The organism is Azospirillum palustre (genome assembly GCF_002573965.1).
In the GTDB taxonomy this organism is placed as follows: Bacteria; Pseudomonadota; Alphaproteobacteria; order Azospirillales; family Azospirillaceae; genus Azospirillum; species Azospirillum palustre.
This window is the reverse complement of the sequence record NZ_PDKW01000040.1, coordinates 687,151-735,624: the sequence shown is the minus strand read 5'-3', so window position 1 is coordinate 735,624 and position 48,474 is coordinate 687,151. Positions and strand designations below refer to the sequence as shown.

Genomic DNA, 48,474 nt, shown 5'->3' with positions numbered 1-48,474 from the left:
GAATACTCGTTCGCCACCACCGAGACATAGGCCTCCAGCGCATGGGTCACCGCGTCGATGCCGCCCGCCGCCGTCAGCCCCTTGGGCATGTCCATCACCAGGTTGGCGTCGACGATCGCCATGCTCGGCGTCAGCTCATAGTCGGCGATCGGGTATTTGGTCCCGGTGCGCTCGTCGGTCACCACCGCGAAGGGCGTCACCTCCGACCCGGTGCCCGACGTGGTCGGCACCGCCACCAGCTGCGCCTTCACGCCGAGCTTGGGGAAGGTGTAGATGCGCTTGCGGATGTCCATGAAGCGCAGCGCCAGATCCTCGAAGGCCACCTCGGGCGCCTCGTACATCACCCAGATGATCTTGGCCGCGTCCATCGGCGAGCCGCCGCCCAGCGCCAGGATTTGTCTTCCATGACGCCCATGCCGGTCTCCGCCACCGCCATCTTGGCGAGCGGGATGCGGGCGTTGGCGGCGGCCAGAGCCGCGCTGCGGAAGATCAGGTCGACCTTCTCCTGCGGGTAGTCGGCGAAGCGCGCCTGCGCCGCCTTCACCCGCGCGATCAGGGCGTTCAGGTCGGAAAGGGTTTTAACGGTCATGGTCATCATCCACTTGCTGTCCGCGGCCCGTGCGATGACGCCGTCGCGGTGATGTGTGGGGAAGGGCGCCGTCCGGGCGCGCCGCCGCGTTCCGGGACGCTCAAAAATCATTTGGAGCGTCCGGCGTACACGGCCGGGAATTTTGAAAGGATGCGGTGGGGGTCAGAAGCCGCCGGCGAGGTCGGCCAGGGCGTCGCGGTCGAGCAGGTCGAGCTTGCCGCCGACCAGGATGCGGATCAGGCGGCTCGACTTCAGCTTGGTCAGGGTGCGCGACACGGTTTCGGTGGTCAGGCCGAGATGGTCGGCGATGTCGCTGCGGCCCATCGGCAGGTCGATGGTGCGATCATCCCCCTTGCCGCCGCCCTTGCGGTCGCTGAGGCGCAGCAGGAAGGTGGCGACCTTCTCGGCGGCGGTCTTGCGGCCGAGCAGAACCATCTGGTCCTGCGCCGCCATCAGCTCCGAGGTGGTGGCCGACAGCAGCTTGCGGGCGAAGGCCGGCTGGGCGTCCATCAGGGCGTCCAGCTCCAAGCGCGGGATGCGCTGGATGGTGGTCGCCGTCACGGTTTCGGCGGTGTAGAGATACTGGGCGGCGAAGGCCAGACCCATCATGTCGCCGGCCTGCAGGAAGCCGATGATCTGGCGGCGGCCGTCGGGCAGCATCTTGTAGAGGCGGACCATGCCGCTCATCACCCGGAACACCGAACCGGCGGCATCGCCCTCGGTGAAGACCGTGGTTTCACGCTCAAAGACCTTGGCATGGCCCAGGCTGGCGAGCGGGTCGGCGGGGTTGCGCGGCTGGATGGCGGCGCCGACACCTGCGCCCAGGCCGGCGTTCGGCGTCATCGCCAGGGCGGAGACCAGGTAACCAGGGACGGCGCGGTTGGCGTGGGCGGCAATGGCGGCGTGCGTGGACATGGTGACCTCGGCCTTGACGGTGCGATGCGGTCCGGTTCGTCCCGGTGTGCATCCGATGGCCCGAAGCTAACTTTCCCCTGCCGGCCTGTGCAGTTCGGTGATGTACCTAAGGAAGTTTGCGTACGTAAGTGTACCTACTATCAGGCCGCGGCCGGCATCAGGCCGTTCAGCATGTCGATCAGCTGGTCCTCGTCGAACGGCTTCTCCAGCACGGCGATGACACCGGCCTCGCGGGCACGGGCGAAGGTGGCGGGATCGCCGCGGCCGGACACCATGATGACCGGCATGCCGTGCAGGTCGCCGCGATGGCGCTCCAAAAACTCCAGCCCGCTCATCACCGGCATATGCAGGTCGAGAACGAGGCAGCCCTTGGGGTTTCCGTCGTAGCGGTCGAGGAAGTCGCGGCAGGACGAGAAGTCCCGCACATCGAAGGAAAAGGCTTCCAGCAGCGCTTTCAGCGAGTCGCGGACCGGCTCGTCGTCATCGACGATGTGGACGATGCCGGCACCCGGCATTCCGCCGGACACGCTGCCTGGCCCGCTGCCGGGCTCGTTGCCCGGCTCATTGCCCAGGCGATCCATGACGGCCTCCGAACTTCCATAACAGACAAACAGCGCCGACGGTGCGGCGCGTCATGGAAGATAAAAGCAGGCCGGGGGCGCCGATATACGGAGCAATGCGTATTCGGCGCGCTTTTGATGCAGATCAGCCCCCGCCGGGAACGACACCGGCGGCAATCGCCATGCGGACCAGGGTGGGCAGGCTGTCGGCCTGCATCTTCTCCATCACCCGCGCGCGGTGGATTTCCACGGTGCGCGGGCTGATCGACAGCTCGAAGGCGATGACCTTGTTCGACTTTCCGGCCACCAGCCAGCGCAGCACGTCGAGTTCGCGCGGCGTCAGGGCCGACAGCCGGGCCAGCACCTCCGGCGGGGCGGAGGCGGACGGCGGGGGGGACGGCTGTTCCGGGGCTGCGGCCGGCGGGGGTTCCTGCGCCGTCCGGCTGTCCGCCGCGCGGGCCAGGGCGGAGCGGACGGCGGCGAGCAGCGCCTCCTCCTCGAACGGCTTCTCGACGAAATCGACCGCGCCGGCCTTCATGGCGCGGACGGCGAGCGGCACGTCGCCATGGCCGGTCATCACCACCACCGGGATGGCGTGGCCGTCGCGGGTCAGCCGTTCCTGAACGTCGAGGCCGCTCATCTGCGGCATGCGGACATCGACCAGCAGGCAGCCCGGCCGCGACGGCGCGTCGGACTCCAGGAAGCCCAGCGGGGTGGCGAAGCTTTCCGCCCGGAAGCCGGCGCATTCCAGCAGGACCTGGAGGGAATCGCGGATGGCGTCGTCGTCGTCGACGATGAAGACGGTGAGGTCGGCGGTCATGTCGGATACGGCGTCGGGCTTGGCGTCAGCGGGCATCGTCGGCATCCGATGCGGACAGGGACGTCGAGAGGGGGACGGTGAAGGCGAAGCTGGCGCCGGTGGACGGCAGCTCGGTGGGCGGTTCGGCTGGCGGCTCCAGCCACAGGCGGCCGCCATGGGCTTCGATGATCGAGCGGCAGATCGACAGGCCCAGCCCCATGCCGCTGCTCTTGGTGCTGACGAAGGGCTGGAACAGCTGGGCGCGCACAGTCTCCGGCACGCCAGGGCCGCTGTCGGTGACGGAGACGCGGCGGAAAGCCTCGTCCGCCGGCTCGGGGCCGGTGCGGACGGTCAGCACCCGCTGCCCGCCCGGCGCGCCGGCCATCGCCTCGATGGCGTTGCGGACGAGGTTGAGGATCACCTGCTGGACCTGCACCTTGTCGATCAGCACCTGCGGGTCGGCGGGCTCGAAGTCGAAGCGCACATGCAGGCCGCGCTCCTTGGCGCCGACGAGGGCGAGCGCGCTCGCCTCCTCCACCACCTTGTTGAGGGATTCGACGGAACGGTGAGTCTTGCCCTTCTCGATGAAGCTGCGCAGGTGGCGGATGATCTGGCCGGCGCGTGTGGCCTGGGCGCTCGCCTTGTCGACCATGTCCATCGCCTTGGACACCGTTTCCGGGCGTTCCATCAGGCGCTTGGCGGCCTTGGCGTAGTTGATGACGGCGGTCAGCGGCTGGTTCAGCTCGTGGGCGAGCGTCGAGGCCATCTGGCCCATGGCGCTGACCCGGCTGACATGCAGAAGCTCCGACTGGAGTTCCTGCAAGCGCCGCTCGGTGGCCTGCCGTTCGGTCAGGTCGCGGACGAAGCCGGTGAAACAGCGCCGGCCGGCGAGCAGCACCTCCCCCACCGCCAGCTCCATCGGGAAGACCGAGCCGTCGCGCCGCTGGCCCGACACGATGCGGCCGATGCCGATGATCCGGCGCTCGCCCGTCCGCTCGTAGCGCTCCAGATAGCCGTCATGCTGCTCGCGGTAGGGGGACGGCATCAGCATGCTGATGTTGCGCCCGGCCACCTCCACCGCCGCATAGCCGAACAGCCGTTCGGCCGCCGGGCTGAAGGATTCGATCAGCCCCTTTTCGTCGATGACGATGATCGCTTCGGGCACCGTCTGGAGGATGGAGGCCAGCCGCGCCTCGCGCTCGCGCAGCGCGGTCTCGGCCTGCCGGGAGGCGGTCAGGTCGCGGATGATGCCGATATAGACCGGCGGTCCGTCCTGGCCCGCCTCCCCCACCGACAGATCCATCGGGAAGCAGGAGCCGTCCTTGCGCTGGCCGGTCACCTCGCGGCCAATGCCGATGATCCGGCGCTCTCCCGTGCGGTGATAGCGCTCCAGATAGCCGTCATGCTCCTCCCGGTAGGGGGCGGGCATCAGGATGTTGACGTTGCGGCCGACCACCTCCGCCGCGGTCCAGCCGAACAGCCGTTCGCAGGCGGGGTTGAACGACGTGATCCGGCCGCGGTCGTCGATGATGACGACCCCGTCGGGCACGGTGTCCAGCATCGCCTGCAACTGCGACAGAGCACCCAGGTTCTGTTCCCGGTCACCGGCCCGGTTATCATCCCGGCTATCGTCCGCCACGTCCCACCCTCGACCTCTCGTCCTTCGTCGGCAACAGAGTAGTTGAGTACAACCGTGGGTCAAGACCGGCGATCGGGGGCCGGCAATCAGGGGCCGGCGGAAGCCGGGGCGGAGATGGCGCCGCTCAGCAGGGCGTCCTGCTCCAGATCGTCGACGGCAAGGTTCTTGGCCTTGGCCTCCACCTCGAAGTCGGCCCAGGAGAGATGATCCGCCACCAGCCGGTTGACCGCATGGTTCCACATGCGCTGCGAATGCGCCCGCAGATCCCTGGTCGTCAGCCCGCGTGCCGCCAGGGCGGCATAGTCCGGCAGGCTGTCGGGCGGCCAGTCGGCCAGCAGATCCTCGCGCGACACGCTGATGTGGGCCACCGGCCGCACCCCGCGCCAGGAGCCGGCGACCACGGCGATGCGTGGATCGTCGGGACGCAGATATTCACCCTGGGTGCGGACCCAATGGTGGTGGAGGTCGAGCACGATGGGCACGATGTCGGCCAGTGGCAGCAAATCGTCCAGGCCGAAGGACATCTCGTCGTTCTCGACCGTCAGCAGGTTGCGCGCCTCCTCCGACAGCAGGGCATAACCGCGGCGGAAGCCGGCGATCCCCTCCCCGCGCCCGCCGCCATGGATGTTGACGTGCGCGCCCCGCGGGTGCCAGCCGCCGGTCAGCCCCATCGTCCGCAGGATGTCGGCATGGTACTCCAGCTCCGCCACCGCATTGTCGAGGGTGGAGGGGGTGGCGCTGTTCAGCACGCAATACTGGTCCGGGTGCAGCCCGATGCGGATGTCCGCCTCCATCGCCTTGCGGCCGGCATGCTCCAGCCCGCTCCGCACCAGCGCCTGGACACCGGGCTGGCGGTAGAGCGGCCGTCCGACCTCGTGCGTGTAGGCCGGCAGCAGCCCGCTGTTGACGCGCAGCAGGCGGCGGTAGGCCGGATGCCGGGCGACCTCGTCCAGTTGCAGATGCAGGGCCTGGAGGTTGCGGCGCAGGACCTCCGTCAGCTTTTCCTCGGCACGGGCCGGGCTCAGTTTGCTCAACGTCGCGATGGTGACGGTGCCTGGATTCATGCGCTTGGCAAGTCCGGCGTCGCCATCGGGCGGAACATACTGGCAGCACCAGCCGAAACGGGCGGCGGACGGCGGCATCGGAGCGGAGGTGTCGGGCATCGGTCGGCATGATGAAGCGGACGGGCCGCTTAATATGGACCGCGGATCCGGCGCTTCCACCGCAGGCCGATGGCGGCCGGCTTTATCCCATGCGGCGCAGCGCCCCCGTCGCCAGTGTCCGCGGATCCTGGGCCAGAGGCTCCGGGGCCGCCGCTTCGCGCGGCGCGGCGTCGGCAAGGGCTTGCAGCCGGTCGGCCAGGGCGCGTTCCGCGGCGCAGAGTTCCTCGCACAGGGCGCGCATCTCGGCGATGGAGGGGCGCCATTTCCGGCTGCGGCGCCAGTGGCGGGCGGCGGCGTCGATCACCCAGGCCGGGTATTCCCCCAGATCCTCGGCCCAGTCGAGCGCCATCATCCGCTCGACCTCGGGCGACAGGCCCTTGGCCGGGAAATGGCTGAGCAGGGTCAACACGCGGCCGAGCAGATGGTCGCTGTCGGCCGGGGCCAGCACGGTCTCGGACAGATCCTCCAGGGTCTGGCGGGCGAGCGCCGCCTGCGCGGCGGTGACGCCTGCGGGTGGAAACCACTGTTCGATCATGCCGTCGAAGCCATCCTCGCCGAAGCGCGGGCGCCGGTCGGTGCGGCCCTGGGCCAGCAGCTCCTGAAGCGGCGGCGGCAGCGCGGCGGTCAGCCGGATCCGGCGCTGGGGTACCGGCAGGGTCGGGTCGAAGGCGGCGGCCGGCGACGTTGGAAGGTGGGGCCGCGACAAAGCGGTGACGGTCGCTCTACCGGGGGCGGCGCTTCTGGGTCTTACGGTCATCGGTGCTCCCTTCATCGCCAAGCATGAGGGGTTGCGGGAGCGGTGGCGGAGCGCCGGCGCAGTTCGTCGGCGGCAGCGCTCCAGGCACCGAGGCGCTGTTCGGTCGTGGCTGATTTGTGGGCGGATTTGCGAGCGGGTGCGGCGAAGGCCGGGGGGTTGCCGGAGAGGGTGGGAGCCTTGCCGACGGCGGCGTCCTGCGACAGCCACGCCCGCCAGGCGGAGGAGATGTCGCGGTAGCGGTAGCCATGGGCCCGGCAGCGCAGGATGAAGCCCTCGACATGGCGGCCGAGGTCGATCTCGGCATGGCGGGCCCCGGCCCAGGCGAGGTCGTCGGCGGCCGGCATCCAGTCTTCCGGAACCTCCTGCGGTCGTGACTGAGTGCCGGCTTCCGTGTCCGGCTGTGTCGCCATGGGTGTCCCCGTGGGCTCGCCCGAAGCGAGCGAGTCCGGAATCTGTTTGAATTGGACCTGTTCCTGACTCGCCGGCGGACAGGGGATGTGCGTGGCGGAGTCATCCCTGTCGGCCGCCGGAACAGGGCGATGTTCGGCGGCGGCAGCCCGCCGGTCCGTATCCGGCCCGCTGCCGTCCAGGGGGGTGAAGCGCAGGCGGTAGAGGCAGGACAGGCGGGCGCCGTCGCGGCCGCGGCGATGTTCGATGCCGACCAGCCCGAGGTCGCTCAATGCCTGGATGATGCGGTTGACGGTCGGGCGCGACCGCTTGAGCTTGGCGGCCAGCGTCGATTGCGACGGCCAGCACAGACCGCTGTCGTCGGCGAAGGTGGCGAGTGCCGCCAGGACGGCGAAGCCGTCGGCCTCCAGGCCGGGATGGTCCAGCCACCAGGCGGGAATCCGGCCCCATCGGCGCGCGTCGAGAGGGTGCCCGTCGGATGGGGGCGATGTGGATGGCAACGATTTGGGCGACATGGGAAAACTCCGTAAGGCATGGGAAACGGCCGGCGGCCAGCGGGTGAGGCTGCCGGACGGCCGGTGAACTTGCGGGGAAGGATTCCGCCGGTCGTGCCGTCCGTCGAATCGCGGGCAAATGGGACAGAGTCGTTTGTGTCCCGTTGGCCCGCGATTCTGTCCCATCGGCCCGCGACCCTGTCGCCTTTGCCCGCGGTTCGGTCGGCTTTGGTCGCGCCAGCGCTGCGAATCGGATCCGATCCCGTTTGCCCGCGCTTCGCCGGATTCGCGCCGGCGGTCCCCTCTGTGCAGGTTGTCCCACTTGCTCGCGGTTCGGAGAGCGGACTGTCGTTGGGCTGAGCTTGCGGGGCGTAATGAGTCGATGGCTGAAATAAGCTATTGTGATTGTTCGATAAAATTCATGAAAAGGGAACTGGGCAGGGGAGCCGCCGCGCGTTTTCCCGAAAATCCCCGCCGTGCATCCCCCTCACCCTGACCCTCTCCCCAGGGGGGAGAGGGCATTCGGTTCCGTTCGGTCCCATTTGCCCGCGGTTGAGCGGTCCGTTGCACGCTCGGCGGTCAGGCCTGTGTCCCGAATGCTCGCGATTGGCGGTCGCCGCGTCCGGGTCTGTCCCATTTGCCCGCGTTTCATCGCATTGGCGCGGCGGAATCGGCGGACACGAGTCTGTGTCCTGAATGCTCGCGCTTGGTCGGTCCGGCCGCGATTCGCGGCGATGGGGACCAATCCGGCGATGTTGGCCGGGGGCGCTCCGGTCCAACCGCGGGCATTCGGGACACAGGCGCGGCCAATTCCTACACAAGCGCGGCCAAATGGGACACAGGCCTTGGGGTTCAGTCCTCCCCGCCGGTTGCCTCCATCCGACACGAGCCCCTATCGTGGCCTGTGGCGAGGAGGGATGAGGCATGAGCAAGGCGAACGCGGTCCAGCTGACTCTGTTCGAGATGGAGGACCGCAGTCAGTCCCATATGATCGCGCTTTACGACACGGCACCGCGATTCGTGTTCGTGTCGAAGGGCCGGGGGACCGAGCCTGAGCTGCCGGCCGCCAATGCGTTCGTCCAGTCGGTCCACAAGGAGTTTCCCTTCAAGGACGCCCTGTTTTCGCTGACCTTGCAGCCCGCCCGCATCTACCGCCCGGCCAAGCCCGGCCCCGGCGAGGATCCGGCGGAAAAGCGCATGGTCGAGTATGAGGTGTTCCCGTCGGAGCGCGAGCAGATCGTCGAGCAGGTGGTGCGCCGCCTCGCCATGGACCGCTCGCGCCTGTCGCTGATGGGCGACAAGCAGGACCGCGTGCGCGTGCATTTCTCGCTCTACGAGATCCGGCGCGAGCTGCGCGCGGTCAACCGCACCATGGACACGGCGGAGATCCGCGAGGCGCTGGAAATCCTCGCCCGTACCCGGATGATCATCAGCAAGATGCCGGAAAACGGGCGCAAGTCGGCGCGGCCGGTGCTGGAATCCTCGGTCTTCCCCACGCTCTACATCCGGCCGCGCACCGGCGAGGGCGGCGAGGAGGACGAGAACGACACCTATCTGGAGTTCAACGCGCTGGTCGCCTCGGCCATCCGCAACCTGGAATTCAAGCCGATCTCCTACCAGTGGATCATGCGGCTGAAGAGCCCGGTGGCGCGCTGGCTCTACAACCGCCTGTCCATCGAATATGGCGACCTCGACCTCAGCCGCCTGCCCGACGGCGTTCACGATGTGCCGCCGATGACGCTGTCGGCCGACGACATCATCAACAACAGCGGCATGAACGAGTGGAGCCGGCGGCGCGACACGCTGCGCACCGTGACCTCCGCCGTCGATTCGCTGGTCGAGGAGGGCATCCTCGATCAGGTCGAGAAGACGGTGTCGAAGGATGGCCGGCGCATCAACGACATCGAATACATCATGATGCCGAGCCAGAAATTCCTCGATCAGGTCCGCCGCGGCAACGTCGTGCAGGAGGCGAACGCCGCGACCTTCCGCGCCATCGCCGGCAGCGACGAACGCCCCAAGGAGTTCCTGCCGATCACCCCCGGCCAGAGCGTCGAGCTGCGCCGCCGCCGCAGCACCCTGCTGGGCGTGCGCAGCGGCCAGGGCGAAGGCTGACACGGTCGGGCTTCACGCGCGGCCCTTACTCTCAAGCGTCGGCGCATGGCCGGTCGACATCTGCTCTAATCGCCTCCCCCCGGCGGACAACCGCCGGCGGGCCTGAGACTTGGGAGATGTGCGATGCAGACGTCCGATGGACGCAGCGAGAAGGAAAAGATGCTGGCCGGCGATCTCTATGACGCCTCGGCCCCGGAAATCCAGGCGGATCAGGCCGCCGCCAAGGAGTGGATGGTCCGCTACAACGCCGCGCTCGCCCTGCCGCCCGGCGACCGGCGCCAGCTGCTGCTGGAGCGGCTCGCCGCGGTGGGCGACGGGGCGGTCATCCGCCCGCCCTTCCATTGCGACTATGGCTACAACATCAGCCTCGGCGCCGGGGTGTTCCTCAACTTCAACTGCGTCATTCTGGACGTCGTCGCGGTGACCATCGGCGATAAGACGCAGATCGGGCCGGGCGTCCAGCTCCTGACCGCCGACCACCCGCGCGACTTCGCCGCCCGCGAGGCCGGGCTGGAGTTCGGGCGGCCAATCCACATCGGCCGCAATGTCTGGATCGGCGGCGCTGCGCTGATCCTGCCGGGCGTCACCATCGGCGACGACGCCATCGTCGGTGCCGGAAGCGTGGTGACGCGCGACGTGCCGGCCGGCGCCACGGTGATGGGAAACCCGGCCAGGGTGCGCTGATCCGCGTCTTCCGCTTTTTCCTGAAATGCTGTTCCTCACGGGGTGCGGCCACGACCGGTGGTGGCACCCCGTTCCGGCGGCGGACGCCGCAGCCGGTTTGGGTCTTCTCCGTCCGATGCGGGGCCGAAGATTACGAAGTAATCCTCCCTTTACCGTAAAGCGGGAAACGCCCTCTACGGGATGGTTGTTTTTCTCCGGTTGTCTCTTAAAATAAAACGATCCCGAGAGATCGGTAAGATAACAAATAATTCGAAACAATCGACGGCGTAGAACATCGCCGCATGTCTTTCAAAAGTCTCGAATTCAACCCGCCGTGAGGCGGAGTTTGCGGGGCTTTGTCCGGGAGGATGCCGTCATGCGCGAAACGCAGCCCCGTTTTCTGCGCCGTTTTCTATCCCATGCCGGCTTTCTGCATCGTCGCCGCAAAGGGGACGCGGGCCAGTCCTTGCTCCCAGGCTCGGGCAGCGTCCGCCCCTGCTTCGCCGTGCTGACGGTTCTGGCGCTGCCGGTGCAACTTGACGGCGTGACCGGGCGGTTCGGCGGCTGTTGCCTGCTGGTGGCCGGGGAGGCTTCGGGCGAGGATGGCGGGGCCGACAGCACGCTCGACTCCTGGCTTGTCGTGCGCGAGAAGCCGCATGCCAACAACGCCCGGCAGGTCGACACCGTCGCCACCCACACGACGGTTCTGCCGAAATCGGGCGAGGCAACGACCGACTGGCGGCTGATGCCCTTCGTCGCCGCCCAGACGTCGGGCGGCGCGCCGGGGCAGCCGATCCCGCTGTCCATCGTCGTCACCTCTCCCTACGGCCAGCCGAACCCGCAGTATGAGGCGGTCACCTACGTGCTGATCGACAATCTGCCGGACGGCGCCAGCCTGTCGCGGGGCAAGCGGAGCAGCGACGGGGCCTGGAAAGTGCCGCAGGAGGAACTGTCCGACCTGACCCTGAGCGTGCCGGCCGAGACCGCCGCCCGGCTGACTTTGCACATCACAGCGGTGACCGACCACGGCGGCGGCGTGGTCGCCAGACAGGCGGTGACGCTGGCGGTGCCGGTCTCCGACAGCGTTGCGGCCGCCGACTCTGCCGCCAACTCCGCTGCCGACCCTCCGGCGCAGGGGGGGGCGTCGCAGGGAGGCCCGGCGCAGGGAGTGGAGGCGGCGGCAAAGCCGGATATGGCGGAACCGGCGGTGTCCGGAAGTTCCTCCCCGCCTGTGCCGCCGGAGCCGCAAGCGCAGGAGCCGCAGCAAAGCGAACCTGCGGTCGCCGAGACGCCAGCCGGCGCGACATCCGACCCGGCGTCGGCCCCGGTGCCGGAGCAGAAGGCCGCTTCCGCCGCGCCACCCCCCGCACCACCGGCCGACCCACCGCCGGCCGAGGTCCCGGCAGCCGTTCAGACGGTTGCCGCCCCTCCCCCGCCGCCAGAGCCGCAGATCGCCGCCAAGGCCGCTCCTCCGCCGGCCACCGTCGCCCTTGCCGCGGTTCCGGCGGCGGCCGCTCCCCCGCCGGAGCCGCCGCGGGCGGAGAAGCGGGAAGAGGTGGTGCACAAACCGGCCAAGCTGCCGTCCAGCATTCCGGAGGCGGCGCTGATGAAGCGGGGCGACGACCTGTTCGCCCAGGGCGATCTGGCGGGGGCGCGGCTCTATTACGAGATGGTCGCCGAAACCGGCAATGCGAAGGCGGCCCTCGCGCTCGGCCGGACCCACGACCCGCTGGTGCATGAGCGGCTGCATGTCCGCGGCCTTCCGCCCGATCCGGAGCAGGCCGCCGCATGGTACCGCCGGGCAGCCGCCGCCGGCAGCGGGGATGCCGAACAGCAACTGAAGAAACTGACCGACTGGCTCGCCGGAAAATCGCGATAGCCGGGCGCAGCCATCGAGGGGGGAAAAGCATCATGAAGGCATCTTTTGTCCGCATGCTTGCGGTGGGAGCCTGCATCGCCGGCGGAGTGCTCGGCCTCGCCGGCACGGCGTCGGCCGCCGATCCGCGCGGCGTCAATGCCAACAGCGGCACCGTCGGCATCGTGTCGGGCGGGGTCGAGGGGACCTATGTGCGCATCGCCGCCGATCTGGCGTCGGTGCTGGACGACGGCGACACGCTGCGCGTGCTGCCGATGCTGGGCAAGGGCTCGGTCCAGAACCTGAAGGACGTGGTGCTGCTGAAGGGGATCGATGTCGGCATCGTGCAGTCCGACGTGCTGGCCTATGCCAAGCGCGAACGGCTCCTGCCCAACCTCGACCGGCGCATCAAATACATCGCCAAGCTCTACAACGAGGAACTGCACATCCTCGCCGGGCCCGAAGTGACGCGGATCGAGGATCTGGCCGGCCGCAAGGTCAATGTCGATGTCCAGGGAAGCGGCACTTCGATGACCGCCTCGCTGGTTTTCGACATGCTGGGCATCAAGGTGGAGCCGCAGGCGAACGACCAGGCGCTGGCTTTGGAGAAGCTGCGCAAGGGGGAGATCGCGGCGATGGCCTATGTCGCCGGCAAGCCGACCCGCCTGTTCCGCGACCTGAAGGCGGGGGACGGGCTGCATTTCCTGTCGGTCCCGATGAGCGCCGCGCTGCTCGACACCTATCTGCCGTCGCGCCTGACCAGCGCCGACTATGACGGGCTGATCGCGCCCGGCGAGCAGGTCGACACCGTGGCGGTGGGTGCTGTGATGGCGGTCTATGGCTGGGAGCGCGACCTGGAGCGGCACCGCAAGGTCGCCCGCTTCGTCGATGCCTTCTTCAGCAGGTTCGACGAGTTCCTGAAGCCGCCGCGCCATCCGAAATGGAAGGAGGTCAATCTGGCCGCCGACGTGCCCGGCTGGACCCGGTTCGAGCCGGCGGAGCAGTGGCTGCGTCAGGCGTCGGCGGCGAAGGAGCCGCAGACCGCCGCCGCCAGGAAGGAGGAGTTCCGCAGCTTCGTCGAGCAGCGCGGGGTGCCGCCGCAGCAGGCGGAGAAGCTGTTCGAACAGTTCCTGCTGTGGCAGGCGCGATCCCAGCAATAGGGGGCCGCAATAGGGGGGGCGCCGGCTGGGGCACCCCCTGCCGTCAGGCCGCCGCGCCCGGTCCGGGAATGGCTCCCGGCGGGCATTTGCCGAGGATGATCATCCCCAGCACCTCGTCCTGGGTCACGTCGGCGACGCGGGCGGTGCCGACCAGCTTGCCGTTCTTCATCACATGGATGCGGTCGGCCAGATCGAACACGTCGTGGATGTCGTGCGAGATCAGGAAGATACCGATCCCCTCCTGCTTCAGCTGCTTCACCAGCTCGCCGACCTGACGGGTCTCGGCGGGGCCGAGGGCTGCGGTCGGTTCGTCCATGATCAGGACGCGGGCGTCGAAATGGATGGCGCGGGCGATGGCGACCGACTGGCGCTGGCCGCCGGACAGCGCCTTCACCGGCTCCTTGAAGCGGCGGAAATGCGGGTTGAGGCGGCCCATCACCTTGCGCGCCTCGGCCTCCATCGCATGGTCGTCCAGCGTGCCCCAGGCGGTCAGCTTCTCGCGGCCGAGGAAGATGTTGGCGGCGGCATCGACATTGTCGGCCAGAGCCAGCGTCTGGTAGATCGTCTCGATGCCGCAGCGCTTGGCGTCGCGCGGGCTGGTGATGTGGACCGGCTCGCCGTTCACCCGGATCTCGCCATGGTCGGCGGCATAGGCGCCGGACAGGATCTTGATCAGCGTCGATTTGCCGGCGCCGTTGTGGCCGAGCAGCCCGACCACCTCGCCGGGGTAGAGGTCGATGCTGACGCCGTCCACCGCCTTGATGCCGCCGAAGGCGATGGAGACGTCGCGCATCTCCACCAGCGGGGCGGGCGCCGCCTGCGGTTCGGCCATTGCGAGAGCGGTCATTTGAGCCCCCATCATTTCAAGCCCTTGCGATACAGCGTGTCGACATAGACCGCGGCGACCAGCACGAGGCCGACGACGATGTTCTGCATCGGCGCGTCCACCCCCAGCAGCACCATGCCGGATTGCAAGGACTGCATCACCATGGCCCCCAGCATCGCGCCGAGGATGGTGCCGACGCCGCCGGCCATCGAGGTGCCGCCGATGATCGCCGCGGCGATGACGTACAGCTCGTCAAGCGTGCCGTTGGCGTTGGTGGCGGCGTTCAGCCGGGCGGTGGCGATGCAGGCGGACAGGCCGCACAGCGCCCCCATCAGCCCGAACACCATCACCATCACCCGGCGGGTGTTGATGCCCGACAGCTCCGCCGCCTCCGGATTGCCGCCGATGGCGAAGACGTAGCGGCCGAAGCGGGTGCGCCGCGACAGGAAGGTCATCAGCACCCCCACCGCCACCGCGATCAGCACCGGGATGGCGAAGCCATGGGCGACGAAAGGAAGCCCGCCGTCGGTGGACAGACCTTGCGCCTCCATCATCCGGCGCACCACCGGGACGGGAAGCGGATAGGCGTTGACCACCAGCACGGCGCCGACGATGGCGGCGCTGACCAGCAGGATCACCACCCCCTCCGCCCACAGCGGCCGGACGGGAAAACCGAAGCCGGCCCTGCGGCGCCGCGTCACCAGGATGGCGGCGACCGAGAGCAGGACGGCGGCGATGCCGACCATCCAGCTCGGCCCGGCGCCGATGGCGCCCTCGAAGCCGCCGCCCAGCCGCTTGAACAGGCCGTCCATCGGCGCCACCGTCTGGCCGGTGGTCACCCACCACGCCGCCCCGCGCCAGACCAGCAGACCGCCCAGCGTGACGATGAAGGACGACACGCCGAGATAGGCGATGATGGCGCCCTGCACCGCCCCGACCGCCCCGCCGACGGCGACCGCCGCCAGCACCGCAACCACCCAGGTCAGCGGATTGTCGAAGCCCCAGATCTCCGGCAGGAGCCGGGCCTGGAGCACGCCGACCACCATGCCGGTGAAGCCCAGGATCGAGCCCACCGACAGGTCGATGTTGCGGGTGACGATGACCAGAACCATGCCCGTCGCCATCACGCCGACGGACGCGGTCTGCACCGACAGGTTCCACAGGTTGCGCGGGGTCAGGAAGGCGCCGCCGGTCAGGATGTCGAAGCCGATCCAGACGATGGCCAGCGCCCCGATCATCCCGACCATGCGGGTGTCCAGCTCCAGCGCGCGCAGGGCGTCGCCGATGCCGGCCCGCCGTCCGGCCGGCGCCTCCGCAGGGGGCGCCGGGGACAGCGTGGTGGACGGCTCCGCCATCAGTTGCAGGCCTTGACGCTGCCGGGCTTCACACCCTGGCAGACCACGTCCTTGGTCACCCAGCCGGCGTCGATCACCTGGCCGAGATTGTCCTTGGTGATGGCGATCGGGGTGAGGAACAGCGAGGTCATCTTCTGCTTCTTCGGACCGCCGTCGAAGGTGGTGGCGCCGGAGATGTCGGTCATCTTCTTGCCGCCCGCCAGATCCATGGCGATCTCGGCGGCGCGGCGACCGAGTTCACGGGCGTCCTTCCACACCGACACCGTCTGGGTGCCGAGCGCGATGCGGTTCAGCGCCGCCTTGTCGCCGTCCTGGCCCGACACCGGCACGGTCCCGGCCAGACCCTGCGCCGCCAGCGCCGCGACAGCACCACCGGCGGTGCCGTCGTTGGAGGCGACCACGGCATCGACCTTGTTGCCGGTCTTGGTGAGGATCTGCTCCATGTTCTGCTGGGCGATGGCCGGCAGCCACTTGTCGGTGTAGGCCTCGCCGACATTCTTGACGTCGCCGCGGTCCATCGCGGCCTTCAGCACCTCCATCTGGCCGGCGAACAGGAAGTCGGCATTCGGATCGGTCGAACTGCCCTTGATGAAGGCGTAGTTGCCCTTGGGCTTCATCGCGAAGACGCTGCGCGCCTGGAGACGGCCGACCTCCTTGTTGTCGAAGGTGATGTAGAAGGCCGACGGGATTTCGATCAGCCGGTCATAGCCGACGACCGGGATGCCTTCCGCCGCCGCCTTCTCCACCGCCGGGCGGATGGCGTCGCTGTCCTGGGCCAGGATGATCAGCGCGTTTGCGCCGCGGGAGATCAGCGATTCGATGTCCGACAGCTGCTTGGCCGGCGAGGACTGGGCATCGGCGGAGAGGTATTTGCCGCCGGCCTTCTCGATCACGGCCTTGATCGCTGCCTCGTCGGTCTTCCAGCGCTCCTCCTGGAAGTTGGACCAGGACACGCCGACGGTGGCGCCGGCGGCGAGTGCGGCTGTCGAGGTCATGGTGGTGGCGGCAGCCAGCGTCAGGAACAGGCCGGCGGCGGTCGCGGTGAGACGGTGCTTCATCGTGTTTCCTCCCTGTGTGGCCGTCCGGTTGCGGCGGCCTTGTTGATCGACGAAAGCAGAAATCTTAGGGGCGGCATCATCTCCCTCTCCCGTCCCGGGAGAGGGAAGGGGCCTGCCGCGAAGCGGTGGGAAGGGTGAGGGGTAGCGCAAGAAACCATGCGGTTCGGGATTCTTGGCCGCCCCCTCACCCTCCCCACTTCGTGGGTCCCCTCCCTCTCCCGGGGCGGGAGAGGGCATGTCATGCGTCCTTTCTCAGACGTAGCGGTTGACGATGTTCTCCAGATACTCCTGCCGGCCGGAGCGCGGCTGGGGGTTGAGGCCCGAGGTCAGCGCCCGCTCGGCGAGCGTGGCGAGGTCGCGCTTGCCGGACAGGATCGCCTGCCCTTCCGCACCGTCCCAGCCGGCATAGCGCTCGGCCAGCGGCCCGGTCAGGGCGCCGTCCTCCAGCATCTGCGCCGCTTGCAGCAGGGCGCGGGCGCAGCTGTCGACGCCGCCGATGTGGCCGTGCAACAGGTCGGCGGGGTCGAGCGACTGGCGGCGGATCTTGGCGTCGAAATTCAGGCCGCCGGTGGTGAAGCCGCCGCCCTTCAGGATGTCGTGCATGACCACCGTCAGCTCGCCGATGTCGTTGGCGAACTGGTCGGTGTCCCAGCCCAGCAGCGCGTCGCCGCGGTTCATGTCGAGCGAGCCGAAGATGCCGAGCGCCAGCGCCAATCCCACCTCGTGCTGGAAGCTGTGGCCGGCGAGGATGGCGTGGTTCTGCTCGATGTTCACCCGCACGTCGGCCAGCAGGTCGTAGCGTTCCAGGAAGCCGTAGACGGTGGCGACGTCGAAATCGTACTGGTGCTTGGTCGGCTCGCGCGGTTTCGGCTCGATCAGGATCGGGCCGTCGAAGCCAATCCTGTGCTTGTGCTCCACCACCATCGCCAGGAAGCGGCCCATCTGGTCCAGCTCGCGCTTCAGGTCGGTGTTCAGCAGCGTCTCATAGCCCTCGCGGCCGCCCCACATGACGTAGTTGGCGCCGCCCAGCGCATGGGTCGCCTCCAGCGCCGCGCGCACCTGCCCGCAGGCGTAGAGGAAGACGTCCGGGTCCGGGTTGGTCGCCGCCCCCGCCATGTAGCGGCGGTTGGAGAACAGGTTGGCGGTGCCCCACAGCAGACGGACCTTGGCGGTCTCCATCTTCGCCGCGAACAGCTCGGTGATGGCCTTCAGGTTGTCGACGCTCTCGGCCAGCGTGTCGCCTTCCGGGGCGGCGTCGAGGTCGTGGAAGCAGAAGAAGGGGATGTCGAGCAGGCGGAACATCTCGAAGGCGACATCGGCCTTGGCGCGGGCCGCCGCCATCGGGTCCTGGCCGGGGCGCATCCACGGGCGCTGGAAGGTCTCGCCGCCGAAGGGGTCGCCGCCCGGCCAGCAGAAGCTGTGCCAGTAGCAGGCGGCCAGCCGCAGATGGTCCTCCATCCGCTTGCCCAGAACCACGCGGTCCTTGTCGTACCAGCGGTAGGACAGCGGGTCGCGGCTTTCCGGCCCGCGATAGGCCACGGGGGACAGGTCGCCGAAGAAAGAGGCGGTGCTCAAGACGCGAACTCCTTGGCAAGGGGGTAGAGCCGGCGCCAGCGCAGCCAGGCTTGGCTGTACGCCTCGGCGCGGGCCGGATCGGGGGTGAAGGTCTCCAGACGGCGGGGCTTGCGGCAGACGGCGGCGGGGGATTCTCCCGTCGCCGCCATGCGGCCGAGATGGGCGGCACCCAAGGCCGCTCCGACCTCACCGTCCTCAATGCGGTGTATGGTGACGCCGAGCGCGTCGGCGCAGATGCGTGCCCACAGCCGCGAGCGGGAGCCGCCGCCGGCAAGGTCGAACACTGTCGGGGCACCCTCACCCAGGGCGACGAGGTTGTCACGGGAGGCGAAGGCGACGCCCTCCAGCACCGCCTGAACCATCGCGTCGCGCGTGGTTTCCGCTGACAGGCCGGCGAACAGGCCGCGGACGGTCGCGTCGTTGTGGGGGGTGCGCTCGCCCGACAGATAGGGCAGGAAGGCAACCGGCGAGGGGCCGTCCACCGCGTCGCCGAGCGGGGCCAGCAGCGCCGCCTCCGGCGCGCCGAGGGTAGAGGCGGCCCAGGCCAGCGAGGCGGCCGACGACAGCATGACGCCCATCTGGTGCCAGACGCCGGGCAGCGCGTGGCAGAAGGCATGGACCGCCATCGCCGGATTGGGCAGGAAACGGTCGGTCGTCCGCCACACCACGCCGGAGGTACCGAGGCTGAGGAAACCGTCGCCGGGCGCGATGGCGCCGAGCCCGACGGCGCTGGCGGCGCAATCCCCTGCCCCGCCCGCCACCACCGGCGGCGTTTTCATACCCCAGCGGCGGGTCAGTTCGGGCGACAGCCGGGCGACGGCGTCGGACCCTTCGGCCAGATCGGGCATGTGGGCGCGGGTCATCCGGGTGGCGGCGAGCAGATCGTCCGACCAGTCGCGCCGGGCCACGTCGAGCCACAGCGTGCCCGAGGCGTCCGACATCTCCTCCACCATTGCGCCGGTGAAGCGCCAGCGGACATAGGCCTTGGGCAGCAGCACCTTGGCCAGCGCCGCGAAGACCTCCGGCTCCTCCTCCGCCACCCACAGCAGCTTGGGCGCGGTGAAGCCGGGCATGGCGATGTTGCCGCTGATGGTGCGCAGCGTGGGGAGGGTTTCCTCCAGCGTGGCGCACTGGCGGTGCGAGCGGCCGTCGTTCCACAGAATGGCGGGACGCAGCACCCGGTTGTCGGCGCCCAGCAGCACCGCGCCATGCATCTGGCCGGAGAAGCCGATGCCGAGCACGCCGGCGAGCGCGTCCGGCTGGCGGTCCGCCAGCTCGTCCACCGCGGCGACGGCGGCGGCGACCCAGTCCTCCGGCTCCTGCTCCGACCACAGGGGATGCGGGCGCGAGACGGTGCACGGGCGGGACGCGCTGCCGGCGACGGCCCCGTCGGCGTCGGTCAGGACCGCCTTGACGCTCGAGGTGCCGATGTCGATCCCGAGAAACATGACTGTCGACCTTTTCCGATGCCCTGGCGGGCGTGTTTCGATGCCCGTCAGGGCAGGTTGTCGCGCAGGATGACCTGGACCCTGATGTGTTCCTGCGCCGCGACGATCTCCTGGCCGGTGACCAGAGCGTGGAGCACCCTGCCCATCGAGCGCACCTCGTGCCCCGGATCCTGGGCGACCAGGGCGGCGAAGCTGCCGTCCAGCAGCATGCGGCGGGTGGCCGGCGTCAGCTCGTGCCCGACGCAGAGGATCTTGCGGACGAGCCCGGCCTCGGCCAACGCCTCGCCGATGCCGACCGAGCCCTCGCCGGTGTTGTAGATCGCCACCAGATCGGGCGTGTCGGTCAGCATGCGGCGGACCAGATCGCGGTTGCGGTCGGGATCGTCGCGGCCTTCCACCGGGGTCAGGCAGGTCAGGTGGGGATATTCCTCCGCCAGCACCTGCCCGAAGCCGAAGCGCCGTTCGGCATGGTCGCGCAGGCTGCCCGAGCCGGTGACGATGCCTATGGCGCCTCCTGTTTCCCCATTTCGGGGCGGGCCGAGGAAGCGGCCGACCAGCGATCCGGCGGTGCGGCCGGCGGCGATGTTGTCGATGCCGACATAATGCTGGCGCCGCGACGACGGGGCGTCCGACACCAGCGTCACCACCGCCATGCCGCCCTCGACCAGATCGTCGATGGCGGCGCGGATGCGCGGATGGTCGAGCGCCACCAGCGCCACCCCGTCGAAGCGGCCCGGCAGGGCGGCCAGCTGCTCCGCCAGCGTGTCGGCGTCGAACACGTCGGCCTCGACGATCTCCACCCCGATGCGGCGGGCGCGGAACCAGTCGGCCTGGGCGCGGATGGTGTCGGCGATGTCCATCATGAAGCGGTTGCCGCCGCCGGGCAGGATCACGGCAAAGCGCCAGGAGCGTGCCCGCGCCAGCTCCGCCGCCGCCGCCAGCGGGCGGAAGCCCAGCCGCTGCACCGCGTCCTGCACCTTGCGCGCGGTCTTGTCGCTGACGCCGGGCCGCCCATTGACCACCCGGTCGGCGGTCGCAAGGCTGACGCCGGCCGCAGCCGCCACGTCGCGCAGGGTCAGGGGTCCGTCGCTGGAATGATTGTTCATGCCGCGAACATATTCCTGCGATTTGAGGTGCGCAACTCAAATCTTGAGGTCAGGCTCAAGCTCTGCCATTTGGCGGGGGGTGCAGTGATGGGCCAGTTCGCGCATGCGGAAATTCAGGTGCGTACATCAGACTGCCGCAGGGCGAGCTGCTCATAAGGTTTAGGCGACGCGAAGCGCCCTCCCCGGCCGGTGGCGGCAGTACTCCCCCTGCGGCTTGTTACCTACGATTGCGCTCAAGACCGGGGGACTCCCGGCACTTTAGGCTTGCTCCTCCCTCGTGCCACAGCCAGCAGGGTGGAATGCCGCAGCTGAGAACCCATCAGCAACTGGTCAGCGCCATCGCCGACGCCATCGGCCAACAGCAGACGGAGGTTCGCGACGTTCTGGCGGCGGTGACGCCCGGCGGGGGGAAATCGCTGCTGCCGGTGATCATGGCGGCGGCGCTGCACAAGGCCGGGCGGATCGACCGGGTCTGCTGGATCGTGCCGCGCGACAGCCTGCGCCAGCAGGCGGAGGAGGCCTTCGTCGATCCGCGCTGGCGCGAGGTGTTGGGACACAGCCTTGCCCTGCGCGCCGCGGAGAACGGGCGCGACCTCTGCCGCGGTTTGCAGGGCTACGTCACCACCTATCAGGCGGTGGCCGCCGCGCCGGACCTGCATCTGCAGGAGTTCCGCCGCCACCGCTACCTGCTGGCGGTGGATGAGCTGCACCATCTGCCGGCGGTGTTCGACACCGACCGCATGGCGGCGGTGGAGGAGGAAACCGCCTGGAGCCGGTCGATCCTGCCGCTGTTGGAGAATGCGTCGGCCCGTCTGCTGATGAGCGGGACGCTGGAGCGCGCCGATGGCCGGCCGATCCTGTGGCTGCCCTACCGCGCGCCGCAGGGGACGCGGAAGGTGCGGGAGGTCGATTTCAAGGCGCCGGGCTGGGCGGTGGTGGGATATTCGCGGCGGCAGGCGCTGGCGGAGAAGGCGATCCTGCCGGTGACCTTCGGGGCGATGGACGGGACGGCCTCCTGGCTGGATGCGGAGCGGACCAACCGCTGGGTCGAGTCCCTGTCGAAGGCAGGGGAGAACACGCGCGACGCCCTGTTCACCGCACTGCGCACCGGCTTCGCCCAGGCGATGCTGCGCGAGGCCTACCGCTCCTGCCGGGAGCATCGGGCGAAGCGGCGGGCGGAGATGAAGCTGCCGGCGGGCCGCGACGATGCGGGGCTGGGCAAGCTGCTGGTGATCGCCCCCGACCAGGGGACGGCGCGCTTCTATCTTGAGACGCTGCAAGGCTGGATGCCGAAGGCGCAGGCGGGGCGCATGGCGCGGCTCGCCATTTCCGAATGCCGCGATGCGCAGGAGGTGGTGGCAGCCTTCCGCCTGCGCCCGGAGCCGGCGGTGCTGGTGTCCGTCGCCATGGCGTACGAGGGGCTGGACGCACCGTCGATCACCCATGTCGCCTGCCTGACGCACATCCGCTCCCGCCCCTGGCTGGAGCAGGCGATTGCGCGGGCGACGCGGGTGGACCCGCATGGCGGCCCCTACGACCGGCAGCGGGCGCTGATCTACCACCCCTCCGACGCGCTGTTCGAGCAGTTCCGCACCATGGTGGAGACCCAGCAGGGCACCCGCGCCATGGTGAAGACCCGCCGGCCGCAGCAGGAGCTTCCCTTCGAGCGGTCGGCGGAGCGGGAGCCGGAGATCATCCCGCTGGAATCCAACGCCACGGCGCTGAGCTTCGCCGTGGTGGCGCCGGGACCGGATTTCGGGGCGCAGTCGCGTGATCCGGGCGAGTTGCCGCTGACGCCGAGCGCGGCGGAGCATCACCTGCGCCAGCGCATCGGCCAGCTGGTCGCGGCCCAGGTGATCGAGGACGAGGACAACAACCTCGTCGCCGAGGGGCCGACCGGCTACCACATCTACAACGCCGTGTTGAAGCGGCTGATGAAGAAGGCGCGCTCCGAAATGACGCTGTCGGAGCTGGAGGCGACGGTCGGCTGGCTGGAGCGCAACCGGCTGTCGGACCACCGGCACCTGATCGTCGACGATCCGCAGTTTACATGGTCCACCCGGCGGCGGGGGCAGCCGGCACGGATGCAGATACCCCGTGGACGTGACACCGGGAGAATCCCCTCTCCCCCCCGGGGAGAGGGTTAGGGTGAGGGGGATATCGGGGGGGAGAGGGGGAGCGGGCAGCGCCCTTCCAGCAGGTCGCGGTCGCGGGTCAGGGCGTCGGCCATGAAGTCGAGGAAGGCGCGGACGCGGCCCATGTGGCGCAGATCCTCGTGGGTCAGCAGCCAGAGCTTGGCGTCGGCCTCCGGCACCGGGTCGCCGATGCGGCGGAAGGCGGGGTCGCGGTCGACCACGCCGCAGGGCAGCAGGCCAAGCCCGATGCCGGCCCGCACCGCCTCCACCGACCCCGCCACCGAATTGACCCGGTAGCGGACCGAGCCCGCCGGGACCGTCCGCTTCATCCAGTCGGCGAGGTTGGTGTGGTCGAAGGACTCGTCCAGCCCGACCCAGGGGTGGCGGTCGAGATCGCCGCCGGTGCCCGCCTCTTCCAGATAGGCCGCACCGCCATAGACGGCGAAGGCGAGGCCGGACACCGCGCGGCCGACCAGATTCTCCGGCGGGCTGGTGGTGGCGCGGATCGCCACGTCGGCCTCGCGCCGGGTCAGGCTGAGCGAGGCCTCCGCCGCCACCAGATCGACCCGCAGGTCGGGGTGGCGGCGGCGGAAGGCGGCGATGTGGCGCGGCAGGACGTAGAGCGTCAGGATGTCGACGGTGGTCACGCGCAGGCTGCCGCTGATCCGGGTGTCGCGGCCGGACAGCAGGCGGTTGGCGGCGGCCAGATCCTCCTCCATCTTCTGCGCCACCCGCTGCATCTCGTCGCCCGCCGCGGTCAGCACATAGCCGCCGGGCAGCTTGTCGAACAGGCGGGCGCCCATCGCCTGCTCCAGCGCCGTCACCCGGCGCAGGACCGTGCTGTGGTTCACCCCGAGGACACGCGCCGCCGCCGACAGCGACCCATGCCGCGCCACTGCCAGCAGATAGCGAAAATCATCCCAATTGCTGCTACCTAGCATTTATTCCCGCTCATTCCTGCAGATGCTTTTTGCAAAACTCCCGAATTTGCGCTTACCAGAGCACAGGTTAGGGTCCCGGCCAAGCGCAACCTGCGCCACCTTATCGAGACCCGGCTTCCTCCCATGTCCGAGCTGCTTCAAGACCCCTTCGTCCAATCCAGCGTGCTGCCGCTGCTGGTCGGCCTGATCCTGGTCGGCGCGCTGCACCTGCTGCGCCGCCCGCTGGCGGCGGCCGGCATCGCCGCCGGCTTCCTGGTCGTCTTCGCGATGGTGATCGGCCTGCCGGCCCTGCCGCCGCCGTCGAGCATGGGCAAGCTGTTCTGGGCGTCCGCCGCCGGGCTGCTGATCGGCGCGGTCGCCGACGTGGCGGGGATCCGCGGCCGGATCGCTTCGGCGGTGCTGGCGGTCTGGCTGGCGGCGTCGCTGCTGTGGATCGCCCTGCCCGCGCTGGACTCGGCGGCGGCGATCGTCAGCCTCGTCGTCCTGCTCGGCACGGCGGCGTGGGTCGCTTTTGCCCGCGGTTCGCAGGCGCATGGGGTCGAAAGCCCGATGGCACCCGCTTCCACGCTGCTGGCGCTGGCGCTGGCCGTCGGCGGCACCGCGCTGATCGGCTCCTCGGCCTCCATCGCTCAGATGGCGCTGGCGTTGGCGGCGTCGGCCGGCGGGTTCCTGCTGTGGAACTGGCCGGTGGAGCGCCATGGCTGGGGCCTGTCGGGCCGGGTCGCCACCGGCATCGCCGTCCTGCTGGCCGCCGTGCTGGCCCTGTTCACCCAGACCCAGGCCGCGGTGCTGCTGCTGGCGCTGCCGGCATTGTTCGCCGGCCATGTCCGCCGCTTTCTCCCCCAGGGCGACGGGCTGATCGGCCGCGCCGCCTCGTCGGCCGCCGTCACGGTGGTCGCGGTCCTTCCGGCGCTGGTCGCCATCGGCGCGGCCTTCGCGCTGAGCGGCGGCGAAGCGTCGCCCTACTGATCCCCCTTCCCAATCAGTCAATCCTGTTTTCCGGAGTTCCGTTCATGAAGAAGACCCTGTTTGCCGCCGCCCTGTTCGCCGCGACCGCCGTCGGCGCCGTTTCCCCCGCCTTCGCCGCCCCGGTCACCTACAAGATCGACCCGGCGCACACGGCCGTCGCCTTCATCGTCAACCATGTCGGCTTCTCCAACGTGATCGGCCGATTCAACACGGTCGGCGGCGACGTCAGCTTCGACAAGGACGCTGTCGAGAAGAGCACGGTCACCGTCACCATCGACACCACCAGCGTCGACACCAACCACGCCAAGCGTGACGAGCACCTGCGGTCGCCGGACTTCTTCAATGCGAAGGAGTTCCCGAAGATGACCTTCAAGAGCACGAAGATCGAGAAGACCGGCGACAAGACCGGCAAGCTGCATGGCGACCTGACCATGCTGGGCGTGACCAAGCCGGTCGTGCTGGACGTCACCTTCAACAAGGATGGCGTCAGCCCGGCCAGCAAGCTGGAGACCGCCGGCTTCTCCGCCCGCGGCACGGTCAAGCGCACCGAGTTCGGCATGAAGTACGGCGCCCCGGCCATCGGTGACGACATCCAGCTGCTGATCGAGGTCGAAGCGGTCAAGTCCTGATCGCCGGCAGTCTTCGACTGTTGCAGAGCAGGAGGGGCCGGTTCGCCGGCCCCTTCGCATATGTGCAGGATGAACGGGAGGAACCGCGATGCCGCAGCTTGTGAACGGTGTTTGGGAAAAGGGCGACATCGCAGCCAGCGAGATCAAGGGCGGCGCCTTCCACCGCGAGCCGACCCGCTTCCGCGACTGGATCACGCCGGGCGGCGCGCCGGATTCCGAAGGTCGCCCCACCCTGCCGGCAATGGCCGGGCGCTATCACCTCTACGTCTCCTATCTGTGCCCCTGGGCCTCGCGCACGCTGATCGTCCGCGCGCTGAAGGGGCTGGACGGGGTGATCGGCATGTCCGCCGCCGAGCCGGTGCTGGGCGAGGATGGCTGGGTCTATGGCGAGGAGCAGGACGGCGGTCCGCGCGTCGGCCGCTTCCGCCACCATTACAGCCTCTATACGGCGAGCGACCCGACCTACACCGGCAAGGTGTCGGTGCCGGTTCTATGGGACCGGCAGGAAGGCCGCATCGTCAACAACGAGTCGGCGGACATCATCCGCATCCTGAACGGCGCCTTCGATGGGCTGACCGGCAACCGGCTGGACCTCTATCCCGAGCCGCTGCGGCCGGAAATCGACCGCTGGAACGAGCTGGTCTACACGACCGTCAACAATGGCGTGTACCGCTGCGGCTTCGCCAAGTCGCAGGCCAGCTACGACGAGGCGTTCGACGCGCTGTTCGCCACGCTCGACCGGCTGGAGGAGCGGCTGTCGGCCAGCCGCTATCTGGCGGGGGAGCATCTGACCGAGGCCGACTGGCGCCTGTTCGTGACGCTGGTGCGCTTCGACGCCGCCTATCACGGCGCCTTCAAGTGCAACCTGCGGCGGATCGAGGATTATCCGAACCTGTCGGCCTATCTGCGCGAGCTGTACCAGTGGCCGGGCATCCGCGACACGGTGAAGATCGACCACATCAAGGCGGGCTACTACACCAACCCGGCGATCAACCCGACGCTGATCGTGCCGAAGGGGCCGGCGCTGGATTTCGAGCGCAGCCACGACCGCGACCGGCTGCCGGGCAAGGGCATCCGGCAGCGGGCGTGACACGGCAACGGCAGGAAGGGTGGCTTCGATGAGCAGCACCGTAGACGGTTCCAAGGGTATCCTGCGTCTGGCCCCGGCCTCCGGGGCGGCGGCGCGGCGGCTGGTCATCCTGCTGCACGGCGTCGGGTCGTCGGGCGCCGACCTGATGCCGCTGGCCCAGTCCTGGCGGGGGGCGCTGCCCGGCACCGCCTTCGTGGCACCCGACGCGCCGCAGCCCTTCGACATGGGCAATGGGCATCAATGGTTCAGCATCGCCGGCGTGACGGAGGAGAACCGCCCCGCCCGCGTCGCCGCCGCCCTGCCGGCGCTGGCTGAGCTGATCGAGGCCGAACGGCAGCGGGCAGGCGTCGCCGCCGCCGATGTGGCGCTGGTCGGCTTCAGCCAGGGCAGCATCATGGCGCTGCATCTCGCCATGACCGATCCGGAGCGCTGCGGCGCGGTCGTCGCCTTCGCCGGCCGCATCGCGGCGCCGGTTGCGACACCGGACGGGTGGGGACGGCGACCGTCGGTTCTGATGGTCGGCGGTGCGGCGGACAGCATCATGCCGCCCGCCGTGGTGCAGGCCGCCGCCGCTCATTTCCGCTCCGCCGGCTTTGCGGTGGAGGAGCATCTGCTGCGCGGCGTTCCCCACACCATCACCGCCGCCGGTGCGCAGCTCGGCCTGGATTTCCTGCAACGCGTCCTGCCGTCGGCGTGAGCGCCGCGGCCGGGTGAGCAACACCCCTGCCGTCAGCAACTGGCCGAGCGTCCAGGCTACCGCCGCGGCGGTCAGCAGCGTCATCGACGGCCAGCAGACGGCCGCCACGCGCAGAATCGCCGCCAGGGCGATCAGCGCGACGGCGACGCTGGCGGCGGGCGGGAAACGCTCCGGCTCCGCCTCGCGTTGCAGGGTGGTGCGGATCGTCATGGTGCTGGCGAGGATGCCGAGCGCGCCGACCCCCAGCATGTGCCAGCCGGCGGTGGGCGGCAGATCGAGCAGCGCCGTGCCCGCGGTCAGCAGCCAGCCGGCGCCGAGGCAGAGATAGCCCAGATGCAGGCTGGCGATCTCCGGCCGGCGCAGCAGCAGATGGGGCTTCCAGCGGGCGAGCCGCAGCAGCGCGCTCGTCCCGGCCATCGCGGCCCCGGCGGCACCGATGAGGGGCAGCAGGCCGGTGGCGGCCGACAGCAGGCAGAGGGCGGCCCCGGCGATGCCCATCGCCTCCAGCCTCGGCTGGACCCGGTGCGCGAGGGTGACGCCCTGGCGGCGCAGGGCCCCGGCGGTGGCGGCGGGGATGACGCGCCCGCCCATGGTGAGCAGAAGCGTGGCGATCAGCAGCAGGCCGACGGGCCGGCCGTTGCCGGGGACAAGGCCCAGCTCCCCGGTCCAGAACAGCGCCTCGGCACCGAGGAAGGCACCGATCAGCGGGCCGAACACCGCGTTGTGGCCGCTGCGGCTGGTGCGCAGGAAGGGCAGGCCGGCGACGACGAACAGCAGCAGCGGATAGGCGAAAGAGAGCGGCAGGGCCAGCAGCGGCGGCAGCGCCAGCAGCAGGGCCAGCCGGCCGGCGAGCCAGGACAGGAGGGCCGCCGCCACCATCGGACGCGACAGCCGGGTCATCAGGAAGCCGCCGACCACCGCCAGCGCATAGCCCAGCGTCATCTCGTGCGCATGAACGGCCGGCGACCAGCCCGCCGGCAGCAGGCCGCCGACCTGCGCCAGCCACAGCGGGACGGCGAGCGCCGCATAGAGCGCCGCCGCCGGGTACATCGGCCGGTGGGCGCTGGTGACGGCGCCGGTGGCAGCGCTGGGGATGGGGGTGGGCATGGCGGGGACCTTCGCTGGGATGCTGCGGCCATTCTGGCGGCATGCCGGATTTCGCGCTTTGAGCCGCAACAAAGTCGTGCACGAATGGATGCCCTTCACGCCCCCGATCCCGCCCAGCGCGCCAGGACGACCGCCATGCCCCCGCCCCCCGATCCCGCCATACTGCGCGGCATGCCGCTGTTCGCCGGGCTGGATGGCGATGCGCTGGGGGAGGCGGTTGCGATGGCGCGGCCCCGGCTGCATGTCCGCGGCACCGCCGTCTTCAGCCAGGGGGAAGCGGCGGCGGCCGGCCATGCGCTGATCGACGGGCGGGTGAAGATCGTGCAGACCGGCCCCGACGGGCAGCAGGTGGTGATGCGCTTCATCGGCCCCGGCGAGATGTTCGGCACGCTGGCGATCTTCACCGACGGATTCTATCCGGCCGATGCCGTCGCGGTGGCCGATTGCGTCGAGCTGTCCTGGCCGGCCGCCGCGATGACCGAGCTGATGGACCGCCATCCTGCCATCGCCCGCAACGCGCTGTCGATCGTCGGCGGGCGGCTGCGCGAAGTGCAGAACCGCCTGCGCGAGGTGGCGACGGAGCGGGTGGAGCGCCGCATCGCCCACGCCCTGCTGCGGCTGGTGCGCCACGCCGGGCGGCAGGTGGAGGCCGGGGTGGAGATCGACTTCCCGCTGTCCAGGCAGGATATGGCGGAGATGACCGGCACGACGCTGCACACCGTCAGCCGCACCCTGTCGGCCTGGGAAAGCCAGGGCATCGTCGAGAGCGGCCGGCAGCAGGTGGTGATCCGCAAGCCCCACGCGCTGGTCGCCATCGCCGAGGATCTGCCTCTCGTGCCGCCGCTCGCCGAGCGGGAGTGACGGCGAGCGGGTGCCGGACCGGCTGAGCGCCCGACCCGTTCCGGGGTTTGTGCTGGAGCAAAGAAGGGGGCGGCGATCCGGGCTACAGGGGGACATGGCGATCCTGCCGCTCCCCCACAGACCAGACGGACGACGATGCCGACCATGACCTCCCCCATTGCGCCCACCGCGCCCGCCGCCCAGGCCGAACCGGTTCTCGATCTCCGCGCCATCCCGCCCTACCAGCGCCACCAGCTGATCTTCGCGTCGGTGCAGGATCTGACGCCCGGCGACGGTTTCTCGCTGGTCAACGACCATGACCCGCGCCCGCTGCACCACCAGCTGCTCAGCCTGTTCGGCGCCAGCTTCTCCTGGGAGTATCTGCAACAGGGCCCCGAGGTCTGGCAGGTCCGCATTTCCCGGCCCGAGGGGGCGGCGGCGGCCAGCCTGCGCGTCAGCATCGACCGCAACGGTGACGTGACGGTGGTGGCCGGCGATGCGCGGCTGGGTCCGGACGGCAGCGGCGGCTCGGTCTGCGAGGTGACGGATGTCCCGCCCGGAACGCCGGAGGGGGACGTGCTGGCGCTGTTGCAGGGCGTGATCCCGCCGGCCGGCGTGGTCGGCATCGCCTATGAGCGGCTGCTGGCCCGGCGCAACGGGTCCTGCTGCGGCGGCATGTGCGGCTGAAGAGACAGGCATGGACCGCAAGCATGGAACGGCGTGGAACGTTTTCCGGCGGATGTTCCATCGCCCCCCTCTACCGCGGGCCGAAGGCACCGGCGGCGCGGCGGCCGACCGGGCCGGGGTTGAGGTTGGGATACTCCTCATACCGGTTGAGCGTATAGGGGAAGACGCCCTTCGGCCCCGCCGCCTCCGGCTGGGCCAGCACGGCGGCGACCAGCTTCGGGCTGGGCGGATGGCGCTCGCGCAGGGCGCCGGGGATGTCGTCGTCATCCAGTTCGGGGACGATGACGGCGGGTGGGTCGTCCGGGCGGGGCGCCCGCGGCTCTTCCATCATGTCCCGCGAGGCGGCGCGGGCGGTCCCGAGACCGGGGATGAGGCCGAGCCGCTCGGCCAGCCAGCGCACGGTGGCGGGATCCCCTGACGTGACCAGCCGCTCGATCTGCTCGGCCACCAGCACCCGCAGCGAGGACAGCCGCAGTTCGGCCTCGCGGTTCAGCGCCTGCCGCTCCCACCAGACCCTGTGACGAAAATCCTTGGAGCCGTAATAGGCCCGCCACAGCGTGGTGCGGCTGCACCCCATGGCGCGCGAGACCTGGAGGAAGCTGTTGCCGCGCGCCAGCATGCCGGCGGCCATGATCCATTGCTCCTCATGGAACTGCGAACCGGGAACCAGCGCGCCTTCGGCAGGGGTCGGCGGCTCTTCGGCCCAGCGGGGGAAATTGTCGGCGGTGAAGCTGCGGGGATCGAGGGGCATGGCGGGACTCCGCGACTGAGGGAGGCATTCGCGGAAAGATTATAGGAAATTATTCTTTTGAGGATATTTTTCGCAAAGACGGTTTGGAGACGGTTCGCTGACCTTTCCCCGGACGAACTGCCGTAACCGACCACGCCGGCAAACGCATTGGTTGTTTTCGATAACCTTGACGCGAGTATTAACTTATAAAAGCAAGTATGATTAGAATTGCCCTCGTCAATCGACGCGACGCCGCCTGGGCGCTCACCCGTCAGTCACGAGAATGAGGGTCTCCGATGGCCAGAGTACAGATTCCATCCGTTCCAATCTATTTCATGGCCCCGAAATGGGGCAGGGAGCTGGCGGGCGGCGGCGGTGGCACATCCGTGCATGTGATCATGGGGCCCGGCGCCATTGCGTCTTCCAACTACGGCAGCAGGCCACAGAGAAACGCCCCGCGCTGCATCACCGCTTTGAGAAGAGACCATCCGAAGGTCAAGTGGATCGCCGGCCATCTGTTGAACGACAACATGGGTGGACCGGGGGTGAGCGAAAACCTGACGCCTCTTACTGCAACGACGAACAAGAGGCACAGTGCGGTAGAGCTGAAGGTGAAAGAGCTTCTGATTATTTCCAACCAGTTCTTCAATATCGACAAATCCGAGGTCGAGAAGGCCATTTCGCGGGCCGTCACGGAGAAGGATAAACGGGCGGAACTGGCGAAGCTGTATGTGCATGCGATAGAGATGAAGGTGATCGTCAGCAATACAAAAATGACGATGCCCGTGCTGGACAAAAAGACGGGAAGAACCGTGGATGTGGATGTCAATGCTCCTCATGCCATCCAGGTCCGTGCGAAGGCCATCAGGTACGACTGCACCGAGGCCGGAAACTGGGTCAGGAGCAAGAGCCGCCCCGATATCACCAAGGCCGTCCGCAGGGTGATCAGAAACGAATAGGGACAGTGTCCCATCGCCTTCGACGCACGCCCTTTCAGCCCATCATGTCCTCGCCGGACCGCCGGCGGGCGGATGCAGCGGCCCTTGCCCCGGCGGCTTTCGGCGGCGGAGCGATGCAGAGGTCGAACCCGGCCAGCAGGCCCAGGCTCAGGATCGACGTGGCGGCGCTGATGCAGAGGATGGTCATGGGATCGCTCCGTCCGAAAGGGCTGACATCTCGGTGCCGTTCAATCGACCGGGGACGGTCGGCGGCGATGGGGCGATCCTGGACGCATCCGGCTTCCGCTGCTGTGAGGGGGGCCACAGCCCGGCCTGTTTCGAAGCGCGGATCGAGCGGCGGCCGGCAGCCTCGGCGGGCGCTTACCGCCTGCCGGCTTCGTTGTCCTTCTTCGCCTGTTCTTCCTTCGCCCGGTCGTGATGCCACTTGATGGCGAAGAACATTCCCGTGCCCAACACGATGATCTTGAACGGGAAGAAGACCAGAGGGAACCAGTCGTACATTGTGAACGTCTCCAGGATACGACGCCGTGTCTCGTCAGGGGAAACCGACGGCAGTCGGGTCGGGCGCGGGTCCTTGTCTGCGGGCGGAAGCGCAGGCGGCGGGGTCGGCGTGGCTGTGGCGAAGAAGCGGCCACTCCTGTTCGGATGACATCGCCTGGTCCCCGGAGGGAAATCCAAGCAATTCATGCATACAATATGAGACTGTATGCGCCGATGACGCCTACAATGTCAACAGATGTGCATGCAATGCACCCTTGAGATTCATACAGCCATGGAAGGCGTGGCGGATGCCCGGCAGGCCCCGGCAGGCCCCGGCGGTCCTTCGGGTCGCTGCGCTGAAACACCGCATCGGCCGGGAGGAGCGCCGGCTGTACGACCTTGGGCGGCCGCTCCTGTGCCGGCGAGCGCGGCCTGACGCCAAGGGCTTTTTCTAGCTTGAACTTGACCGAGGTCAATGACGTCAGGCGGTTACCGGCTTTCATGGGCGGCGGAATGACCGATGAGGAGGGAAGCCGCCCATGCGCGATCCCGATGCCGCACAGACTGTTTCCGTTTCCCATTCCCCCGCCGGCGAGCGTGCCCGCCGGTTCGAGACCGGATTGAGCCGGGCCGGGCTGGGGCTGGTGCCCAGGCTGGGGCGGCGGGCCAGCGATGCGCTGCTCGCCCGGCTGCTGCGGCTGCTGGCCGACCGTCATCCGCGCGCCTTCGAGGCCCTGCGCGAGATGCCGGACGCCCGCGTGCTGATCGAGCCGGTGGACGCGCCGGTCGCCCTGCTGATGCGCGTCGGGCCCGAGCTGTCGCTGCATGCCCTGCCGCGCGGCGCCGACGGTGTGGGCGAGGCGGGGGCCGATGCCGTAGTCAGGGGGCCTTATGACAAGCTGCTCGACCTGCTGGAGGGGCGGATCGACGGCGATGCGCTGTTCTTCCGGCGCGAGCTGAGCATTTCCGGCGACACCGCGCTGATCCTGGCATTGCGCAACACGCTGGACGGCGAGGACGAGATGGATCTGGTGGCCGATGCCGCCTCCATCGCCGGGCCGCTGGCCCGCGCCCTGCCGGTGCTGCGGCGCAATGCCGGGCCGGTGCTGGACCGGATCGACGCGGCGCGCTGGCTGCTGCCGCCGCCGCTGCGCCGCGGGATCGAGCGGCTGGAGGCACGGCTCGCCGGGACGGCGGGCACTCCGCCCAGGACGTTGCCGGGAACGGGGGCGTAGGGGATCATGGACAATTTCGAGCTGATCTGCCCGGCGGGGACGCCGGCCGCCTTGCGCGCCGCCGTCGATGCCGGGGCCGATGCCGTCTATCTCGGCTTCCGCGACGAGACCAACGCCCGCAATTTTCCGGGCCTGAACTTCACCCGGCAGGATGTCGCCGACGCGGTGGATTACGCCCATGCGCGCCGCGTCGAGGTCTATGTCGCCATCAACACCTATCCGCAGGCGGGCAATCTCGGCCCCTGGCAGAAGGCGGTGGACGATGCGGCGCGGCTGAAGGTGGATGCCGTCATCATGGCCGATCCGGGGCTGCTGGCCTATGCCGCGAAGCGCCATCCCGACCTGCGGCTGCATCTGTCGGTCCAGGCGTCGGCCGCCAATGTCGAGGCGATCCGGCTGTACCGCGAGGCCTTCGGCGTGCGCCGGGTCGTGTTGCCGCGCGTGCTGACGGTGCCGGAAATCGCCAGGCTGAACGCCGAGATCGACATCGAGACCGAGGTGTTCGTCTTCGGCGGCCTCTGCCCGATGGCGGAGGGGCGTTGTTCGCTGTCCTCCTACGCCACCGGCCTGTCGCCCAACAAGCAGGGCGTCTGTTCGCCGGCCAACCATGTCCGCTACGAGCAGCGGGGCGGTGCGCTGGCCTCGACGCTGGGCGGCTTCACCATCAATGTGTTCGGCGAGGGCGAGCAGGCCGGCTATCCGACGCTGTGCAAGGGCCGCTTTGTCGCTGGCGACGGGCCGGCCTACCTGTTCGAGGAGCCGACCAGCCTGAATGCCATGGATTTGCTGCCGGAGCTGAAGGCGGCCGGCGTGCGGGCGCTGAAGATCGAGGGGCGGCAGCGCGGCAAGGCCTATATCGCCGCGGTGGTCCGCGCCTATCGCGAGGCGCTGGAAACCTTCGCCGCCGGCCGGCCGGTGCCGCACATCGATTTGCAGGCGATGGTCGAGGGCGGGACCCAGACCACCGGCGCTTACACCCGCGCGTGGCGATAAGGGGTTTTTCGGAATGACTGCGTCACTCACTTTGGGGCCGGTGCTGTTCAACTGGCCGGTCGACCGCTGGCGCGACTTCTACGCCCGCATCGCCGACGAGGCGCCGGTGGACACCGTGATCGTCGGCGAGATCGTCTGCTTCAAGCGGGCGCCCTTCTTCGCCGAGGCGATGGGCGAGGTGATCGAACGGCTGAGCGCCGCCGGCAAGACGGTGTGGCTCGCCAGCCCGATCCTGGTCGGCAGCGAGCGCGAGCGGTCGGCGATGCGCGATCTGGTGGGGTCGGATGCCGGGTTGCCGGAAGGCGGCCTTATCGAGGCGAACGACATGGGGGCGCTGGCCCTGCTGGCCGGGCGGCCCCATGCGGTCGGGCCGACGATCAACGTCTACAACGAGGCGACGCTGGGCTGGATGGCCGGGCGCGGCGCGGTGGCGGTGTCGCTGCCGGCGGAACTGCCGGCGGCCACCGTCGCCGTGCTGGCGAAGGCCGGGCGGGAGCTGGGGATCGAGACCGAGGTGCAGGTCTGGGGACGGGCGCCGCTCGCCATCTCGGCCCGCTGCTATCACGCGCGCGCCCATGGGCTGCACAAGGACGGCTGCCAGTTCGTCTGCGGCAACGACCCGGACGGCATGCCGGTGACGACGATGGACGGCCAGCCCTTCCTGACCGTCAACGGCACGCAGACGATGTCGCACGGCTGCCTGTGCCTGGCGGCGGAGATGCCGGCGCTGGTGGCGATGGGGGTGGACCGCTTCCGCCTGTCGCCGCAGGCGATGGACATGGTGCGGGTCGCCGAGGCGTTCCGGGCGGTGCTGGACGGGCGGCGCGACGGGGCGGAGGCCGCCGCCGAGCTGGGCGGGCTGATCGACGCGCCGCTGGTCAACGGCTTCTACCACGACACCGCGGGGGCGCGGCGGGTGGCGTGAGGGGTTCTCCAGTCGGGGGTGAGGGGGATGCGTGGTGGGACCTTCGTGGAAACCCTGCGACGCTCCCCCCTCACCCTAACCCTCTCCCCGGGGGGGAGAGGGGACTGTCACGGCCTCGTCCCCGTCCTTCAGGCGGGCAGCCGCAGGATGCGGCCGTCGGGGTGGGTGAAGCGGGCGGTGACGCCGGGATATGCGGCCAGGATGGCCGGAGCCCGCTCCGCCGGCACCACCGACAGGGCGGTCGACAGGGCGTCGGCCGTCGTGGCGTCCGGTGCCTGCACGGTGACCGCCAGCCATTGGGCGGCGCAGGCCCCGTTCGCCGGGTCGAACAGGTGGGTGAAGCGGCCGGCGGCGTCGAACTGCGTGCCGTAGCCGCCCGAGGTCGCCATCGCGCCGTCGGTCAAGTCGACGGTCTCCGTGCTGTGCTCCGCATTCTTGGGATCGGCGAGGCCGACGGTCCAGGGGCGGCCCGAGGGGTGATGGCCCAGCGCCCGCAACTCGCCCATGTCGACGAGGACGTTGCCGATGCCTTGCGCTTTCAGCCGCTCGGTCACGCGGTCGGTGACATAGCCCTGGGCGATGCCGTTCAGCGTCACCGCCATGCCCCCGGCGGCGAAGGCGATGCGGTCGGGCTCCACCCGCAGGGCGCGGACATCGACCAGCGCACGGGCGGCGCGCACGGCACTCTCCGGCGGGCCGGCGGGGTCGGCGTTCGCGCGCTCGAAATGGCCGGCATAGAGCTGCCACAGGGGCTGCACCGTGGGATCGAAGGCGCCGCCGGTGGCGCGGCCGAAGGCGGCGGCCTCCGACAGCAGGCGGACGAGGTCGGCGGGCGGGTCGTCCAGCCGGCCGTCGCGATTCAGGCGGCGCAGCGCGGAGTCGGGGCGGTAGAGGCTGAAGACGCGCTCCAGCCGCTCCACCTCCTCCAGGCTCAGCGCGATCAGGCGGTCGGCCTCGGCCGGGTCGGGGTGGGCGATGGACAGGCTGGCGTCGGCGCCGAGCGCCACGCCGCGCCAGACCCGGACGGGAACCCCGTCCGCCCGCAGCAGGCGGTGCGGCAGAAGCGACAGGCCGGCGGCGACGGCGCCGATGGCGAGGAAACGGCGTCGGTTCAGCATCACTGCTCTCCCTCGGCCATGGTGGCGGCGGGCGGGGTGAGGATCTGGTCCTCATGCACGTCGGCGAAGCGCAGGACCGTGCCGCCGTTGGCCGCGGCGAAGCGCTCGGCGGCGGCCTTGTCGGAGAAGGGATAGGGTTCCGTCTCGCCCATGCCGCCGCGCAAGCGGCTGCCCAGCACGTACCACGCCTTGCGCGCCTCCACCCAGGCCGTCATGTCGGGGGCGGCGGGGTCCTTGGCCTTGGCGACGTCGGTGACGTAGATGGCGCCGATCTCCTTCGGCTCCTCCGGCAGCATGGTGAAAGCGAAGGTGTCGCGGACGGAGGACAGCCAGATCGGCCGCTCCTGCCCCTTCACCAGGATCTGGCCCTTGGGGCCGGAATGGTCGGCGAGATTCATGCCGCAGTAATGGCCGATGGCGTCGGCGGTCAGGATGGCGGGCGGCGGCGGGGCGACCTCCGCCTTTTCCTGCTTGCAGGCGGCGAGCGGTGCCAGCAGGGCGGCGGCGAGAAGGGCGGTCCGCAGGATGGGAAGGGTGCGCATCAGATCTGCTTCCTCGAAAAGAGGGCGGCGGCCAGCGCCAGCGGGGCGGCGATCCAGCCGGCCATCACCGCCAGCAGCAGCGGGACCGAAAGCTGGACATGGGCGGCGAGGCCGGCGGTGCCGGCGAATGCGCTGACGCCCTTGAAGCCGGTCAGGTTGAACAGGCGGTAGGCGTCGGCCGGGTTGGCGAGCAGCAGCCAGTTCAGCGTCTCCACCCCCAGGCCGCTGCCGCTGGCGAGGATGCCGAGCAGCGCCATGTCGTAGAGCAGGACGAATCCCAGCCACACCGCCACCGCGATGCCGGCCGCCGTGCCGCGGTCGCGGACGATGGTGGAGGCGAGATAGCCGAGTGCGGTGAAGGCGGCGCCCAGCATCACGCTGGAGCCGATCATCGCGGCGAAGGCGCGCCAGCTGTCGGTCCCGATGGCGGTGCCGCCCATGGCGAGCGCCACCCCGGCGGCGCCGTAGCCGACCACCGTCGCCAGCGCGATCACCGCGGCATGGCCGAGGAACTTGCCGAGCAGAAGCTGCCAGCGCGCCACCGGGTAGGACAGCAGCAGGGTCATGGTGCCGCGGTCGATCTCCCCCACCACCGCGTCGAAGGACAGCAGCAAGGCGATCAGGGGAAGGAGGAAGATGGTCAGGCTCGACAGGCTGACGATGGTGACCTCCACCGGGCCGACGCCGACCGTGCCGGTGGGGACCGAGCCGAGGAAGCTGAGCGTCAGGGCCAGCGCCGCCATCAGCAGGGTGGTGGCGACGACCCAGCGGTTGCGCGTTGCCTCGCGCAGTTCCTTGCCGGCGATGATCAGGAGCGTGTTCATTCGGCGGCCTCCCGGCGCAGGAAATGGGCGTACATCTCGTCCAGGCTGGGCTGGACGATCTCGATGTCGGCGATGTTGGCGGCGGAGCCGTCGCAGGCGATGCGGCGGACCAGACCGACCTTGTCGTCGTTGGCGCAGGCCAGCTCGACCACGCCGCCGGCCAGACGGGTCAGGGCGGCGCCCTCCCCCACCCGGGCCGCCAGCGTGTCGATCTCGCCGGTCGGCAGGGTCAGGCGGATGCGCACCGGCAGCTGCGCGAGGCTGCGCAGGGTGGCGAGCGAGCCGTCGGCGACCTTGCGGCCGCGGTTCATCACCACCACGCGGTCGGCCTGCCCTTCCAGCTCGGTCAGGGCGTGGCTGCACAGCAGGATGGTGGTGCCGCGGTCGCGCAGCTCCGCCACGATGGCGTAGAAGCTCTGGCGCAGGGCCGGGTCGAGGCCGGTGGTCGGCTCGTCGAGGAACAGCAGCTTTGGGCCGCCGAGCAGGGCCTGGGCCAGGGCCAGGCGCTGGCGCATGCCCTTGGAGTAGGTCGAGACGCGGCGTCGGATGGCGGCGGGCTCCAGCCCGACCTTTTCGAACAGCGCGTCGTTGTCGCGGCAGGGCGCGCCCTTCAGCCGGGCGTAGAAGTCCAACGTCTCCCGCCCGGTCATGCTGGGATGGAAGGCGACATTCTCCGGCAGGAAGCCGATCCGGCGGCGGATGGGGGAACAGGCGGCGCTGGCCGGGTCGCCGCCCAGCACGCGGATGCGGCCCTCCGTCGGGGTGGTCAGGCCGAGCATCAGCTTGATCAGCGAGCTTTTGCCGGCGCCGTTGTGGCCGACCATCGCCACGCATTCGCCGGGCGCCAGCGTCAGGTCCACGCCGCGCACCGCCTCGGTCTCGCCGTAGCGCTTGGTGACGCCCTGCACCTCTGCGGTGAAGTCGGTCATGGCTGGTTCCTTTCGGCAGTCTGTGGCGGGGTCGGCATGGGAGGCGGCGTCATCAAAGGCGCGCTGTCGATCACGCCGCCGGGGTGCAGGGCCGGGAACTGCTTCTGTGCCCAGCGGATCACCTGGACGCCGGGGCTGTTCATCAGCAGCTTGGCCGCCGGGTACTCCCACATCACCCGGTCGACCACGTCGTTGGGGCGATAGGGCTCGTCGGAGATGCCGTCGCCGTTCAGGTCGAAGGCGGCATTGTCCGACCAGTAGTTGCCGCGCCCATTCTCCGACCAGTCGAGATAGCGGGTGCCGACATATTTGACCTGGGTGCGGTTGCCGATGAAGGCGTTGCCGGTCAGGCTGTTGCGCTCCGACCCGGCGGTGAAATGGACGCCGATCTCGCAGCCGTCGAAGCGGTTGCCGGTGAAGCGGTTCTTGTTGGCGTTGTAGATGAAGACGCATTTCCAGGTGCCGCTGCGCAGCCGGTCGCTCATCGCCTCGCTGTCGCGCGGGATGTCGCTGTCGGGCAGCGCCTCGCCGGCGTCGGACAGCGCACCGGCGAAACGGCCTTCGATCACGTTGCCCTCGATGCGCGAGCTGTTGGCGTTGTTCAGCATCAGCCCGTGTTCGCGGTCCGCCCTGGAGCGGTTGTTGCGGATCAGCAGGTTGTTGGAGAACATCACCGCATAGCCGACATTGTTGGCGATGGAGACGTTGTCGGTCAGTTCGGAATCGTTGGTATACATGTAGTGGACGGCGAACCGGACATGCTCGAACCGGTTGCCGGAGAAGACGTTCTTGCGGGACGAGGTGGTGAACAGCCCGTCGCGCCCCTCACGCACGCTGTTGTCGAGCACGCGGGTGCCCGGCGCGTTCCACAGCTGGATGCCGTTGCCGCGTTCCGACACCCGCAGGTCGGTGCGGCCGACGATGTCGTTGCGGCGGACCAGGCTGTCGGCCGCACCCCAGATGTAGATGCCGATCAGATTGTCGCGCAGGCGGTTGTGTTCGACCACCGCGCCGCGGGCCTCCTTGCCGAGGAAGATTCCGGCATTCTGGTCGATCAGGCTGAGGCCGGAATTGCGGATTTCCAGATGCCGCAGCGTGACGTTGGGCGCGAGGATGGTGAGCGTGCTGCCGCTGCCCTGCCCGTCGATGACGGCGCCCGGCTCTCCGGTCAGGGTGACCGGCGTGCGGACGGTCAGCGGGCCGGGATGGACGCCGGCAGCCAGCACCAGCGTGTCTCCTGGCGCCGCGGACGCCAGCGCCGCCTCCAGCCCGCCGGGGGCGACCGTCGCCGTGGCGGCGAGCGCCGGGGCCGGCAGGGCGAGGGCGGCGGCGAGGAGTGTCGCGGTGCGGAGGAACATGGGGCGTCCGTTGGTGGGGATTGATCCCCTCTCCCGTCCCGGGAGAGGGAGGGACCCGCCGCAGGCGGGAGGGTGAGGGGTGATCCAAGGAGCCGGCGGCGCATGGTTCCTTGCACTACCCCTCACCCTTCCCATGGCGATGCCATGGGCCCCTTCCCTCTCCCGGGGCGGGAGAGGGAGAACTCAGGCGATCAGGTCGAGGACGGCTCGACGATCATGCGGCCGGCCATCTCCATGTGCAGGGCGTGGCAGAACCACTGGCAGTAGTACCAGTAGACGCCAGCCCGGTCGGCGGTGAAGGTCACCGACGCGGTCGCCTGCGGGCCGACCTCCATGCAGACGCCGTAGTTGGTGATGCTGAAGCCGTGGGTCAGGTCGTCGATGTCGTCCATGTTGGTGACATAGACGGTGACCTCGTCGCCTTGGCGGACCGTGAAGTCCTCCAGACCGAAGGCCGGGGCGCGCTGCCACATGTAGACGCGGACCTTCTTGCCGTCGCGGATGACCTTGGCGTCATCCTCCAGCACCACGCCGTCCTTCTTGGCCTGCTGGCGCGCCTCTTCCCACAGCGGGTCGTTGCGGTCGTAGACCGAGCGCGGGTTCACCTTGGAGCGGTGGACGATCAGCGTGTCGTGCGGCTCGGCGAAGGTGGGGCCGTCATGCACCAGCTTCATCTCGTCGCCGGAGATGTCGATCAGCTGGTCGTTCTCCGGCTTCAGCGGGCCGACGTTGAGGAAGCGGTCCTTGGAGAACTTGTTCAGCGACACCAGCCACTTGCCGTCGGCCTCCTTGGTCTCGCCCATCGAGCTGTGGTTGTGGCCGGGCTGGTACTGGACGTCCAGCTTCTGGACGATCGGGTCGATTTTCTCGCCCTTGAAGGCCCGCCGCGCCTTGTCGATGTTCCACTTCACCAGCTGGCTGTCGAGGAACAGGGTGGTGTAGGCGTTGCCGCGGCCGTCATAGGCGGTGTGGAGCGGGCCGAGGCCGAGCTGCGGTTCGGCGACCACCACGTCGCGCGGCTTGATCTTGTCGTCGAACAGATCGTCGAGCAGGCGCACGTCGAAGACGGTGACGGTCGGCGACAGCTTGCCGTTGACGGTGACGTGGATGCCGTCGGGAGCCGCATTGATGCCGTGCGGGTTGGCCGGCACCGGGATGTAGCGGGTGTAGGGGCTGCCATGGCGGCCATCGACCACCGGCACGCCGTTCACCGCCTGGATCTTGCCGGCCTTCACCGCCTCGTCGATGCGCTTCAGGTTGAAGACGACGACCCAATCCTGCTCGCCGCTGGTCATCTCCGCCGCGGTGACGCCCTCTTCGGAATCGTAGCAGGTGGAGAAGGCGTATTTGCCCTGATAGTCGGCGTCGGTGTTGTCGAGGTTGCCGTCGACCCAGACCTGCCACGCGATCTTCATCGTGTCGCCGTCGATGGCGGTGAAGTGCGACTTGTAGGCTTTGGTGGCGGTCAGGTCGCGGCCGTCGTTCGGGGTCGGCACGCGCTGTTCGCCGTTGGCGAAGACATAGCCGGTGCGCGGGTAGCGCTGCGGACGCAGACCGTGGATGGCGGCGGCGTTGGGGATCTCGATGATGGTGTCGGTCTTCATGATGTCGCAGCGGATGCGCGCGACACGGGTGTTGGCCTTGTCGTTGATGAAGATGTAACGGCCGTCATAGGTGCCGTCGGTGAAGGACATGTGCGGGTGGTGGGCGTCGCCGTTCAGATAGATGCCGCCGCGCGTCTCCAGAAACTTCTTCGTTTCCGGCAGCATATGCTCGGTCAGGATCTTCCGGCTCTCGTTGGTCATGCCCCAGCCGGTGGCGGAGCAGCGGTTGAAGACCGGAATCCGCATCAGCTCGCGCATCGACGGCAGGCCGAGGATGCGGACTTCGCCGGAATGCCCGCCGGAATGGAAGGCGTAATATTCGTCGAGGTCGCCCGGCTTCACTTCGGCGTTGAGGTGGCCGGCCTGGGCGTTCGCCGCCAGGGCCTCGCCGGCGCCGAACAGGGCGCTGCCGGCGATGCCGCCGGCGGTCGCTCCGCCCACGGCACCGCCGAGGCCGGCAAGGGCCGCCGCCTTCGCCGTTCCGCCCAGTAGCGCACGGCGGTTGACGCCTGCGCTGTTGTTGGTCTCGCTCGACATGGTCTGCTCCTTCGCTGCCCCCGGCTTGCGGGGGTGTCATGGGGCCCGTTGCGACCGGGTCCCGTTATCGGGGTGGAGGGGATGAGGGTCAGGATCCGTGCGGCCGGATCGTCAGCCGGCCGGTGGCCGGGTCGGCGGTCGCCACCGTGCTGCGGGCCGGGGCGCTGCGGGCGGCTGCCTCTTTTTCGGCGGCCAGCTTGGCCTCGGCGGCCTGCCACTTCTCGCGCTTCTGCCGCTTCTGGATCATGACCGGGCATTTGTGGTCGTGGTGGTAGAGCATCTGGCAGTGCAGGCACTGGATGCATTCGTTGGGGTTGATCGAGCCGTCGGGGTGGATGGCCTGCACCGGGCATTCGTTGCCGCAACGCTGGCACGGGCTGCCGCATTCCTTGTAGCGGCGCAGCCAGTCGAACATCCGCAGCCGGCCGGGGATCGCCAGTGCAGCACCCAGCGGGCAGAGATAGCGGCAGAAGAAGCGTTCGATCACCAGCCCGGCCGCCAGCAGCGCCACGGCGAAGGCGACGAACCACCAGTCGCGGATGAAATGCAGGATGATGGCGGTCTTGAACGGCTCGATCTCCGCCGCCTTCTCCGCCGTGCCCAGCGATTGCAGCGACACGCCGAACAACAGCAGGAAGACGATGTACTTGATCGGCCACAGCCGCTGGTGCAGGGCGAAGGGGACGGTGATCTGGCGGATGCCGATCCTTTTGGCCGCCTTCGACGCCAGCTCCTGGAGCGCGCCGAACGGGCAGAGCCAGCCGCAGAAGGCGCCCCGGCCCCAGAACAGCAGCGACGCCGCCACCGAGAACCACAGGATGAACACCAGCGGGTCCATCATGAAATAGTCCCAGCGGAAGTCGGTGCGCAGCGCGTTGGCGAAGGTCAGGATATTGACCACCGACAGCTGGGCCGTGGCGTACCAGCCGAGCCAGACCAGGGTGAAGACCAGATAGGCGGTGCGGACGCGCTCGTACAGCTTCGGGCGTTTGGTCAGCTGGTCCTGGAAGAAGAAGATGCCGGTCAGCAGCAGGATGGCGGAGGCCAGCATGGCGACGTCGAGCCGGCGGTTCTGCCAGATGCGCTGCCACAGCGGAACCTCGGCGGCCTCCTCCGCAGCCTCGGCACCGGCGGCCTGGATGGCCGGGCTGTGGCTGGCGGACGGGTCGGGAGACTGGGCGGCGGTGGGAACCGGCTGTTCGGTCTTCAGGTATTTGTCGGGCGGCTGGTAGCCGAGATCGAAGGTGACGAACACCTTGTCGAGTGCCGCGATGGCGCGCTGGACCAGAAGCTGGAGACGCCAGGGCTCGGCCGGGTTGAACTCGGTGCCTTCCGGCAGGACGAACAGGCCGATTTCCGGGAAATCGGGGGCACCGGCGGCGGCGATGCTGCCCAGGCGCTTGTGCATCTTGTCGCGGAAGCGGATCGAGCCCTCATGCTGGATCATCTCGACACGGTCGAAGATGCCGCCGCGGACATAGCCCGATCCCTTGAAGGAATAGCGCCCCTGCCCCGCCACCCACACCGCCTGCTGGCCGGGCTTCAGCCGCCGGGTCAGGGTCTCGTACTCGGCATCGCCCAGCAGCGAGCGGCCGATGGACGGGATCGACACCAAGGCGGCGTAGAGGTCGATGAAGGTCTCGTCGGGGCTGCCGGCCTCGGCGCGGGCGATGGCTTCGCTCCTGCCGGTCTTCTCGAAGGCGGCGTTCACCTCCCCCACCGTCAGGGTCAGGCGGCGGACCGAACCGTCGCCGACCAAGGTCGTCCAGTCCTCCACCGCCATCTTCGACAGGTCGACCGACTTGACGATGGTCGGTGCTGTGTCCGGCCCGGCCTTCCCCAGGCTTTGCATCACCTTCTTGCCGGAGCGGATGATGGAATCGCCGATCACCATCACCGTCACCGTGGCGCCCGATACGATGTCGACCGGCGGGCTGGCGGCGCTCTGGGTGGCGAGCGCCAGCACGTTCTTGCCGACATAGCCGTCGATGAAGCCATTGATGCGGGCCGGCGGGATGCCGATCAGCACGATGGGCTCGTGATGGTCCATCAGCCGGGCGCCGGTCACCGTGCCGTCCGCCGTCAGCCCGACGACCACGTCGATGGGGCGGCCGGAATAGCCGGTGGTGTTGACGAAGTCGGAGGTCAGATAGGCGTGGCCCACCACCGCAGCGCCCTTGTAGACGGGAACGGTGGGGGTGTTCGGGGTGGGCTGGCCGAAACGGTCGGCGCCGGGAACGAGGTCGGAGGGTTGCAGCTTCGCCAGATAGGGCAGCAGCCGGCCGCTGTCGGCGGCCTCAGCCGTGGCGATCCCGGTCAGCAGCAGCAGGACGGCGACGAGCGCCGATCCCACCCAACGTTGTACGCGCCTGAACCTCACGACGGCCATCCTCCGGCTTTCGCCACCTTGCGGCGGTGTCTGCATTGGTGTCTCGGAGGGCATGAAAGCGCTTGGCGGCGGGGGAGTTCTTGACCGCGGTCAAGTGCGACGGGGGAGGTTCGTGCGAATTGCGCCAGATCAACAACCATTGGGGGAAAGAAGGCGGTGGCCCGGCGCTATTCCTCCGATGGCATAACTCCTCAGGGACAGGTGTTTCTGCGAAACGATCCCGGCAATTCGTGGTTGGACCTGTCAGCCTGAGATCGAGCAGAAGGCCGCATTCCATGAGCGCAGCCCGACAATCCAGCGCAGCCCGCAGTTTCGATGCCTCCCGTCCTGACGGCCCGCGTCCGCCGGTGGATCGCGGAACCCGTCGGCGCGAGCTCGCCATGTTCCTGCTGCTGGCGGTGTTCATCTGGCCGGTTCTGTCGGTCGCGGTGGTCGGCGGCTATGGCTTCGTCGTGTGGATGTCGCAGCTGATCCTGGGCCCGCCCGGTCCGCCGCCGGTCTGAGGAGAGCTGCCCGATGGCCGAGGATGGCTTAGACAGGGAGGCCGTAAACCGCGACAGGCGGAGCCTTCTGCGCGGGCGGCCGTTGGCCGGGCCGCCGCCCATCCATCCCCCCTGGTCGCGTCCCGATTATTTCACATCGCTCTGTATCCGCTGCGGCGCCTGTGCCGAGGCCTGCCCGGAGGCGATCCTGCGGGCGGGCGACGGCGGCTATCCCGAGGTCGATTTCGCCCGTGGCGAGTGCAGCTTCTGCGGCGCCTGCGCCGAGGCCTGCGCCGAGCCGATCTTCGACCGGACGATGCCGCCCTGGGCCTTGCGCCCCGCCGTAGCGCCCTCCTGCCTCGCGGTGCAGCGGGTGGTGTGCCGGAGCTGCCAGGATGCCTGCCCGGAAGGGGCGATCCGCTTCCAGCCGGCGCCGGGCGGGGCCGCCCATGCCCGGATCGACGATGCGGCCTGCACCGGCTGCGGCGCCTGCGTCGCCGCCTGCCCGTCCGGGGCCGTCACCCTCATCCGCCAGAGCGACCCTCACAAAACCGCCCCTCAAAAGATTGGGAGCCCAGCCCATGCCGCGCGCTGACATCCCCGGAGATGACATCACCGGAGCGGGGACGGCGGGCGAACGGCATCTCGCCTCGCTGCTGCTGCATGTGCGGCCGGAGCGGCAGGCGGCGGTGCGCGCCGTCATCGCGGCCATGCCCGGCACCGAGCTTCACATCGAGCAGCCCGGCAAGATGGTGGTCACCGTCGAAGGGCCGCACGAGGGCTGGATCGCCGACCGGATGACCGCGCTGCATCTGCTGGAGGGCGTGTTCTCCGCCGTCATGGTCTTTCATCACATCGACCGGGCGGGGGCCGTCGAGGCCTGACACCGCCCCGCCCTGCCCCGCCAGCCGGTTCCGGACACCAGAAGAAGAGGGGGGACGCCCATGTTGGACCGTCGCGACTTCATCAAGGCACAGGCGGTGGCCGCCGCCGCGGCTGCCGGGGGCCTCAGTTTGCCGGCCGCAGCGCAGAGTTCCCTGGTGGCGGGGGAGGACGCCACGCTGAAATGGTCGAAGGCGCCCTGCCGCTTCTGCGGCACCGGCTGCGGCGTGATGGTCGCGACCAAGGACAACCGCGTCGTCGCCACCCATGGCGACATGCAGGCCGAGGTGAACCGCGGGCTGAACTGCGTGAAGGGCTATTTCCTGTCCAAGATCCTCTATGGGCAGGACCGGCTGACCCAGCCGCTGCTGCGCATGCGCGACGGGCAGTACCACAAGGAGGGCGAGTTCCAGCCGGTGTCCTGGGACCGCGCCTTCGACGAGATGGCGCGCCAGTGGAAGCGGGTCATCAAGGAGAAGGGGCCCGACGCCGTCGGCATGTTCGGCTCCGGCCAATGGACGATCTGGGAGGGCTATGCGGCGTCCAAGCTGATGCGCGGCGGCTTCCGCACCAACAACCTCGACCCCAATGCCCGCCACTGCATGGCGTCGGCCGCCGTCGCCTTCATCCGCACCTTCGGCATGGACGAGCCGATGGGCTGCTACGACGATTTCGAGAATGCCGACGCCTTCGTGCTGTGGGGCTCCAACATGGCGGAGATGCACCCCATCCTGTGGACCCGCATCACCGACCGCCGGCTGGCCCACAACCATGTGAAGGTGGCGGTGCTGTCGACCTTCGAGCATCGCAGCTTCGAACTGGCCGACATCCCGATGATCTTCACGCCGGGCACCGATCTGGCGATCCTGAATTACATCGCCAACCACATCATCCAGACCGGCCGGGTGAACCGGGAGTTCGTCGAGAAGCACTGCAACTTCCGGCTCGGCCAGACGGACATCGGCTATGGGCTGCGGCCGGAAAGCGTGCTGGAGGTGCGGGCGGCCAACGCCAAGGACCCCACCGATTCCAAGCCCATCGACTTCGACGCCTTCGCCAAATTCGTCAGCACCTACACGCTGGACTATACGGCGGAGCTGACCGGCGTGCCGAAGGAGCGGCTGGAGGCGTTGGCCGAGCTGTATGCCGATCCGAAGGTCAAGGTGATGTCGCTGTGGACCATGGGGTTCAACCAGCATGTCCGCGGCGTCTGGGCCAACCACATGGCCTACAACATCCATTTGCTGACCGGAAAAATCTCCGAACCGGGCAACGGCCCCTTCTCGCTGACCGGGCAGCCGTCGGCCTGCGGCACGGCGCGCGAGGTCGGCACCTTCGCCCACCGGCTGCCCGCCGACATGCAGGTGACCAACCCGACCCACCGCGCCCACACCGAGGAGGCGTGGAAGCTGCCCAAGGATCTGCTGCCGGCCAAGATCGGCTATCACGCCGTCCAGCAGGACCGCATGCTGAAGGACGGCAAGCTGAACGCCTACTGGATCATGGTGAACAACAACCTCCAGGCGGCGCCCAACAGCGGCAACGAGACCTATCCCGGCTACCGCAACCCCGACAATTTCATCGTGGTGTCGGACGCCTACCCCACCGTCACCGCGTCCGCCGCCGACCTGATCCTGCCGGCGGCGATGTGGGTGGAGAAGGAGGGCGCCTACGGCAATGCCGAACGCCGCACCCATTTCTGGCACCAGCTGGTCACCGCACCGGGGGAGGCGCGGTCGGACCTGTGGCAGCTGATGGAGTTCTCCAAGCGCTTCACCACCGACGAGGTGTGGCCGGCGGCGGTGCTGGACGCCAACCCGTCCTATCGCGGCAAGACCCTGTTCGACGTGCTGTACCGCAACGGGACGGTGGACCGCTTCCCGGTGTCGGAGATCGATCCCGACTATGCCAACGACGAATCGCGGGCTTTCGGCTTTTACGTCCAGAAGGGGCTGTTCGAGGAGTATGCCGATTTCGGCCGTGGGCACGGTCACGATCTGGCGCCCTTCGACCGCTATCATCAGGTGCGCGGCCTGCGCTGGCCGGTGGTGGACGGCAAGGAGACGCGCTGGCGCTACCGCGAGGGCCACGACCCGTTCGTGAAGGCGGGGGAGCAGGTGCGCTTCTACGGCAATCCCGACGGCAAGGCGAATGTCTTCGCCTTCCCCTACGAGCCGCCGGCCGAGGTGCCCGACCGGGAGTTCGACCTGTGGCTGGTGACGGGGCGCGTGCTGGAGCATTGGCACAGCGGGTCGATGACCATGCGGGTGCCGGAACTGTACAAGGCGATGCCGATGGCGCTGGTCTTCATGCACCCCGACGACGCCAAGGCACGGGGCCTGCGCCGCGGATCGGAGGTGAAGGTGGTCTCCCGCCGCGGCGAGATGATCACGCGGGTCGAGACACGTGGGCGCAACAAGCCGCCGCGCGGGGTGGTGTTCGTGCCGTGGTTCGACTCCGCCCGGCTGATCAACAAATGCACGCTGGACGCCACCGACCCGATCAGCAAGCAGACCGACTTCAAGAAATGCGCCGCCAGGATCGTGGCCGTGTGAGGGAGGAGTTGAGCCATGCGTCCCCATCACCTCGCCGCGCTGGCGGCCCTGCCCTTCCTCGTGCCGGCGGTGCTCTCGGCGCAGAACGCGAACCAGGGCGGGCCGCCGCTGCGGCTGGACTCGCCCTTCCGCCCGCCGTTGAATTTCGTCGAGCAGAACCCTGCCCCGCCGATCCCGCCGGACGTCACCGATGACCGCCGCGTCGCCCGCAACTACCCCGAACAGCCGCCGGTCATCCCGCACAATGTCCGCGACTATCAGATCACCCTGAACAACAACCAGTGCCTGACCTGCCACAGCCGCCGCTTCACCGAGGCGGTGCAGGCGCCGATGGTCAGCATCACCCATTACG

The 48,474-nt window shown here is 69.1% G+C and carries 46 protein-coding genes and 1 pseudogene (1 of these 47 only partly in view); 20 read left to right on the top strand and 27 right to left on the bottom strand.

From position 1 onward, the window contains the following. The 9 genes from CRT60_RS13155 to CRT60_RS13115 all read right to left on the bottom strand — a co-directional run. The coding region (locus tag CRT60_RS13155) for an iron-containing alcohol dehydrogenase (protein WP_244592464.1) at positions 1-368 on the bottom strand (368 nt) is incomplete at its 3' end. Then, complete coding sequence (locus CRT60_RS13150) at positions 341-589, bottom strand: hypothetical protein (RefSeq protein ID WP_143273242.1); 249 nt, start codon at positions 587-589, stop codon at positions 341-343. The genes CRT60_RS13155 and CRT60_RS13150, both read right to left, overlap by 28 nt. Positions 590-751: 162 nt before the next feature. Next, positions 752-1,504, bottom strand: a complete 753-nt coding sequence (locus CRT60_RS13145) for a helix-turn-helix domain-containing protein (protein ID WP_098736829.1) — start codon at positions 1,502-1,504, stop codon at positions 752-754. A 140-nt stretch (positions 1,505-1,644) separates the two neighbouring features. Continuing rightward, complete coding sequence (locus CRT60_RS13140) at positions 1,645-2,085, bottom strand: response regulator transcription factor (RefSeq protein WP_244592463.1); 441 nt, start codon at positions 2,083-2,085, stop codon at positions 1,645-1,647. Positions 2,086-2,209: 124 nt separating this feature from the next. Further along, positions 2,210-2,920, bottom strand: a complete 711-nt coding sequence (locus CRT60_RS13135; protein ID WP_244592462.1) for a response regulator transcription factor — start codon at positions 2,918-2,920, stop codon at positions 2,210-2,212. Further along, on the bottom strand, positions 2,910-4,502 hold the full coding sequence (locus tag CRT60_RS13130; protein ID WP_244592461.1) for a PAS domain-containing sensor histidine kinase: 1,593 nt from the start codon (positions 4,500-4,502) through the stop codon (positions 2,910-2,912). Before CRT60_RS13130 ends, CRT60_RS13135 begins: the two co-directional genes overlap by 11 nt. 86 nt (positions 4,503-4,588) lie before the next feature. Then, entirely contained in the window at positions 4,589-5,665 is a 1,077-nt protein-coding gene (locus CRT60_RS13125; RefSeq protein WP_193548423.1) for an apurinic/apyrimidinic endonuclease family protein, read from the bottom strand. 82 nt (positions 5,666-5,747) lie between these two features. Then, the gene (locus CRT60_RS13120) at positions 5,748-6,422 is read right to left on the bottom strand and encodes a hypothetical protein (protein ID WP_098736826.1); all 675 of its coding nucleotides are present in this window, start codon (positions 6,420-6,422) and stop codon (positions 5,748-5,750) included. Between the two features lie 11 nt (positions 6,423-6,433). Then, the gene (locus tag CRT60_RS13115; RefSeq protein WP_244592460.1) at positions 6,434-7,345 is read right to left on the bottom strand and encodes a helix-turn-helix domain-containing protein; all 912 of its coding nucleotides are present in this window, start codon (positions 7,343-7,345) and stop codon (positions 6,434-6,436) included. Positions 7,346-8,248: 903 nt separating this feature from the next. On the opposite strand from CRT60_RS13115, the gene CRT60_RS13110 reads away from it, so the two are divergent. The 4 genes from CRT60_RS13110 (at position 8,249) to CRT60_RS13095 (ending at position 13,117) form a co-directional block, all read left to right on the top strand. Continuing rightward, positions 8,249-9,439 (top strand): plasmid replication protein, encoded by a 1,191-nt coding sequence (locus CRT60_RS13110; RefSeq protein ID WP_098736824.1) that lies wholly within the window; start codon positions 8,249-8,251, stop codon positions 9,437-9,439. Between the two features lie 123 nt (positions 9,440-9,562). After that, a complete protein-coding gene (locus CRT60_RS13105; protein ID WP_143273240.1) occupies positions 9,563-10,123 on the top strand; it encodes a sugar O-acetyltransferase in 561 nt (186 codons plus the stop codon). A 445-nt stretch (positions 10,124-10,568) separates the two neighbouring features. After that, the gene (locus CRT60_RS36455) at positions 10,569-11,981 is read left to right on the top strand and encodes a hypothetical protein (RefSeq protein ID WP_143273238.1); all 1,413 of its coding nucleotides are present in this window, start codon (positions 10,569-10,571) and stop codon (positions 11,979-11,981) included. Between the two features lie 32 nt (positions 11,982-12,013). Then, positions 12,014-13,117, top strand: coding sequence for a TAXI family TRAP transporter solute-binding subunit (locus tag CRT60_RS13095; RefSeq protein ID WP_098736822.1), 1,104 nt, complete (start codon positions 12,014-12,016; stop codon positions 13,115-13,117). Between the two features lie 43 nt (positions 13,118-13,160). Here CRT60_RS13095 and CRT60_RS13090 read toward each other — a convergent pair whose 3' ends face one another. The 6 genes from CRT60_RS13090 to CRT60_RS13065 form a co-directional block, all read right to left on the bottom strand. Next, a complete protein-coding gene (locus tag CRT60_RS13090) occupies positions 13,161-13,964 on the bottom strand; it encodes an ATP-binding cassette domain-containing protein (RefSeq protein WP_161958043.1) in 804 nt (267 codons plus the stop codon). An 11-nt stretch (positions 13,965-13,975) separates the two neighbouring features. Then, positions 13,976-15,298, bottom strand: coding sequence for a sugar ABC transporter permease (locus CRT60_RS13085; RefSeq protein WP_098736820.1), 1,323 nt, complete (start codon positions 15,296-15,298; stop codon positions 13,976-13,978). Continuing rightward, complete coding sequence (xylF, locus tag CRT60_RS13080) at positions 15,298-16,356, bottom strand: D-xylose ABC transporter substrate-binding protein (protein WP_204561852.1); 1,059 nt, start codon at positions 16,354-16,356, stop codon at positions 15,298-15,300. The genes CRT60_RS13085 and xylF overlap by 1 nt, the downstream gene beginning before the upstream one ends. Before the next feature lie 252 nt (positions 16,357-16,608). Beyond that, on the bottom strand, positions 16,609-17,931 hold the full coding sequence (gene xylA / locus CRT60_RS13075; RefSeq protein ID WP_098736819.1) for a xylose isomerase: 1,323 nt from the start codon (positions 17,929-17,931) through the stop codon (positions 16,609-16,611). Further along, complete coding sequence (gene xylB, locus CRT60_RS13070; RefSeq protein ID WP_098736818.1) at positions 17,928-19,379, bottom strand: xylulokinase; 1,452 nt, start codon at positions 19,377-19,379, stop codon at positions 17,928-17,930. The genes xylA and xylB overlap by 4 nt, the downstream gene beginning before the upstream one ends. 47 nt (positions 19,380-19,426) lie before the next feature. Next, positions 19,427-20,485 carry a LacI family DNA-binding transcriptional regulator gene (locus CRT60_RS13065; RefSeq protein WP_098736817.1) on the bottom strand — a complete coding sequence of 353 codons (1,059 nt, stop codon included), beginning with the start codon at positions 20,483-20,485 and terminating at the stop codon, positions 19,427-19,429. A 299-nt stretch (positions 20,486-20,784) separates the two neighbouring features. Here CRT60_RS13065 and CRT60_RS13060 point away from each other — a divergent pair, with 299 nt between their 5' ends. Then, positions 20,785-22,632, top strand: coding sequence for a DEAD/DEAH box helicase (locus CRT60_RS13060; RefSeq protein ID WP_244592459.1), 1,848 nt, complete (start codon positions 20,785-20,787; stop codon positions 22,630-22,632). On the opposite strand, the gene CRT60_RS13055 is transcribed toward CRT60_RS13060, so the two are convergent. Continuing rightward, complete coding sequence (locus CRT60_RS13055) at positions 22,629-23,561, bottom strand: LysR family transcriptional regulator (protein WP_098736816.1); 933 nt, start codon at positions 23,559-23,561, stop codon at positions 22,629-22,631. The genes CRT60_RS13060 and CRT60_RS13055 overlap by 4 nt on opposite strands. Positions 23,562-23,684: 123 nt before the next feature. Here CRT60_RS13055 and CRT60_RS13050 point away from each other — a divergent pair, with 123 nt between their 5' ends. The 4 genes from CRT60_RS13050 to CRT60_RS13035 all read left to right on the top strand — a co-directional run bounded on the left by CRT60_RS13050 (position 23,685) and on the right by CRT60_RS13035 (position 26,946). Further along, positions 23,685-24,530: a hypothetical protein gene (locus CRT60_RS13050; RefSeq protein WP_098736815.1), complete on the top strand. Its 846-nt coding sequence runs from the start codon at positions 23,685-23,687 to the stop codon at positions 24,528-24,530. 44 nt (positions 24,531-24,574) lie between these two features. Continuing rightward, positions 24,575-25,159, top strand: a complete 585-nt coding sequence (locus CRT60_RS13045) for a YceI family protein (RefSeq protein ID WP_098736814.1) — start codon at positions 24,575-24,577, stop codon at positions 25,157-25,159. An 88-nt stretch (positions 25,160-25,247) separates the two neighbouring features. Beyond that, on the top strand, positions 25,248-26,249 hold the full coding sequence (locus tag CRT60_RS13040; RefSeq protein WP_098736813.1) for a glutathione S-transferase family protein: 1,002 nt from the start codon (positions 25,248-25,250) through the stop codon (positions 26,247-26,249). Between the two features lie 28 nt (positions 26,250-26,277). After that, positions 26,278-26,946, top strand: a complete 669-nt coding sequence (locus tag CRT60_RS13035) for an alpha/beta hydrolase (RefSeq protein ID WP_098737024.1) — start codon at positions 26,278-26,280, stop codon at positions 26,944-26,946. Positions 26,947-26,985: 39 nt separating this feature from the next. Here CRT60_RS13035 and CRT60_RS13030 read toward each other — a convergent pair. After that, positions 26,986-28,053: pseudogene (locus CRT60_RS13030) on the bottom strand (NnrS family protein); the annotation flags it as partial. A gap of 135 nt (positions 28,054-28,188) precedes the next feature. Between CRT60_RS13030 and CRT60_RS13025 the strand changes: the two are divergent. Further along, positions 28,189-28,914 (top strand): Crp/Fnr family transcriptional regulator, encoded by a 726-nt coding sequence (locus CRT60_RS13025; RefSeq protein WP_098737023.1) that lies wholly within the window; start codon positions 28,189-28,191, stop codon positions 28,912-28,914. Between the two features lie 144 nt (positions 28,915-29,058). Next, on the top strand, positions 29,059-29,580 hold the full coding sequence (locus CRT60_RS13020) for a DUF2249 domain-containing protein (RefSeq protein WP_098737022.1): 522 nt from the start codon (positions 29,059-29,061) through the stop codon (positions 29,578-29,580). 70 nt (positions 29,581-29,650) lie between these two features. On the opposite strand, the gene CRT60_RS13015 is transcribed toward CRT60_RS13020, so the two are convergent. Continuing rightward, positions 29,651-30,331 carry a hypothetical protein gene (locus CRT60_RS13015; protein ID WP_098736812.1) on the bottom strand — a complete coding sequence of 227 codons (681 nt, stop codon included), beginning with the start codon at positions 30,329-30,331 and terminating at the stop codon, positions 29,651-29,653. Between the two features lie 275 nt (positions 30,332-30,606). Between CRT60_RS13015 and CRT60_RS13010 the strand changes: the two genes are divergently transcribed. Continuing rightward, entirely contained in the window at positions 30,607-31,269 is a 663-nt protein-coding gene (locus CRT60_RS13010) for a hypothetical protein (protein WP_098736811.1), read from the top strand. Positions 31,270-31,303: 34 nt separating this feature from the next. On the opposite strand, the gene CRT60_RS36185 is transcribed toward CRT60_RS13010, so the two are convergent. After that, positions 31,304-31,456: a hypothetical protein gene (locus tag CRT60_RS36185; protein WP_161958042.1), complete on the bottom strand. Its 153-nt coding sequence runs from the start codon at positions 31,454-31,456 to the stop codon at positions 31,304-31,306. Between the two features lie 173 nt (positions 31,457-31,629). After that, positions 31,630-31,770 (bottom strand): hypothetical protein, encoded by a 141-nt coding sequence (locus CRT60_RS36450; protein WP_167421690.1) that lies wholly within the window; start codon positions 31,768-31,770, stop codon positions 31,630-31,632. Positions 31,771-32,288: 518 nt separating this feature from the next. Between CRT60_RS36450 and ubiT the strand changes: the two genes are divergently transcribed. Genes ubiT through ubiV form a run of 3 tightly spaced genes read left to right on the top strand, consistent with a single transcriptional unit; the run spans position 32,289 to position 34,902 of the window. Further along, entirely contained in the window at positions 32,289-32,984 is a 696-nt protein-coding gene (ubiT, locus tag CRT60_RS13005; protein WP_098736810.1) for a ubiquinone anaerobic biosynthesis accessory factor UbiT, read from the top strand. A gap of 6 nt (positions 32,985-32,990) precedes the next feature. Beyond that, positions 32,991-33,977: a ubiquinone anaerobic biosynthesis protein UbiU gene (gene ubiU, locus CRT60_RS13000; protein WP_098736809.1), complete on the top strand. Its 987-nt coding sequence runs from the start codon at positions 32,991-32,993 to the stop codon at positions 33,975-33,977. Positions 33,978-33,990: 13 nt separating this feature from the next. Continuing rightward, the gene (gene ubiV / locus CRT60_RS12995; protein WP_098736808.1) at positions 33,991-34,902 is read left to right on the top strand and encodes a ubiquinone anaerobic biosynthesis protein UbiV; all 912 of its coding nucleotides are present in this window, start codon (positions 33,991-33,993) and stop codon (positions 34,900-34,902) included. 128 nt (positions 34,903-35,030) lie between these two features. Here the strand turns inward: ubiV and CRT60_RS12990 are convergent, their stop codons facing one another. From CRT60_RS12990 to CRT60_RS12960, 7 genes are all read right to left on the bottom strand, one after another. Further along, positions 35,031-36,020: an FAD:protein FMN transferase gene (locus tag CRT60_RS12990; protein WP_098736807.1), complete on the bottom strand. Its 990-nt coding sequence runs from the start codon at positions 36,018-36,020 to the stop codon at positions 35,031-35,033. Next, positions 36,020-36,562: a nitrous oxide reductase accessory protein NosL gene (locus CRT60_RS12985; protein ID WP_098736806.1), complete on the bottom strand. Its 543-nt coding sequence runs from the start codon at positions 36,560-36,562 to the stop codon at positions 36,020-36,022. Before CRT60_RS12985 ends, CRT60_RS12990 begins: the two co-directional genes overlap by 1 nt. After that, positions 36,562-37,386, bottom strand: a complete 825-nt coding sequence (locus CRT60_RS12980; RefSeq protein WP_098736805.1) for an ABC transporter permease — start codon at positions 37,384-37,386, stop codon at positions 36,562-36,564. Before CRT60_RS12980 ends, CRT60_RS12985 begins: the two co-directional genes overlap by 1 nt. Then, on the bottom strand, positions 37,383-38,315 hold the full coding sequence (locus CRT60_RS12975) for an ABC transporter ATP-binding protein (protein WP_098736804.1): 933 nt from the start codon (positions 38,313-38,315) through the stop codon (positions 37,383-37,385). Before CRT60_RS12975 ends, CRT60_RS12980 begins: the two co-directional genes overlap by 4 nt. Continuing rightward, positions 38,312-39,673 (bottom strand): nitrous oxide reductase family maturation protein NosD, encoded by a 1,362-nt coding sequence (locus tag CRT60_RS12970; protein WP_098736803.1) that lies wholly within the window; start codon positions 39,671-39,673, stop codon positions 38,312-38,314. The genes CRT60_RS12975 and CRT60_RS12970 overlap by 4 nt, the downstream gene beginning before the upstream one ends. A 191-nt stretch (positions 39,674-39,864) precedes the next feature. Beyond that, positions 39,865-41,814: a TAT-dependent nitrous-oxide reductase gene (gene nosZ / locus CRT60_RS12965; protein ID WP_098736802.1), complete on the bottom strand. Its 1,950-nt coding sequence runs from the start codon at positions 41,812-41,814 to the stop codon at positions 39,865-39,867. 88 nt (positions 41,815-41,902) lie between these two features. Continuing rightward, the gene (locus CRT60_RS12960) at positions 41,903-44,203 is read right to left on the bottom strand and encodes a NosR/NirI family protein (protein ID WP_098736801.1); all 2,301 of its coding nucleotides are present in this window, start codon (positions 44,201-44,203) and stop codon (positions 41,903-41,905) included. A 275-nt stretch (positions 44,204-44,478) separates the two neighbouring features. Between CRT60_RS12960 and napE the strand changes: the two genes are divergently transcribed. The 5 genes in view from napE to CRT60_RS12935 are tightly spaced (at most 60 nt apart) and all read left to right on the top strand, a layout consistent with a single transcriptional unit that may run on beyond the window. Then, entirely contained in the window at positions 44,479-44,706 is a 228-nt protein-coding gene (gene napE, locus CRT60_RS12955) for a periplasmic nitrate reductase, NapE protein (protein WP_098736800.1), read from the top strand. Between the two features lie 13 nt (positions 44,707-44,719). Continuing rightward, positions 44,720-45,280 (top strand): ferredoxin-type protein NapF, encoded by a 561-nt coding sequence (gene napF / locus CRT60_RS12950; protein ID WP_098736799.1) that lies wholly within the window; start codon positions 44,720-44,722, stop codon positions 45,278-45,280. Continuing rightward, positions 45,267-45,569 carry a chaperone NapD gene (locus CRT60_RS12945; RefSeq protein ID WP_244592458.1) on the top strand — a complete coding sequence of 101 codons (303 nt, stop codon included), beginning with the start codon at positions 45,267-45,269 and terminating at the stop codon, positions 45,567-45,569. Before napF ends, CRT60_RS12945 begins: the two co-directional genes overlap by 14 nt. Positions 45,570-45,629: 60 nt before the next feature. Then, entirely contained in the window at positions 45,630-48,122 is a 2,493-nt protein-coding gene (gene napA / locus CRT60_RS12940) for a periplasmic nitrate reductase subunit alpha (RefSeq protein ID WP_098736798.1), read from the top strand. A 15-nt stretch (positions 48,123-48,137) separates the two neighbouring features. After that, on the top strand, positions 48,138-48,474 hold the 5' portion of the coding sequence (locus CRT60_RS12935; protein WP_098736797.1) for a nitrate reductase cytochrome c-type subunit. 161 nt of this gene lie beyond the right edge of the window; 337 of the gene's 498 nt are visible here — the first part of the coding sequence; its start codon is at positions 48,138-48,140; the stop codon falls past the right edge of the window.

Coding starts and splice junctions, on each gene's coding strand:
- CRT60_RS13150 (WP_143273242.1), bottom strand. CDS start 589: ATGACCGTTAAAACCCTTTCCGACCTGAACGCCCTGATCGCGCGGGTG.
- CRT60_RS13145 (WP_098736829.1), bottom strand. CDS start 1,504: ATGTCCACGCACGCCGCCATTGCCGCCCACGCCAACCGCGCCGTCCCT.
- CRT60_RS13140 (WP_244592463.1), bottom strand. CDS start 2,085: ATGGATCGCCTGGGCAATGAGCCGGGCAACGAGCCCGGCAGCGGGCCA.
- CRT60_RS13135 (WP_244592462.1), bottom strand. CDS start 2,920: ATGCCCGCTGACGCCAAGCCCGACGCCGTATCCGACATGACCGCCGAC.
- CRT60_RS13125 (WP_193548423.1), bottom strand. CDS start 5,665: ATGCCCGACACCTCCGCTCCGATGCCGCCGTCCGCCGCCCGTTTCGGC.
- CRT60_RS13120 (WP_098736826.1), bottom strand. CDS start 6,422: ATGACCGTAAGACCCAGAAGCGCCGCCCCCGGTAGAGCGACCGTCACC.
- CRT60_RS13115 (WP_244592460.1), bottom strand. CDS start 7,345: ATGTCGCCCAAATCGTTGCCATCCACATCGCCCCCATCCGACGGGCAC.
- CRT60_RS13110 (WP_098736824.1), top strand. CDS start 8,249: ATGAGCAAGGCGAACGCGGTCCAGCTGACTCTGTTCGAGATGGAGGAC.
- CRT60_RS13105 (WP_143273240.1), top strand. CDS start 9,563: ATGCAGACGTCCGATGGACGCAGCGAGAAGGAAAAGATGCTGGCCGGC.
- CRT60_RS13095 (WP_098736822.1), top strand. CDS start 12,014: ATGAAGGCATCTTTTGTCCGCATGCTTGCGGTGGGAGCCTGCATCGCC.
- CRT60_RS13090 (WP_161958043.1), bottom strand. CDS start 13,964: ATGACCGCTCTCGCAATGGCCGAACCGCAGGCGGCGCCCGCCCCGCTG.
- CRT60_RS13085 (WP_098736820.1), bottom strand. CDS start 15,298: ATGGCGGAGCCGTCCACCACGCTGTCCCCGGCGCCCCCTGCGGAGGCG.
- xylF (WP_204561852.1), bottom strand. CDS start 16,356: ATGAAGCACCGTCTCACCGCGACCGCCGCCGGCCTGTTCCTGACGCTG.
- xylB (WP_098736818.1), bottom strand. CDS start 19,379: ATGTTTCTCGGGATCGACATCGGCACCTCGAGCGTCAAGGCGGTCCTG.
- CRT60_RS13065 (WP_098736817.1), bottom strand. CDS start 20,485: ATGAACAATCATTCCAGCGACGGACCCCTGACCCTGCGCGACGTGGCG.
- CRT60_RS13060 (WP_244592459.1), top strand. CDS start 20,785: ATGCCGCAGCTGAGAACCCATCAGCAACTGGTCAGCGCCATCGCCGAC.
- CRT60_RS13055 (WP_098736816.1), bottom strand. CDS start 23,561: ATGCTAGGTAGCAGCAATTGGGATGATTTTCGCTATCTGCTGGCAGTG.
- CRT60_RS13050 (WP_098736815.1), top strand. CDS start 23,685: ATGTCCGAGCTGCTTCAAGACCCCTTCGTCCAATCCAGCGTGCTGCCG.
- CRT60_RS13045 (WP_098736814.1), top strand. CDS start 24,575: ATGAAGAAGACCCTGTTTGCCGCCGCCCTGTTCGCCGCGACCGCCGTC.
- CRT60_RS13040 (WP_098736813.1), top strand. CDS start 25,248: ATGCCGCAGCTTGTGAACGGTGTTTGGGAAAAGGGCGACATCGCAGCC.
- CRT60_RS13035 (WP_098737024.1), top strand. CDS start 26,278: ATGAGCAGCACCGTAGACGGTTCCAAGGGTATCCTGCGTCTGGCCCCG.
- CRT60_RS13025 (WP_098737023.1), top strand. CDS start 28,189: ATGCCCCCGCCCCCCGATCCCGCCATACTGCGCGGCATGCCGCTGTTC.
- CRT60_RS13020 (WP_098737022.1), top strand. CDS start 29,059: ATGACCTCCCCCATTGCGCCCACCGCGCCCGCCGCCCAGGCCGAACCG.
- CRT60_RS13015 (WP_098736812.1), bottom strand. CDS start 30,331: ATGCCCCTCGATCCCCGCAGCTTCACCGCCGACAATTTCCCCCGCTGG.
- CRT60_RS13010 (WP_098736811.1), top strand. CDS start 30,607: ATGGCCAGAGTACAGATTCCATCCGTTCCAATCTATTTCATGGCCCCG.
- CRT60_RS36185 (WP_161958042.1), bottom strand. CDS start 31,456: ATGACCATCCTCTGCATCAGCGCCGCCACGTCGATCCTGAGCCTGGGC.
- CRT60_RS36450 (WP_167421690.1), bottom strand. CDS start 31,770: ATGTACGACTGGTTCCCTCTGGTCTTCTTCCCGTTCAAGATCATCGTG.
- ubiT (WP_098736810.1), top strand. CDS start 32,289: ATGCGCGATCCCGATGCCGCACAGACTGTTTCCGTTTCCCATTCCCCC.
- ubiU (WP_098736809.1), top strand. CDS start 32,991: ATGGACAATTTCGAGCTGATCTGCCCGGCGGGGACGCCGGCCGCCTTG.
- ubiV (WP_098736808.1), top strand. CDS start 33,991: ATGACTGCGTCACTCACTTTGGGGCCGGTGCTGTTCAACTGGCCGGTC.
- CRT60_RS12990 (WP_098736807.1), bottom strand. CDS start 36,020: ATGCTGAACCGACGCCGTTTCCTCGCCATCGGCGCCGTCGCCGCCGGC.
- CRT60_RS12985 (WP_098736806.1), bottom strand. CDS start 36,562: ATGCGCACCCTTCCCATCCTGCGGACCGCCCTTCTCGCCGCCGCCCTG.
- CRT60_RS12980 (WP_098736805.1), bottom strand. CDS start 37,386: ATGAACACGCTCCTGATCATCGCCGGCAAGGAACTGCGCGAGGCAACG.
- CRT60_RS12975 (WP_098736804.1), bottom strand. CDS start 38,315: ATGACCGACTTCACCGCAGAGGTGCAGGGCGTCACCAAGCGCTACGGC.
- CRT60_RS12970 (WP_098736803.1), bottom strand. CDS start 39,673: ATGTTCCTCCGCACCGCGACACTCCTCGCCGCCGCCCTCGCCCTGCCG.
- nosZ (WP_098736802.1), bottom strand. CDS start 41,814: ATGTCGAGCGAGACCAACAACAGCGCAGGCGTCAACCGCCGTGCGCTA.
- CRT60_RS12960 (WP_098736801.1), bottom strand. CDS start 44,203: ATGGCCGTCGTGAGGTTCAGGCGCGTACAACGTTGGGTGGGATCGGCG.
- napE (WP_098736800.1), top strand. CDS start 44,479: ATGAGCGCAGCCCGACAATCCAGCGCAGCCCGCAGTTTCGATGCCTCC.
- napF (WP_098736799.1), top strand. CDS start 44,720: ATGGCCGAGGATGGCTTAGACAGGGAGGCCGTAAACCGCGACAGGCGG.
- CRT60_RS12945 (WP_244592458.1), top strand. CDS start 45,267: ATGCCGCGCGCTGACATCCCCGGAGATGACATCACCGGAGCGGGGACG.
- napA (WP_098736798.1), top strand. CDS start 45,630: ATGTTGGACCGTCGCGACTTCATCAAGGCACAGGCGGTGGCCGCCGCC.